This window comes from Vibrio sp. CAU 1672 (assembly GCF_029223195.1).
GTDB lineage: Bacteria > Pseudomonadota > Gammaproteobacteria > Enterobacterales > Vibrionaceae > Vibrio.
Map to the genome: position 1 here is coordinate 51,524 of NZ_JARHUF010000006.1, position 57,671 is coordinate 109,194.

The following is a 57,671-nucleotide window of genomic DNA, read 5'->3' on the forward strand; positions in this document are numbered from 1 at the left end:
GGTGGAGGGGGACGGATTCGAACCATCGAAGGCGGAGCCGGCAGATTTACAGTCTGCTCCCTTTGGCCACTCGGGAACCCCTCCAGGGTATTTTTATCCTTAGCTGTTGTTTTCCCAACACGACAACCAAGCGTTTCTCTTCACAGAGAGAATATGGTGGAGGGGGACGGATTCGAACCATCGAAGGCGGAGCCGGCAGATTTACAGTCTGCTCCCTTTGGCCACTCGGGAACCCCTCCAGGGTATTTTTATCCTTAGCTGTTGTTTTCCCAACACGAACAACCAAGCGTTTTCTCTTTACAGAGAGAATATGGTGGAGGGGGACGGATTCGAACCATCGAAGGCGGAGCCGGCAGATTTACAGTCTGCTCCCTTTGGCCACTCGGGAACCCCTCCAGGGTATTTTTATACTTAAGCGCTGTTTTCCCAACGCATCACTCAAGTGCGGAGCGCATCATAGCAAACTCGTTTGGGCTGTAAAGCGTTTTTCTTGCGTTTTTGAGTTGAATGCTGCCTTTTTGGGCAAAGATGCCAGAAATTCAGCATTTTGTTTGTCCGCTGTCCACTATTGCAACGTTTTTTTCATCAGATTTACACTACTTGACGTTCCAGAACGGATCAGCTGATAAAATGCAGGCAGTTTAATAACATAACTCAGAACATCCAGTATTAAAAAACTATGAACATCAAATCCATTGTATCAGGATTAACCCTTTCTATTTTACTGGCCTCACCAGCTGCGATGGCGGCAAAACGTGCCCCGACAGCAGTAACGGTGGTAACAGAGCAGGTAGAAACGCATGAGGTTAATCAGTCTCTGTCTCTGATCGGCAAGTTAGTGGCCGCCGAGTCGGTGATCATCGCCGCTGAAGTGGCGGGCAAAGTAACCCAAATTGTCGCTCAGCCGAACCAAAGTGTGACCGAGGGCGAGCTGCTGATCAAGCTCGACGACGATAAAGCCCGGGCAGCGGTGAACGAAGCCAGTGCGTACCTTAACGACGAGCGACGCAAGCTGAAAGAGTTCCAGCGGTTGGTAAAGCGTAATGCCATCACACAAACGGAAATTGATGCGCAGAAAGCCAGCGTTCAGATTGCGGAAGCGCGGCTTGATGCGGCTAAAGCTAATCTGAGTGATCTGCATATCCGCGCACCTTTTGCCGGTACGGTGGGGTTGATTGATTTTAGCCGCGGCAAAATGGTCAGTGCCGGGACCGAACTGCTGGCACTGGATGACCTGTCGGTTATGGAGCTGGACTTACAAGTTCCCGAGCGATACCTGTCACAGCTGTCTATCGGCATGCAGGTCCATGCTACTACCCGAGCATGGAACGATCAGGAGTTTGTCGGCAAAGTGGTCGGCATTGATACCCGGATCAGTGCAGAAACCCTGAACTTGCGCGTACGGATCCTGTTTGATAATCCGGAACAGCAGCTCAAACCCGGGATGCTGATGAACGCGACGTTGGCTTTCCCCGCCATTGAGGCGGCGATTATCCCGGTACAGGCGCTGGAGTATTCCGGTACCAAGCGTTATGTCTATGTCGTGGACGAGCAGAGCCGTGCGTCCCGCCGTGAGGTGATTCTCGGGGCACGGGTCGGCAATCAAGTGGTGATAGAGTCCGGGGTAGAGATTGGCGACACAATTGTGGTTCAGGGTATCGTTAATATGCGCGACGGCGTCACAGTGAAGGAGATCATCGCCCCGTCCTCCAAGGCTTCAACATCGCCAGAGCCACGCGGCAGCAACCAGCAGGCTGCTAAGGGTGTGAACTGATGTTGCTTTCCGATATTTCTGTTAAAAGGCCGGTCGCCGCACTGGTCTTAAGTATGTTGCTGTGTGTGTTTGGTTTTGTCTCGTTTACCAAGCTTGCCGTGCGTGAGATGCCGGACATTGAGAACCCGGTCGTGTCTATCAGCACCCGCTACGAGGGCGCGTCGGCAACGATCATTGAAAGCCAGATCACCTCGGTGCTGGAAGATCAGCTTTCCGGGATCAGCGGTGTCGATGAAATAAGTTCGACAACCCGCAATAGCATGTCGCGTATCACGATTACCTTCGAGCTGGGTTATGACCTGAATACCGGTGTCAGCGACGTGCGTGATGCGGTGGCGCGGGCGCAACGGGCTTTGCCGGATGAGGCTGATGATCCGATTGTGTATAAGAATAACGGCAGCGGTGAGGCGTCAGTTTACATTAACCTGAGCTCTGCTGAGATGGACCGGACCCAACTGACGGACTACGCAGAACGGGTACTGATGGATCGTTTCAGTTTGATCTCGGGGGTCAGCTCAATCAACTTGTCTGGCGGGCTGTATAAAGTGATGTATGTCCAGTTAAAGCCGGACCTGATGGCCGGGCGGGCAGTCACTGCCACGGACATTACTTCGGCGCTGCGGGCAGAAAACCTGGAAAGCCCTGGCGGTGAAGTGCGTAATGATTCGACCGTGATGTCGGTGCGCACCGCCCGAACCTACCAGACACCGGAAGATTTCCAGTATTTGGTGGTCAAGCGCGCCAGCGACAATACGCCCATTTACCTAAAAGATGTGGCGGATGTTTATATCGGTGCGGAGAACGAAAACTCAACCTTTAAAAGTGACGGCGTGGTGAACGTCAGCTTAGGCATCGTGGCACAATCGGATGCCAACCCTCTGGAAGTGGCACAGCGCGTACGGAAAGAGGTGGACAACATCCAGCAATTCCTGCCGGAAGGGACGCGTCTTGCTATCGATTATGATGCGACGGTGTTTATCGAGCGTTCGATTGAAGAAGTGTATAACACCCTGTTTATTACCGGCGGACTGGTGATCCTGGTACTGTACATCTTTATCGGTCAGGCCAGGGCGACCTTGATCCCGGCCGTGACGGTACCGGTGTCACTGATCTCCTCATTCATTGCTGCGTACTATTTCGGTTTTTCGATTAACCTGATCACCCTGATGGCACTGATCCTGTCAATTGGCCTGGTGGTGGATGACGCGATTGTTGTGGTGGAAAACATCTTCCACCATATTGAACGCGGCGAATCACCGCTGCTGGCGGCTTATAAAGGCGCCAGAGAAGTGGGGTTTGCGGTGATTGCCACTACCCTGGTACTGGTGATGGTTTTTCTGCCGATCTCTTTTATGGACGGCATGGTCGGTCTGCTGTTTACTGAGTTCTCGGTACTGCTGGCGATGGCGGTGATTTTTTCTTCATTGATCGCCCTGACCTTAACGCCGGTACTGGGGAGCCAGATCCTTAAGGCCAATGTAAAACCAAACCGCTTTAATCAGGGGGTAGACCGGCTGTTTAGCAAACTCGAGCGGGGTTATCGCAGTGCGCTGCAAGGGGCGCTGAAACTGCGTTGGCTGGCACCGCTGGTGATCCTGGGCTGTGTTGGCGGCAGTTATGTGCTGATGAACCAAGTCCCGGCGCAACTCGCGCCGCAAGAAGATCGCGGGGTGATTTTTGCCTTTGTCCGTGGTGCAGATGCCACCTCGTATAACCGGATGTCAGCGAACATGGACATCGTTGAAGATCGTTTGATGCCGCTACTCGGTCAGGGCTTTTTGAAATCGTTCAGTATCCAGACCCCGGCATTTGGCGGACAGGCTGGTGACCAGACCGGTTTTGTGATCATGACTCTGGAAGACTGGAATGATCGCAGCGTGACGGCAGGTCAAGCGCTAAATGAGGTGCGTAAAGCGCTGGCTGGCATTCCGGATGTGCGGGTGTTCCCGTTTATGCCGGGCTTTCGTGGTGGCTCCAGTGAACCGGTACAGTTTGTGTTGGGTGGCTCGGACTATGATGAACTGCTCAAGTGGGCTGAACTGATCAAAACCCGCGCCGAAGAGTCGCCGATGATGGAAGGCGCGGAACTGAACTATTCAGAGAAAACCCCGGAACTGTTAGTGACAGTCGATAAGCACCGGGCGGCAGAGCTGGGCATTAGTATTAAAGAGATCTCGGATACGCTGGAAATTATGCTAGGCGGCAGAAGTGCCACGACGTTCGTCGAGCGTGGTGAAGAGTATGATGTCTATCTGCGTGGTGATGAGAATAGCTTTAATAATGCCGCAGATTTAAGTCAGATCTACCTACGTACCTCCGGCGGGGAGCTGGTAACTTTAGACACGGTTACTACGGTGGATGAAGTGGCCGCATCGATCCGTTTATCGCATTACAATAAGCAGAAAGCGATCACCATATCGGCTAACCTGACCGATGGGTACACCCTCGGTGAGGCGTTGAACTTCCTCGATGGTGTGGCGATTGACAGTCTGCCGGCTGATATTTCGGTCAGCTATTCCGGCGAGTCCAAAGACTTTAAGGAAAACCAGTCCAGTGTCGCGATGGTGTTTGCCCTGGCGTTGTTGGTCGCCTATCTGGTGCTGGCGGCTCAGTTTGAGAGTTTTATTAACCCTCTGGTGGTGATGCTCACGGTGCCGATGGGTGTGTTTGGTGGCTTTATTGGCCTGATGGTGATGGGCCAGGGCATGAACATTTACAGCCAGATCGGGATGATCATGCTGATCGGCATGGTGACCAAAAACGGTATTTTGATTGTGGAGTTTGCCAACCAGTTGCGTGACCGTGGGATCGAGTTTGAAAAGGCGATCATTGATGCCGCGGCGCGTCGTCTTCGTCCGATCATGATGACCGCGTTTACCACGCTGGCCGGGGCCATCCCATTGATTTTTGCATCCGGAGCGGGTTATGAAAGCCGCGTTGCAGTGGGTACGGTGATCTTCTTCGGTATGGGCTTTGCCACTTTAGTCACGTTGTTTGTCATTCCGGCTATGTACCGACTTCTCTCTGCGCATACCCGTGCTCCGGGTTATGTGGAAGCTGAGCTGAACAAAGCACTCAGCCATGACAATAAGGGCCGGGTGGCGCACCCGTAACCCGATTTCCAGTCTGTCAAAAAGGCCGGGCATTTACTGCCCGGTTTTTTTGTGGGGGAAGCTGATTAAGCCGTTTAATCAACCTGTGCCCGAACTGTGCCGGCCGGCTTGATCAGAGGATGGACGATGAATTACCATCGGGTTATCAGATGGTTGGTGTATTGTTGCGCTCGATGGGGGTGGTTAACATTCCAGAGTGACGTCAGGCCGGCCAGCTCCGCTTTGTGGTTCGGTTTACATTCGCCCTAACCGGAGATAATCAATAATAACAGGAGAGTAAAGTGGCACAGTTTAAATACAAAAACCTCACTCAGGAGGAACAGGATAAGTTAGACGCGGCGACGTTTCGCCGTTTGCTGGCACATTTGGATCAAAACAAACAGGTACAGAACATTGATCTGATGATCCAGGCGGGTTTCTGCCGTAACTGCTTCAGCAAATGGTATAAGGCGGAAGCGGAAGCGCTGGGTTTGGCGATTGATATTGATGATGCGCGTGAGCGGGTGTATGGCATGACTTATGAAGAGTGGAAACAGAATCATCAGCCGCCGGCGACGCCTGAGCAGTTAGCCGCCTTTGAAGCGCGTCAGAAAAAGTAACCCACTGGAATAACCAAGTAAAACAGCCCGTAGTGACGGGCTGTTTTGTTATCGGCTGAATTGGCGGTTAAGCCGTCACTGGGCCGCAACAGGCCGGCTCAACACAGCCTTTGGCCTGAATGATTTCCAGTTGGGCAAGGTAAGGCTGAATGTCACCAATGTGTTCTTTTACCCAGTCCATGTCGTAGTAGCTGTCTAAATAGCGCTCTCCTGAATCACACAGCAGGGTGACGATGGAGCCGTTTTCACCACGTTGTTTCATTTCGCAGGCGAGCTGCAGCACACCATAAAGGTTTGTCCCCGTGGATGCACCGACTTTACGCCCAATCAGGTTGGATACCCAGTGGGCCGTTGCGACGCTGGCGGCATCCGGAATTTTACGCATTTCATCAACAACACCGGCAATGAAGCTGGGTTCTACCCGAGGGCGGCCAATCCCTTCGATCTTACTGCCGTTGTCCCCCTTAATACTGGTATCCCCTGACCGATAAGAGTCGTAAAAGACCGAATTATCAGGGTCCACCACACACAGTTTGGTGTCGTACTTCTGGTAACGGATAAAGCGGCCGATGGTGGCTGAGGTACCGCCGGTGCCAGGGCTCATGACAATCCAGTTCGGGATAGGGTGATCTTCCAGTTTCATCTGGCTGAAGATGGAGTTGGCAATGTTATTGTTGCCGCGCCAGTCGGTGGCACGCTCGGCATAAGTAAACTGATCCATGTAGTGGCCATTGAGTTCTTTGGCCAGACGGCGAGACTCGTCGTAAATCTGATCGGAGCGGTCTACCAGGTGGGCTTTACCCCCGTAAAATTCGATTTGTTCGATTTTCTTACGTGCCGTGCTCTTTGGCATTACGGCAATAAATGGCAGACCAAGCAGGCGCGCAAAATAGGCTTCAGACACCGCAGTACTGCCGGATGACGCTTCAATCACGGTTGTTTCCGGTCCAATCCAGCCATTACAGATCGCATACAGAAACAGAGAGCGGGCCAGGCGGTGCTTGAGCGAGCCGGTCGGATGGGTGCTTTCATCCTTCAAATAAATGTCGATACCGTCAAGAGAAGGCAAGTCGAGCTTAAACAGGTGAGTATCGGCAGAGCGTTGGAAGTCTGCTTCAATTTTACGCACGGCATTGTTGATCCAGTTGTGGTCAGTACACATCGCGTTGTTCCTTAAAAATTCGTAGGGTCGTTGTTTTTGTTTATAGGAATAATCTACCTGTGTTGAGAGAGAAAAACTTTACTATTATTGTTTTGTTATGCAGCATACGGAGAATAATTTTCTCCATTGATGATATTTTCTAGTAATGAGTTTAGATAAAACAGACCGACAGTTACTGTCTTTACTCCAGGCTGATGGCACGCTGTCGTTGAACGACCTGGCTGAACGCGTCAACCTGACCACCACCCCATGTTGGAAACGGCTCAAGAAGCTGGAAGATGAAGGGGTTATTGAAAAACGGGTGGCTCTGCTCAGCGCGGAGAAACTCGGTTTGTCTTTTATAGCGTTTGTGCAATTAAAGACCAGTGATCACTCCGAGGCATGGTATCACCGCTTTGTGACCAAAGTGAGTGAGTTTCCCGAAGTGATGGAGTTCTACCGCATGGCCGGAGAGTACGACTACATGATGAAAGTGCTGGTCAGAGACATGAAATGTTTTGATGAGTTTTACAAACGGCTGGTGAACAGCGTTGAGGGGTTATCTAATGTGACCTCGACCTTTGCCATGGAGCCAATTAAATACACCACCGAACTGCCTATCAGTGGCAGTTAAGGCTGAATAAACTGCCGGTATAAATAGACCGGTGTAACGGATTGTTGTACGCGCCGGGTTATGCATTTGTCCAGGGTAGCCAGCAGCCATTTTTGCGCGGCAGTTTCTTACTATTGAGACAATTGTAAGAAAAACGGTTCGTAATTATCTTATTTAAAATCATATATTTGTGATTGCTTAAATAAACACCACAGCAAGGTAAACGTTTGCTTTGTGGTGTATTGACTCTAATTCCGGCAAGTTAGTGACGTTTTTGCCAATTGACTCCTTTTCAACAAGCGCCGTTTTGCACTTTTCGTGGGCAAAAATGATCATGGCGATTAATAAAACATCGTATTATTATCCCCGCAAACTCAAATGTAAGAAATCATTACAAGACATGAAAAGACATTATTTGCTACTTATTTTAGCTGTTGTGATGGCTGGCTGCGGGGGCGGCGGGGGAGACTCCGGACCCAAGCATCCGGGAACGTCCGGTCAGGTAACCAAACAGAGCCGCCCGCCATTGTTGGTCGAAGATGCGGTGGCCACGTTTGACGGGGTAGGGAGGGTTACTCAGGCCCAACTAGACAATGTGCGAGGCACTGTTACTTACCAGATATTAGATTCTACGCCGGCGAATGTGATTCAAGTCAGCGACTCCGGTGAGCTGCAAATCCTTCGCCCGGGCACGGCTACGCTGCGAGCAAGCGACACCAGCTCGGTTTATGAGTCTTCCGAGGCAACTTTCACTATCACGGTTGAGAAAGGCCTTAACCCTGATCTGGCAGTGAGCGAACTGCACTTTAACGCCACTGAGTCTGATGGCCAGGCGCTGGCTGTACGCGGCCAGAAAGGACAACTGAGTTACCAGGTCGCCAGCGGCAGTGAGCATTTGATCCGTGTCGATAGTGATGGTGTGGTCTACCCGGTCGGGCCTACCGGGCAGGCGACGGTGATCATTGCTGACTCGGGTAACGAGTATTACCAACCCAGTCAAATCCGGGTCGGTGTACACCTCTATGCCGTGGGGGCGGAGCAACTGCGATTCGCCTTATTGCAAAGTGAGTATCGTGATGGTTTAACGTTGGAGCCAGTACGTCTGGATACGGCCGAAACGCAAAGCATCCGCTATCAAATCATTCACAGCACCCCGGATGATCAAGTTGCAGAAATGCTTAACCCGGATACCGGACTGATCTTAATCCACAATGTCGGTCAGGCTACAGTAGAAGCAACCGCAACATACGGTGAAGGGTTTCTGCAGCCGCAGCAGAGCGCGCGATTTGTGCTCGATGTGACTCCGGGGAAGCGTCAGGCTTTAAGTGTCGAGAACATCACAACCTCTTACCTGGAGGATGGGGTTCTTCATCCCAAAGTGTCGCACGCGCTGGGTACGCTGGCGTACCAGATCATCAGTGGCGAAGACGTTATTGTTCCGTCTGACGACGGCCAGGCACTGCGAATCAAAGCGATCGGCGCCGCCGAGGTTGAAGTCAGCGAACACGATTTACGCAATTACCCAACAGGCAAAGCCCGCTTCCGTGTGGAAGTCGAGCGTGCACCACACCCGGCAATGTCAGCCGTTGCTTTAACGATGACCTACCGGCCCGATCTGCGCATTCCATTGCAGTTTGCCGGGCAGAAAGGTGACGTCAGCGTCGTTGGCAGTTTACCTGACGGCTTGCGTTTGGTGGCGGATGAGCTGGCGGTAGAGCAAGCCGGTGATTATCTCATTAGGCTCACAGATGACGGCGGAGATTTCTATCAGCCGATGGAGTTTGATGTCCATCTCCAGATTGCAAAGGCACAAGGGTTACCATTGCCTACGCGGGATTACGAGCAGGTGTACAGCAAGGATTACCAGTTTAACCTGCTGCGTGATTTTGGTTTGCTGGCAACAGGCGATCACATTGATGTGGTGAGTAACAGCGACCCTGAGGTAGCTGATGCTATTGCCGATGGGCTTGTGCATGTTTATAAAGCCGGAGAAACCACACTGACGCTGCGCCGCGCGGAGAGTACCAATTACAGCGCCGGTCCGGAGCAGAAAGTGAGGTTTAACATCCTGTCTGCGCCAAGCCGAATTGAGATCCAGTCGGATGTGGAAGAAACCTGGCATGCCTTGCAGCCACTGCTGGCCAAGCCGATCATCAGCGGAACCGTCGGTGAAGTGACTTATCAGTTTGCCGATGGCGCGGCCACTGACGTGGTGTCATTGGACCGCCACAGCGGTGAAATGCATATTCTCAATGCCGGCAGTACCCGAATTGTGGTCTCTGATGCCGGTGATGATAAGTTTACCCCGGGGGAAAGCAGTTTTGCGGTGACTATCCTACCAGCCGACAATCCGCTTTCTGTTACTTATCCTGGGGTTACTTATGCGGCCGGGGCGACGATAACCCCAATCGTAACTGATGGTGAGGTACAAACCAGCTACCACCTGGTTAACCAGGTAACGCCAGTGGTGGAACTTGAATCGGCAGAGAGTGGGGTATTATCCGTGCTGCATGCCGGTGATTATCAACTGGAAGTGACGCTGAGTGCGCGTAACTACACGAGCAAAACCGTGACTGTGAGCGGCACGATCAACAAAGCCGAGCACCCTGGCCTGAGCGGTAATATATCGGCGGTGGACTTTGAACCGTTCAAAACCATCAGCCTGGATTTCGGCTCGGCAAAAGGTACCCGCCACTATCAACTTGCAGACAGCCTCAGCAAGCAACTGGCGACTCTTGATAATGCCCAAGGCACGATCACCCTACAGGATTACGTTCCAGGCCAGTCGATAGGGTTAAACGTATCTGAAAGTGAATCACGTGATTATCAGGCGTTGCCAGAAACCTTGGTTCGCGTTCCGCTGAAGTTAGCTGAATCGGGGGCTGCTGACCAGTACACTTTGCTGGACAGTGCACAAACGGTGGTAGTGAGCACCTTAAGTGCGCCGCAGTTCGCGAAACTGCAAGAAAGCGAGTTTGGTCTGATGGGCGCACGCAATGTGCGTGAGCCGACCGATACTGAACTTAATACCTATGGCAAGGGCAAGGTTGCGTTGCTGCAAGTCAAGCCGGTTGGTGATGATGATACGACCAAGGTTCGTGGAATATGGATGCATATTGCCCGTTTTGACGGTTGTATGGCTGAGCTGAGTGAAGATGCTACCGATCCTTTCCTGGCGGTTGATTTTACAGCACCTGGTTATTGTGACACTGGCAGTACGATTCGTATGACGCGTTTTCTGGTGATTGATGACAGCGGATTGGAGGAAGGCCGTTATGAGTTGACCAGTCCGTTGATTTACTACCGCCGTGGTGTCCGTGAGTTTTTGGCCAGCGACCGAGGGGGCTTTTATGCCGACCCGGACGTGACCTATGGTGACAGTAAATACGGCCGGCCGAAGTCTTTGTATGAGTGGGCGGTAGTGCAGTTAAACTATCAGCACTAAAAGGCGGACAAAGGAGTGCGAGGCACTCCTTTTTTGTGTTGGTGCGGCGCTATTTAGTGTGGCGCATCACCCCTTCCTGAACTGCGGTGGCAACAAGATGCCCTTGCTGGTTGTAGATCTCACCGCGCACCAGGCCTCGGGTATTACTTGCCGTCGGGCTTTCAATTACGTACAGCAACCATTCATCCATCTTAAACGGACGGTGAAACCAGATGGAATGGTCGATGGTGGCGACCTGGAAGTTTGGTGTCATCAACGACACTTCATGGGGATGCAGTGCGGTGATCAAAAATCCCCAGTCGGATGCATAAGCCAGCAGGTATTGATGGATCAACTGATTATCCGGCATGTCGCCGTTAGCGCGGATCCACAGGTACTGCTTGGGTTCGGTTTTTTGTGGCTTTAACGGGTTAACAATGGTGACCGGACGGGTTTCAATCGGCTTTTCGCCGCAGAATGTTTTCCGTAGTTTGGGCGGCAGGTATTCGGCAATGTGGCTCGCCAGTTCAGTCTCGGACTGGAAGTTTTCCGGCCCCGGAATGTCTGGCATGGTGTTTTGGTGCTCAAAGCCGGGCGCTTCACCGTGGTAAGAGGCAGTAAGATAGAAAATAGGACGTCCGTTTTGTATCGCTTTGACCCGTCGCGTGCTGAAGCTGCGTCCGTCGCGTAAGTTCTCGACATCATAAATGATCGGTTTTTCCGGATCGCCCGGATACAAAAAATAACTGTGAAATGAGTGTACGGTGCGGGCGTCATCCACCGTGTAACGGGCGGCAGACAGGGCCTGGCCTAATACCTGCCCGCCGTAGACTTGAGGCAAACCTAAGTTCTCGCTTTGACCGCGGAACAAGCCTTCTTCCAGTTTTTCTAATTGCAGCAGGCTGAGCAGTTCTCTCAACGGTTTACTCATAATCTCTCCTCAACGTTTGGTTTTGTTATGCTTCAATTATGAAACAAAATCAAATGTTTGATAATTTCTAACTTAGTCAGACTATTGTCAAATCGTATTCGCCATTACAGACAGCCGCAGAATCGCCACCTATACTCGGCGTGAATAAATCGTTGACTGAGGACATTATGAATAAATCACTGCTACTTTCTGCCGGATTGGTTGTGGCGCTGGGCCTGGCTGGCTGCCAGGATGCGAACGAGGCAGAAGCGGAGGCTAATCAGGTGCAGCAAGCAGAAACTCAACAGGCGTTACGGCCAGATGCGGCTGCGGCAACTGGTGAAAGTGTATCAGAACCGGTTATGACCGATAGCATCACAGGTACTGTCGCCTATCGCGAACGGATGGCCTTACCACCACAGGCAGTGGTCACTGTTACCCTAGAAGATGTTTCCCTGGCTGATGCGCCATCGGTGGTGCTGGCAGAGCAGTCGATTGATGCTGAGGGCCAGCAAATCCCGTTTGCTTTTGAACTGGAGTACGATAGCAACCAAATTAAGCCTAACCATCGCTACAGCCTGCGCGCTCGGATTGAAGCGGATGGTCAGCTGATGTTCATCACAGATGCCCATGTCGGGGTCATTACCGATGAGCTTGAGACCAAACAGGCGGATCTTATTCTGATACGGGTAAAATAACTTCATTAACCGCGAACCAATGGCAGCTTAAGGCTGCCATTGGTATTTTTGCAACGAGATTCGCCCCTTTTCTGAAACCTCAAGCCCTTCGCTGCGCAGCCGGGCTATCTGTCTTTCTGCATCGGCTCCGGTGAGCGAAATGCGTCCCTGACTGTTGATCACGCGGAACCAGGGCAGGGTGCTGTCTGCGGGAAGGTTGCCCAGCGCCTTGCCAACATGACGTGCATAACCCGGGTAACCCGCCATTTTGGCAATATCGCCGTAGGTGGTCACTTTTCCGCGTGGAATTTGGTGAATTACAGCAAAGATTTGCGTCAAGAATTGGTCCATACTGAAAATGTCCAAGTTATTAGTTACCAATGGATGGTAATACCGAGGCTTGTATTTAGCTATTGCTTCTTGTTCTTATGCACTGCTCACTGTCTGCATCAGCACCACCAATGGGGGAGTTCCGGACAGTAAAGCCATTGCAGCAAGGTTGGCACATCGCTGAGTCTAAGCCAGCTAGGACCAGCACCCACTCAACGACCAGTTTCGACACGGTTTTGATTGTTGTTGAGTTTGACCAGGTTGGTAGGGGAAGCCAGGAGGCGTTATGATTTTTTCTACTGTTCAATTTCTTGTCACCACACTGCTAGCGGTGGTATGTGCCCGGGCGATCAGCCTTAGTGAAGGAGATATACCGGTGCTGGCCCTGATGATCCCCGCGTTATGGATCCTTCCGCAAGGAGGGTTGGCGGGTTTGATCCTGCTTGGAGCGATGACCGTTTATGGTATGACGCTTTCCATGCAACCTTTCACGCTCTCTGTTAGTGTCTTGGTTCTGTTTCCGCTGCTGATGGTGGTGTTTTCCCATCGCAGTTCGCTTGGGGTTTTGCTGACTACCGGCCTGATTGTGCTGACGTTGCAGGTCGGCATTATGGTCACGCAAGACGCCGGTAAACTGGCCGGTTCTCCCTGGGTTACGGCGTTACAGACTCTTGCAGTCGCCGTGATGTGGTGGTCTGCCAGCCACTGGAAACCGTCGCAAAAACACAGCTGGTGGCCGCTGTTACTGCTATTGCCGCTGTGGTTAGCGGATCTGCCTCATGCGGTGTTAGTCGCGCTTAGCCTGACCGGAATGCTGGCATCAATGGAAAACCTCACCCGGATGAAAAGCTCGCTGCGCTGGGGGAAACTGTTGTGTTGGACGCTGCCGACGGTGGGTTTCGCCGCCTTGGTGGTCAACCCGAATATCGAGGTACCTAATCCGGTGTTTGTGGTCTGGTTGTGTCTGCTGGGCACTGCCTGGATGACCGACTATATCCTGCGCAGTACTGACGAGCAGGCTGAGCTGTAAGCTACTATTGGTCAGGTTTTCACCGCGGGCATTTTTTGCTGCTTATCTCTAGGCCGGGTGTTGATAGCCCGGCCTGTTCCTGGCGTTTAACTGTGCGGACCAAGCCGGAGGCCAGCGTGGATACAGGTTGTAGGGAGTTGAATTGACGGAGTTTTGCTCAAACAGTAACAAAAACGGGATTTTCCGTCTTCTGGCCCTTGCAATCTGAAGGCCAATCCTGAATAATCGCCACATCGTTTGAGGCAATGCCTCAAAGCAAAGAATTATGGGGCTCTGGTCCTCTCGCAACAATAGCTCGTGAACTCGGTCAGGTCCGGAAGGAAGCAGCCGCAGCGGGTGACTTGTGTGCCGGGATGTGGCTGGGGTCCCACCCTTTAAAAAAGCCGCTTATAAAGCGGCTTTTTTGCGTTTTATATCTTCGTTATTCTCGTCTACTCAATACTTCGTCGTTAAGTAATTTGATACTACCCGCCAAGATTATCTCATAAGGCATTGTGCCCATCCTTGTACAACCCTCACCACAACTTTCAATCATTTTAACAACGATATCACAAATGGCTCGCAGCTAACTTGCAACGGACCTAACTGCAACTATGCTCATATTTGGATGAGTAAGAGATGTAAGTAGTAATCATGATGGTGCACATTGGCTTATATGGAGTTGCTTGCAGCGAACCTTTCTTAGTTCCAGCGAATAAAGCCTTATTTCTTTAGGAAATATCCGACTAATAAAAATATTTATCGCATGGTGTTCAATTATAAGGAATATAATATGGACGAAGCTAAATCAAACGTCAGTAAAAAAATACTAATAGGTTTGTTATTGGGGACTATTTCACAATCGGTGTATTCAAGCACTGAGGTTGCAATATTTAATCAGCCCAATATTAATGGCTCAGGTGGATGTGGCACTGAGAATGATAACTTGATTGCAATTGTACAAGCTTCCATTGATGCTGGTGCTGATTACACTATTAATGATTCAATTGTTAATTTTACGGATGGTACATTAAAAGATAGATTAAACAATACGGACATTTTTTTTATGACCGATATGGAATCAGTCAGTCCTACTGATGCCGGTTTTTTTCCAGAAGATGCCCAAAATACCCTAAAGAAATGGATTGGTGATGGTGGGGTGATGATGATGACGGGTACTAGTGGGCCTGATGATGCCACATTTATAAATAAGATCTTTGATTGGGACTCGCCTTTTGAGCTCAAGAGTGTGCCTTCTAGCGGTGTGACTACGTTAAATATTGAGAATGCGTCAGGCACTCCTTTTGAAAATTCAGAGTATAACGCAACCTTAGAAAACTTTAGTGCCACTGATATGTTTGATGCTTCGAATATACCAGAGCCCTTCACTCCAATATACGGTGATGTAGATGCTGCACATGTAGGCGTAATTGAATATGGAAGTGGCTACGTTATTTTACTTGGGTATGATTATTATAATACGGGCCCCAGTTGTTCCGTTAATAGTAATGATTGGGTGCAGAAAATAATCCCAGCCACTCTCGAGTACTCCAGTAATTTGTCATCAAAGAAAGCAGTAGATGAGGACAGCACGTTAACCCTACTGCCAGAGGACTTCAGCACCAGCATATTTGAGCATATAAAGGTTACGTCGTTACCTTCAAATGGAGTATTAGCACTAATTAATGTGCCAGTAACTGTTGGAGATTTATTTTACGAAAGTGATATAGAACATTTGATCTATACACCTGAAAAAGATTTTAATGGTAGTGACAGTTTTGATTGGCAGGGATGGGATGCTGAGAAGGAGGACTACAGCGCTTCAGCATCAGTAAATATAAGGGTTAATGCGGTCAATGATGAACCAGTAATATTGATCAGTCCAACAATGAATACTGATGAAGATATCAGCCAAACCATGACTTTTAGCTTCACTGATGTGGATGGCGATATCGTAACAGCGAGTGAGAAAAGTGCACCAAATCATGGAACCATTGCAATCAATGGTACGGAGATAGTCTATACACCAGAAGCAAACTATAACGGTAAGGATAATTTTACCGTTAACTTGGTGGATGGTAGCGGTTTTAGTGTTGATAAGACAGTGAGCGTCACCGTATCTAGTGTCAATGATGTGCCAGTGATTACTGGCAGTCCGTCTACGCAGGTTAATCAGGATAGTGCCTATTTATTCACGCCTACGGTCAATGACGTAGAGAGCCAGGATTTCAGCTTCGTCATTAGCAACAAGCCCTCGTGGGCCATCTTTGATACCGCTAAGGGTACTCTAGCTGGTACTCCTGGTAATGATGACGTCGGCAGTTACAGCGGGATCACGATTTCGGTTTCCGACGGGACAGCCTCGGTTGCATTGCCCGCTTTCAGTATTACGGTCAATAATGTCAATGATGCACCGATAATCAGCGGAACGCCGATGCTAGTGATTGACGAAGACACGTCGTATCGTTTTGTGCCTACAGCCAGTGATGCTGACGGCAATTCACTGAACTTCAGTATCACCAAGAAACCGGCTTGGGCGACGTTTGACCCAACCACCGGCACATTGAGCGGCACGCCGTTAGATCAACATGTCGGCAAGTATCCGGATATCCAGATCAGTGTCTCTGACGGCAGCGATCAGGATTCGCTGGACAGTTTCAGCATTGAAGTGGTGAACACCAACGATGCTCCGGTCGGTCAGGATTTTGTATTCACGCTTGATGAAGCGGAATTACTGTCTGTTGGTATCGCTGAAGGGCTGGGTAGTACCGCCTCCGATGATGACCTTGACAGTGGTGATACGTTACATATGGTGTTGGTGACTGAGCCGGAATATGGCGTGCTGACGTTCAGCCAATACGGCAATTTTACTTATCAGCATGATGGCAGCGAAAACCACAGTGACAGTTTCACTTACCGGGTAGTTGATAGCCAAAACGCAAAATCAGACGAGCAAACCGTCACGCTTACTATCAATCCGGTGGCCGATGCACCAACGGCGCTAGATGATCAGGCAACCACGGCTGAAGATCAGGCTGTAACCATTAACCTGCTGGAAAACGACACTGATCCTGAGGGTGACATGGTCACTTCATCCGCAGCATTGATTAGCCAGCCTTTGAAGGGGGCGGTATCCATCACCAATGGCTATGCGCTCTATACCCCTGATGAAAACCAAAACGGCCAGGATAGCTTTACCTATACCGTTAAGGACGCGGGCCTGAATGAGTCTCAGCCAGCGACGGTCACCGTGACCATCACCCCGGTTAACGACCAGCCTGATGTCGGGAACTTCTCGATTACGATTGACGAGGATACCTCCAGTGAGGCACTCACGATCCGTGAGTCGGCCAGTGATGTGGAAGACGGAAAACCAACTGGTGATATTACCCTGGTTACCGAGCCACGAAAAGGCAGCACAGAAATTGATCAACAGGCAGGAACGTTGGTCTATACGCCGAATGACAACCAAGTCGGTACGGACTACTTCACCTACACCATCACCGACAGTGAAGGCAGTGTGTCTGCACCTGCGACCATCTCGGTGAATATCGGTGCGATCAATGACCGCCCTGTGGCCGGGGATGACAGTGTTACGACTGAAGAAGATGTGGCCGTGACCCTGGATATCTTGACCAACGACTCAGATGTCGAAGATAGCGCCTTCAGTGCAGAGAACATCACGCTGGAAGACCAGGGTAGTGGCGCGGGGAACTATGCCAAAGCCAGCGTAGCAGTACTTTCCGACGGGCGTTTGTCGGTTACCCCGGCACAGGACGAAAACGGCTCGTTCAGCTTTAGCTACATTCTGACCGACAGTGACGGACTGGCCTCGCAGGCCGCAACGGTTCGTGTCAATCTTACCCCGGTCAATGATGCGCCCATAGCGGTCGATAACACCGCTCAGGTAAAGGAGGAAGGCTCAATTGAGGTCAATGTCCTGGGTAATGATACCGATGTCGACCGTGGAGACAGCTTTGATCTCTCCATGGTGGTCATAGTGAAAGCACCCGATAACGGCCAGGTGACCGTGACCGATTCAGGCGCGTTGGTTTATACCGCCAATCAGGATTATTTCGGCGATGATACCTTCACTTATACTGTGGCGGATATCGCCGGGGCGACCTCCAATGTGGCAACCGTGACCATGACGGTGATGCCGGTTAATGATGCACCAACGGCAACCGCGCAGGCGGTGACACTGGCAGAAGACAGCAATGTGGTGATCACGCTCAGTGGCACTGATGTGGAAGACAGCAGCTTGCTTTACACGGTAACTGAGTCTGTCAGCCATGGTGCGCTGGAACAATTGAGTGACAACAGCTGGCGTTATACGCCGGAAGCGCATTTCAATGGTGCGGATCACTTCCTGTTCCGGACCAGCGATGGTGAGCTGGATTCGGATCCGGCGCGGGTTGACATCACGGTTACCGCTGTCAACGATGCGCCAAGTGCCGCAGCGTTGAGCGCCAGCGCAGAAGAAGACACCCCACTGACGATCATCCTGAAAGGCAGCGACATTGAGCAGTCCGAGCTGACGTACCGGCTCGTGACGCAACCGAATCACGGCAGTGTTGAACTGAGCAACGACCAAGTGGTGTATCAAGGGAGTGCTGACTACTTCGGCGAGGACAGTTTTACCTACCTGGCTAATGACGGTGAGCTAGATTCCCTGGCCGCGACGGTAAGTATCGATGTTGCCGCCGTGAATGATCTACCCGAGATCACCGGGACTCCATCCACTCAGGCTGATGAGGACACGCTCTACCAGTTCCTGCCGCAGGCGACCGACAATGACAGCAGCGATACGCTCAGCTTCAGTGTTGTCAACCTGCCTGCATGGGCGCAGTTTGACCCGCTTAGCGGGGCACTAAGTGGTACGCCGGGCAATGGTGATGTCGGTAGCTACAGCGGGATCACGATTTCGGTGTCGGATGGTACAGCCTCGGTTTCCTTGCCGGCGTTCAGCGTGATGGTCAACAATGTCAATGATGCACCGGTCATCTCCGGGACTCCGGCCACGCAGGTGAATGAAGATACTGGCTATCTGTTCACACCAGCGGTCAGCGACGTAGACAGCCAGACCTTCAGCTTCAGTATCAGTAACAAGCCATCCTGGGCCAGTTTCGATACCGCAAGTGGCACGCTGGCGGGTACGCCGGGTAATGATGATGTTGGCAGCTACAGCGGCATCGTGATTTCTGTCTCAGATGGCGCGGCCAGTGCTGCCTTGGCGGCGTTTAGCATTACTGTCATCAACGTGAATGATGCGCCAGCCATTGGCGGTACCCCGACGCTCGTGATTGATCAAGACATGCCGTATCGCTTTGCGCCTACAGCCAGTGATGTGGACAGCGACAGCCTGAGCTTCTCGATTGCGAACTCTCCTACCTGGGCGAGCTTTAATCCGGCAACTGGACTGCTCAGCGGCACTCCGGGTAACGAGCATGTCGGCGTGGCAGAAAACATTCGTATCAGTGTTTCTGATGGCGAACAGACCGTGTCGTTACCGGCATTCAGCATCCGGGTAAACAATGTTAACGATGCGCCGAACGCTGTCGATGACAGCTATGTCTTTACCGCCAATGACACCAGCCGCTACTTACTTGACGTTTTGAGCAACGACAGCGATATCGATCAGGATAGCCTGACGCTTGACTGGGTGAAGTCGACTGCTGGTGATGTCAGCGTGCAGCAAAACCAGGTTCAGTTGGAGATGGCAAGTATCGGCACAGTAACGGTGCAGTACGGGGTTACTGATGGTAACGGAGGTAAGGCGAAGGCCAAGGCGACGGTGACCATCACCAGTAATAAGCTGGATGCCCCAATCATCACCGCGCCTGAAGACGTCGAAATCAATGCAACGTCACTGTTTACCAAGGCGGATTTGGGCACGGCCGTGGCATTTGACAGCACAGGTGCGCCGCTGCCGGTGTCACTGGTTGACAATCAAACCTTCTTCCGCCCAGGCGTGAATACCATTTACTGGAGTACGCAGGATTCAGACGGCAATGTGGCTCAGGCCAGTCAGACCGTGACGGTACATCCTTTGATCAGTATTCAGAAGGATGGTGAAACTACGGAGGGATCGCATCATGCCGTTTCGGTGCACCTTAACGGCCCGGCACCGGTTTATCCTTTGGTTATCCCTTACACGGTATCCGGCAGCAGTGATGTGGCCGACCACACCCTGGCTGACGGTCAAGTGGTGATCGAGAGTGGGACTGAAGGGGAAATCGTGTTCGATGTGCTCAGCGATGAGCTCAGTGAAGGCACCGAAACCTTGGTGATTGAACTGGAACCATCGCTCAATCTGGGCAGTAAGCACCAGTTAGTATTGACGGTTTACGAACAGAACGTGGCGCCCAAAGTGTCGCTTGCGGTATCTCAGGCCGGTGAGCTACGCAGCAAAGTCGTCAGCAATGAAGAGGAGGTCACCATCCGTGCAACCGTATCTGATGCGAATACTCAAGATCAGCATACTTTTGCCTGGACCACGGAAAACAGTGATATGCAGGCGTTGATTGCCGGACAGGAAACCAGCGCTTCATTAAGCTTCTCACCGCAGCAACTGAGTTCTGCACTCTACCGTCTCAAGCTGGTGGTCACGGACGATGCTCAGGAGCCGTTATCGGTCAGTGCCGATGTGTTCGTCGAGGTGGTGCCTGTGCTGGCAGTGTTGGGTGAAGAAGACAGCGATGGAGACCTGATCCCGGATGCCCAGGAAGGGCATAGTGACAGCGACAATGACGGTATCCCGGATTATCTCGACGCCATTGCCGATTGTAACGTCGTGCAGCAACGCGTTGCGGATACCGACCGTTACTTAGTCGAAGGCCAGCCTGGAGTATGCTTGCGCAAAGGGGTTACCGTGCTGGAAAACCAGACAGGTGGCACAGAACTGTTGTTATCGGAACTGACGCAGGATGACGAGGCAGAAAATATCGGTGGTATTTTCGATTTCGTTGCCTACGGCTTGCCTCAGGCCGGTCAGAGTTACCAGTTGGTGTTCCCGCAACGTTTGCCTGTGCCGGCTAATGCGGTATACCGCAAGTATCGCGAAGGGCTTGGCTGGACTGACTTCGTCCAGGATGCGGCTAACTCGGTAGCCTCGACGGAAGGCGAAGCGGGTTACTGTCCTCCCCCGGGGGACAGCCGCTGGAGCGCTGGCTTGACCGAAGGGCACTGGTGCGTTCAGCTGACCATCGAAGATGGCGGTCCGAACGATGATGACGGCGAAGCCAACGGCAGTGTGATCGACCCTGGTGGTGTCGCCGTCCGAGCCAGCAACAATGCATTGCCACAAGCTGTTGATGACAGAGCAATTGTCAGTCGCAACGGACAGGTGATGATTGATGCCTTGGACAATGACACCGATGCGGACGGCCAGCCACTGACGATAAGTCACGTGGCGGCAGACTTTGGCACGGTAACCATTGTTGACAATCAGCTCCATTACTTAGCCGCGGATCAGTTCTACGGCCAGGATACGATTATTTACAGTGTCACCGACGGCAGCGGCGGAACCGGCTCAGCGGAGGTTGCGGTAAACGTGGTCAACAGCCAAAACCCGGTGGCGGTCAACGACCGTGCAGAGACTGATGATCGCACCGCTCTTGTGATCCCAGTACTCAGTAACGATAGTGATCCGGAAGGGGAAACGCTACGGGTGATGTCGGTGCAAGTGCTACACGGCCAAGTGGCGATCAATGAGGATCAGAGTATCACTTACACTCCGCTCCCTGGATTTGAAGGGCAGGACAGTCTGACCTACGTGATCCGGGATCCGCACGGCCTGGAGGACTCGGGTCAGGTTGTGGTGGAGGTTGCTTTGGTCTACGACGCAGAAGTTGAAAATACATCAGGCGGGATGTTGGGAGGATGGTCGATGTTACTCATGGCTTTGATTGCCTGTCTGCGTAATGCAGGCAGAGCAAGGGGGCTGGTGATACTGGCCGCCCTGAGTTTTCCCAGCCAGGCAGAATGGTTTGTTGAAGCCGATCTCGGCGCTAGTTTTGCTGATAATCGCAACACTGAGAGCACAGCCGGTTTGGTAGACAGTGATGATAGCGATGTCTACTATTCGCTTGGAGTTGGCCTGATGTTAAGTGACCATTGGTCTGCGACTCTGCGCTATCTGGATATGGGCCAAGGCAGTGCAACGGTAAAAGCTGCAACTACGACGCCGGGGGAGTACCATCAAAGTGTCGCTCTGGTTACGCCGATCCTGATCAGTGGGGTCGGTTTGGATTTAGGTTACCGTTTTTGGAGTGATGACACCTGGTATTCAAAAGCCAGTTTTGGTGGATTGTTTTGGCAAACGGACATTGACAGCCGCTATCAGGGGACAACCCTAAATACCAAGTTGGACGGTTTCGATGTCTATGCGGGTCTGGAGGTGGGTTATCACCTTAGCGGCCAATGGTCTCTGGGGTTGCAGTTTAGCCGTTTTTTCATTGAGCAGAACGACGTTGATTGCGCGACACTTAAACTGACCTACCATTGGCCGGAGCCATAAAGCCGCAGGCCAGGTAAACGTGGGCGGATATAAAAACGGGAGCATTTTTGCTCCCGTTTTGTTTAGTATTGATAAGCAGGCAGTTCCGTTTTTAAGCCCCTGATCAGGCTGAAGCACATCAACAGCAGGACAAAAGTAAACGGCAGTGCGGTGGCTACCACACCAGACTGCAATGCCTGCAGGGCTTCTTTACCGCCGACCCACAGCATTACAGCAGCAATCGCACCCTCAATACACGCCCAGAAAATACGCTGGGGAACCGGAGCGTCAATCTTACCCCCGGCGGTAATGCTATCGATTACCAATGAGCCGGAGTCTGATGAAGTAATAAAGAACACCAGGATCAAGACAATCGAAAGTACCGAGATGGCAGAGCTAAATGGCAGTGCGTCATAAACGTGGAACAGGGTCAGTGAAATGTCTGTCAGCCCATGGGCACCGAGCTCACCGACTTTATTGACCACTTGATCCAGCGCGATACCACCAAATGTCGACATCCAAATCAGGGTGACGATGGTTGGGATCATAATCACCGCAAATAAGAACTCTCGTACGGTACGGCCTTTCGATATGCGGGCGATAAACATGCCGACGAAAGGTGACCATGAAATCCACCAAGCCCAGTAGAATACTGTCCAACCGTGCATCCAGGTGGTATCTTCACGGCCATGTGGATTACTTAGTGCAATGATGTTTTGTGCATACGCCAGTGTGGTATCCCACAATGAGGCCAGTGCGGTATCAAAGGTGATCGCGATGATAAAGATGAGCAGGCCAAATGCCACCGCCATGTTGATGTTACTCAACACTTTCACCCCGCCATCGATGCCGCGAATGACCGATAGCACCGCAATGAAGGTAACAAAACCGATCACCACCATTTGCATGCCGATTCCGCCATCCGTACCGAAGACGTGGTTGATGCCGCTGGTGGCCTGCTGGGCTCCGAGGCCAAGTGACGTCGCCAAACCAAACAGGGTGGCCAGTACCGCCATAATATCAATCACATGACCTAACCAACCCCAGGCTTTATCACCAAATACCGGGTAAAAGGCAGAGCGAAGAGAAAGTGGTAATCCCTTGTTATAGGTGAAAAAAGCCAGTGCTAGTGCCACAATCGCATAAATACCCCAACCGTGAATGCCCCAATGAAAAAGGGTCGCCCCCATCGCCAGCGATTTAGCTTCTTCACTGTAGGCTTCGGCGTCCAGCGGTGTTCCCCACCAGTCAGTAAAGTAGGCCGTTGGTTCGGCGACACTCCAGAATAGCAGCCCGATACCCATACCGGCAGCAAACAGCATCGATAGCCACGAAATCGTGGAGTATTCGGCCGCGGCTTCCCGGCCCCCGATGCGGATCTTGCCCAGTGGGGATAGCAGTAACGCTATGGCAAAGAAGAGGAAAAAGTTGGTTGCCCACATGAAAAAGAGGTCGAAATCTTCGATGATGCCGTTTCTGAGGCCGTTTAACGCGTCTCTTGCGGTCGAAGGTTCTACGATAAGAAGTGAGATTAGGCTAATAATGACAAGGCCGGCGCTAATACCAAATACCGGGTTGTGAATATCGAATCCCCATTTTTGGACGTTGTCCTGACCTACCTGATAGTCAGTGGTTTCGATACTGTACTTTTTTAATGCATTTTCCATAAATATGATCGTTTCGTTTTTTATTTACGTCCTACCAAACTCGGTAAGACAACAAAACTGCCCTCCAATTAGTTTGAATACAAATGTTTTGTAGACGAATGAAATGGTAGCATGGCTCACAAGATGATTCAAATTGACTAATATTTGCGTCAATTACACATTATTTGTCAGGTGGAGCTTGGTTTATTATTAAGATGTCTAAAGAGTTTTGTGGCTCTGAACTGACGTATTGATCCGGTATAGGAGCTCGGTGTTGTCGGTTGTCTGGAGAGGTCGCGTAGCGGTAAGGTTTGCGTTATAGATATTGCCTATGGATAAAATCAGTTATTTCCATTTAGTAAATTCAAGAAATTGGACGACACTTATCTTAAAGGCAGCACAAGCGCCGCTAAGGAGAGATTAATGAACTCACTAAAAGTAAAAGATTACATGACATTGCAGGCGGTCACCTTTACCAAAACGATGCCGTTGACTGCAGCACTAAGTAAAGTCATTCAAAGTGTTAATTTAGGTGGTCCGGTGATTGATGAGGACAAAAAAGTAGTGGGCTTTTTATCCGAACAAGATCTGTTGGATAATTTGCTTACAGCCAGTTATTACTGCCAAGATATCAATACGGTGGAAGAGTGTATGCATAAAGACGTGCTGACTGTGTCGCCGGAAATGTCGATCATTGAACTGGCAGATATGATGCAGGTTGGCAAACCTAAAGTGTATCCGGTGGTGGATGACAATGGTAAGTTGGTTGGTGTAATTACGCGTCGCGATGTGCTGACTGCCATAAATGCAAGCTTAAACGAGTGCTTCGCTCATCCGGTGTAAGCCCTGACAGCTGAGAAACAGACAAAAGGCGCTGAGGCGCCTTTTTGTTTTCCCGGGAGAGAAATATGCCTTAGTAAGGGGCTGAAATATCGCCAGATAACAGAGGTTTGGTTGCTAAGAGAGTTTTAAAATCGCTTTATGGGCAAAAGACTCTTGACCTTAGAGCTGACTCTAGGGTTTATCCTTAAGGGTGAAGAGTTACCAATAAGGAAGACATTATGTGTACCAAACATCAAGGCTGCCAGTCAGACAAAGTCAGCTCTGCCTCGCGTCACAGTGGGTCGGATTCGTGTTGTAGTTCGGCAGCTCCTACTTTAAATATTAGCCAGTCGGGTGAGCTCTCGTCTAATGGCGAGTGTTGCGCTGGTAGTTGTGCCACCGCTCCTGACGATGAAGAAAGCCCAGCCGGGCGATCCGGTTTCTCAACTCGTCATAGTTGGCTTGTGAGCGGTATGGACTGTCCATCTTGCGCCCGTAAGTTGGAAAAAGCCGTTTCTGCGATTGATGGTGTCGTTGGAGTAAAGGTGTTGTTTGCGACTGAAAAGCTGGTCGTGGATGCGGACAGCCATACATTGCCAGCTATGATCGAACAAATAGCACAAAAAACGGGATTTACTCTGAGTACGACAGATACACCGAAGAAAAAACCACAACCCCAAAGCTGGCTGGACATCGTCACCGGCAACTGGCAAATCCTGGTTATTGCGGCGGCGATGGTGATCGCTGCTGTCTTGTCTGGCCCATTACCACAATTGAGCAGTGGCCTGTTCACCCTGACCTGCTTGTTAGGCCTTTATCCGATAGTGAAAAAAGCCATTCAACTGGCGCGGAGCGGGACACCCTTTGCCATTGAGACCCTTATGAGCGTCGCAGCGGTAGGCGCATTGTATTTAGGGGAAACGGCGGAAGCGGCGATGGTGCTATTACTCTTCCTTATTGGTGAAAAGCTGGAGGCTTACGCATCGTCAAGAGCCCGGAGTGGTGTGCAAGCGCTGATGGATCTAGTCCCGGAGAATGCGATTGTGATCGAGGGTGAACACCGTCGTGAAATTGCCGCTGACCAGCTACAGCCGGGCGATGTGATTGAGGTTGCCCCAGGGGCGCGTATGCCTGCCGATGGTAAGTTGCTCACCTCGGCTGCAAGTCTGGATGAAAGTGCACTCACCGGAGAATCATTGCCGGTTGAACATGCGTTTGGCAGCAAAATTCTGGCAGGCGCGGTAGTGGTAGACAAAGTGATCCGGGTTGAGGTGATATCGCGTCAAGGTGAAAATGCCATAGATCGTATCTTGCATTTGATTGAAGATGCAGAGTCACGTAAAGCGCCACTTGAACGCTTTCTCGATAAATTCAGTCGCTGGTACACGCCGTTGATGATGCTGGTGGCATTGTTAGTGATAGTGACTCCACCGGTGTTGTTTGCTCAACCCTGGGAAACCTGGATCTATCGTGGCTTGGCCTTGCTGTTGATTGCTTGCCCATGTGCGCTGGTGATTTCAACCCCTGCGGCCATTACTTCCGGCCTGGCGGCTGCGGCGAAGCGTGGTGCCCTGATCAAAGGTGGTGCGGCCCTGGAACTACTCGGTAAAGTGGATGCTGTCGCGTTTGATAAAACCGGAACCTTGACTCAGGGCAAACCTGAATTGACCGATGTCCGTAGCCTGGGAATAAGTGAGCAGCAGCTCCTGGCTCTCAGTGCCTCGGTTGAAATGGGATCCAGTCATCCACTTGCTGTTTCCTTAGTCAATTATGTTCAAACACAAAATATCTCAATTCCACACGCGCAGGAGAGAGCTGCTCAGGTGGGCTGTGGTGTCACAGGGGTAGTTGAGGGGAAGGCCGTACAGGTGGTCGCGCCCTCACGTATCAACGTTGCGTTGGATGTATCCCTGACCGAGTGGATCGAAAGCCTCGAGGGGCAAGGGAAAACCGTCGTCGTCGTACGTTATGATGATGAGGTCGTGGGTGGCCTAGCCTGGCAAGACAGTCTTCGTCCCGATGCAAAACAGTCAATTGCCAGTTTGCATCGTATGGGTATTTCTACCGTGATGCTAACCGGCGATAATCCTCTGAGTGCGCAGGCGATTGCCACGCAGATTGGCCTGGATTATCAGGCGGGTTTATTACCCGGGGATAAAGTTCATTATGTTGAGCAGTTGGCGCAGCACAGCACTGTCGCTATGGTCGGAGATGGCATCAACGATGCGCCTGCGATGAAAGCCTCCAGTATTGGGGTGGCGATGGGAGGAGGAACCGATGTTGCGCTGGAAACCGCTGATGCCGCCTTATCGCACAGTCGTTTGACAGAACTGCCGGCTATGATCGAGTTATCGCGCGCCACCCTGAATAACATTCGTCAGAATGTGGCGTTGGCGTTGGGGCTGAAAGGGGTTTTTCTGGTGACAAGTTTACTCGGTGTTACCGGCCTGTGGGTAGCGGTTCTGGCTGACAGTGGGGCGACGGCACTAGTGACACTCAATGCGTTGAGGTTATTGCGCTTTGAGTCCAAGCAGGACAGGTGATTGTTTCACTATTAGTCTCTTTGCAATAGAAGCAAGATTAATCGCCCGTCACGTCCCGGAGCAATCGGAGTGTGACGGGCTTTTTATTGGCACCAGAGAGCGAGTTACGCTGATCGTTTTATTTGCTGGAGGTCTTGTCGGTATGCAATAAGATGATATTTTCTGGCATGAAATGTGATCAATGCTTTATTGCGATGAAAATGTAGGTTTATTGCATTTTGTCATTGTGACTAAGGTCACTCTAAATTTAGAAAAGGTCCGCTACAGTGCATTGGTACCCAACAACTTATTAATGAGCTTATCGTCTACGAATAAGCCAGAAAAAGGAGCGACACATGTCTCAAGCTGTATTCCACCTAGGTATTACTGAAGCAGATCTTAATGGTGCAACTCTGGCAATTATCCCGGGAGATCCTGCACGTGTACAAAAAATTGCAGAAGAAATGGAGAACCCGGTTTTTCTAGCAAGTCAACGTGAATATACGCTTTACCGTGCAGAGCTAGATGGTAAGCCTGTAGTGGTTTGTTCAACCGGTATCGGTGGCCCTTCAACTTCTATTGCGGTTGAAGAATTGGCACAACTGGGTGTTCGTACCTTCCTGCGTGTAGGTACCACAGGCGCAATTCAGCCGGATGTGAACGTTGGTGATATGATTGTAACAACCGGTTCAGTTCGTCTGGACGGTGCAAGCCTTCACTTCGCTCCAATGGAGTTCCCTGCTGTTGCCGATTTTGATGTTGCTACCGCGATGAAAGCAGCTGCTGAAGAGAGTGGTGCAACGGTACATACCGGTGTAACGGCATCAAGTGATACCTTCTACCCTGGCCAGGAACGTTACGATACTTTCTCCGGTCGTGTGGTTCGCCGTTTTAAAGGTTCTATGCAAGAGTGGCAAGACATGGGGGTTCTTAACTTTGAAATGGAATCTGCAACATTGTTGACCATGTGTGCCAGCTCGGGTTTGAAAGCAGGTTGTGTAGCCGGCGTTATTATCAACCGTACCCAGAAAGAAATCCCAGATCATTCAACACTGAAACAAACCGAAGCACGCTCAATCAAAGTTGTGGTTGAGGCAGCACGTAAGATGCTGTAGTTCTTCGGCAAGCAATATTTAAACAAACGGGAAAAGCCAGAGGTTCGCCTCTGGCTTTTTCTATTTACCGCCGTGCCAAAGTGTTTCGTCAGAGCAGGTAGCAAAAAGCAGCTCGGTTGAGCTGCTTTATGGTTGTCCGGATATGGACAGGGCTTTAGATTTCGTCTGAGCCACCGGCGGCTTTAAACCACGCAGTTAGGTGGGATTTAAGATCTTTGAGCTCATCCGGGCCGATAAGCGCGAGGCCTAAATCTTCCGCACGGGTAATATCGTTGTAGCGCAGCGGCCGGAAGCTTACCAGCATTGCTCGTGCCTGTAGGCCGCCGAGCAAATCACGGAGTGATTCCAGTTTATACAGGGTGTCGTCGCCATCATCACGCATTCCCTTGGTCTTACATTCGATGATGTGTAGCTTGTTGTTTACCACGGTGGCCACATCCAGTTCGTTACGCACTTCTTTTTCACCCAGCGTACGATAGACCTGCACATTGAGTGAACGATCCTGAATGGTTGGCATGGTGTCCTGGATCTGTTTGACCGTGCTGTTCACCAGGGTTTCTAACCACTCTCCGTTAGAGAAACGCCTTGCGTCTTCGTTGGCAAAGGTCAGCACACCATTGCTATAGGTGGCGATATTGGCTTCAACCAGGTCACTGATGAGCATATTCAGCTCACGGTAACCCTGCTGCTTTTCAGACAGTTCAACGTCAAGTTTTTGTTCTTTTCGGCAAGTCGTAGCCAGGTAGTTGAGGGTGGCTAAACCAGGTCCTAATTCCAGCGCATTTGATGCCCAACGTTCCCCCAGTTGATACAACTTCTGATCCAGTTGAGGTGGCAGTTCAACGTAATTGAACTCTCCCCGGGCACCGAAAATGGTCAGGTAATCGGAAATCGTAATGTGATCTTCTACCTGAGAATCTTGTTTACCATCAGGGTACAACCAGCACAGTTTGTCACTGTTTGGCTCGACAACGAAAATCGGCCAGTGATAGGTACGAAATACCTCATACACCGAGAGGAGCCGGTGTCGTAAGCCACAGCTGGCATTGAGCTTGATATCGACGCCACGACTCTGCAGATCTTTGGCCAAAGTTTGGATAGATTGCTTAATTAATGAAGTGTTTACATCAGAAGGAATTTCAAAAAATTCGCTGGTAATGTCGCGTTGCGTCAACACGGTGCTCAGTCGCTGGAAAAGGTCTAACTGGCTTTTATCACCAATGAAGACAATATGTGAACTGATAGTACGATTATCTAATAACGGAGTGACCAGCCTTACAGGATCCTGGTCGATGATACCAACATGAACAGCCATAGATTTTCCTTCTTATTTGGCTTGCTCTAAAAGGGAGTAGAAAAGCATATGCAAGCCATAGTATTCATATGTAGCCATACCCATGAAAAAACAAGGGTGACTTTATAAAAAGTCACCCTTAGGTCATGAGTAATGGTTCAGTTGATGTGAAGGTCGAACTATTACAACTTGAACCGATGCACCAGTTCGTATTGTTGGTGGGCAAGCTGAGTCAGGGACTCGCTGGTTTCTGCAATACTCGACATGGCATGGTAGCTTTGGTCTGCGATATTGTTGATATCTTCGATACTACGTGCAATGTCGGCGGAGGTTTCACTCTGTTCACCAGCCGCCTGAGAAATATGGGTGCTCATCTGACTGATCTCGATAATCAGCGCCTGAATCTCTTCCATCGAGCTGTTCGCTTTTGAGGCTTGCTCGACCGACATTTCCATATCACTCATGCAGCTCTGAATGACATGGCTGGCGGATTGAGAGCTGGACTGCAAGTTGCTGATCATCGATTCAATTTCAGTGGTTGACTGCGTGGTTTTCGAAGCCAGTACCCGCACCTCATCGGCAACCACGGCAAAGCCACGGCCTTGTTCACCGGCACGAGCCGCCTCGATGGCAGCATTCAGCGCCAGCAGGTTGGTCTGTTCGGCGATATTGCGGATAACATCGAGAATGGAGCCAATCTGGCCGCTCATTCTCTGCAGTTCTGATACGGCTGAAACCGATTCATTAAGGCGTGTTTCCAGCTGATTGATGGTAGAAATATTGCTGTTCATAATATGTCTACCCTGATCGGAGGCTGATTCGACTTTTTGTACCATCTCCAACGAGCTCTGTGCATTTTGTGCCACTTCCTGCACTGAGTGAGACATTTCAGTCATTGCTGTTGCCACATTAGCAGTTTGCTCACGCTGGCTACTGAGCTGTGATTGTGCCTGAGAAGAAGTCTGTTCGTTCTGAGATGCGGTATTTGACAGATTCTCAGAGGCACCATTTAACCGCACCAGAATATTGTGTAAGTTGTCAGCCAGGGAGTTGATATGGTCACTGACACGGCTGAACTCATTGTTGTGCTTGTTCTCGATCCGCTGGGTCATGTCGCCTTTAGTCAGGCTTTCCAGTACATTCAGAATGCGGGTTAAAGGCTCACGTACGCTGTGCGCAATGTGGTAACCGACTGCCGTCGCAAACAACGCGACCCCGATGGCAATAATTATGGCTTTCGTCACGCCGTTGCTGTAGATCTGACCCGCGTCGGATAGTGAGTTGTTGAGCTCGTCGGTAGCAGTAGTCGTAAACTGCTCAAGGATGGCCATGGTCGAATCAACGGTCATCGCCAGGCTGGCAATATTGTTATACAGTGCCGCGCGAGCTTGTAGGTAGTTGTTGTGCTGATCCAACACGCCGCCTCGCATGCCCACGTCTCGTGTGAAATGGTCAACAGATTCACCAAAGGCTTTTTCTAGAGCCGGTAACTGAGCTGCCAGTCCGCGGAAGGCGTAGTTGAGGTGGGTGACCGCTTTGCGGTTTTTCGCCACTGCTTTGGTAACGAACTCAGGATTGGAGCTGGCCAGTGCGTCTGAGGTGATGATCTCGGCATCCTTGAGTTTGATGAAGTAGCTTTTGGCCATAACTTTGACTGAAATACTCGACTGGTCGGCAATGTAGTCTTTCAGCCCGACCGAGAGTTCATTGTTGAGTTTTTGGAAGCGACGTGATGACTTCTGGACTTCTTCCTGAGCGGCAAACATTGCTTCATAGTTGTCCATTGCTTCTTTCGCTTCGGCAAAATAACCCTGCTGCAACTCTTTTAGCTGAGCAAACGGTTCGGAAAGTGACGGATAGCTCTGGCTTGCCGTTTCCAGTTGAGTCAACGTGGCATCAAACTTTTGCTGAGATTTGACAAATGCCTGACGCATATTGTCCATGCGTTGTTTATTTTCGGTGGTTAAGAAGTCTTTGAACGATTTGTCTGCCGACAACAGTTCGACACTGGTTTGGTTGGATAATGACACCAGAGGTAACGATGTCTTTGAAACGGTTTCAAACTTGCCATGAATGTCGTTCATTCCCCCCAGCATGATGGCAATAGTGACAGCAAACAGAATGATGATCAGCGCGAAGCCGGCATACATCCTTTTAATAACTGATCCACGCATAAATTAGCGTCCTCTCCCAAAAACAGACAAAATAAATAAGAGTTGTCTAAAAAATTTAACAAAATTGTTTGAATTGTATGGTGTTTGAGGCGCACGTTTTATGACGCGGGCGACAAAAAAAACTTTCCCGCCCGTGCTTATATTGATAATGTTAAGTGAACACTGTTTTTTATTGAGCTCGCGATCTCCTTGGCGCATACTAATCAGGTTATATACCTAATAAAATGGAGTACCCATGGCGGAAGAAACCATCTTTAGCAAAATTATTCGCAAGGAAATACCGGCAAATATCCTCTACCAAGACGATCTCGTGACCGCGTTCCGTGACATTAACCCTCGCGCACCAAGTCATATACTTATCATCCCTAATAAAGTCATTCCGACCACCAACGATGTTGTTGAAGATGACGAAGCGGTGATGGGACGTTTGTTCACCGTTGCCAGAAAACTGGCGAAGGAAGAGGGGATTGCAGAAGACGGTTACCGTTTGATCGTTAATTGTAATTCTCATGGCGGGCAGGAAGTTTACCACGTGCATATGCATCTGTTAGGCGGACGGCCACTGGGTCCTATGGTGTTAAGTTAATTGATGATATGGGTGGGTGGCGTGCCGTCATCCACTTGTCCGAATGATGACCTATTGGCGGAGAGAAATGTGAAACAAGGTGTAATATGGGCCAGCGTGACGGTTTGGGTCCTTCTTGCCACCGGCTGTGCCAATTTGTCTGCAGGTAACCTATTTAGCCATTACAGCAATCTAAACCAACCCGTCTACAACGCGCTCGTTGCCGGGGATTACGCTAAAGCCCAGTCGCTGCAATCGAGTGACACTGGCGGCGAGTTATTAGGCAACCTGGAACAGGGGCGGGTTTCGTTTCTGGCGCAAGATTATGCCACCAGCCACCAATCACTGGAGTTGAGTGAAAGTGCCGTAACGGCGCAACAAGAACGTGCAACCATTTCGCTGTCTGAGACGGCCGTTAGCTTTGGCTCGTTAGCGGTCAATGATAACCTCAACGATTACCAGCCCGCAGATTATGAACTCGGCTTTCTACATCTTTATCTCGGTTTAAACTATCTTCAAAAGAACGATCTGGAGGGGGCTCTGGTAGAGATGCGCCGGGCGAACCAGGTTCAGGAAGCGGCCAAAAAAACGCGTGAGCAAGAGCTTGCGCGGGCAGAAAAAGATCTGAGAAAGCACGGTGTATCGGCCAACTTAGGCAGTATTCTCGCCAACTATCCTGACGCAGGAAACAAGTTAAGTGCCGTGCAGAATGGGTATCTGTTTTATCTGTCCGGGCTGCTGTATGACGCATCACGAGACTGGAACAGCGCCTACGTTGATTATCGACGTGCACTGGCGGTGATGCCGGAAAATCGCCAGATAATTGAAAGCACCATGCAAATGGCGAAGAAGCTGGGGATGCGTGAAGATCTTCGCCTGCTTGAAAAACGTTACGGTAAAGCATCCTCAGGCTTGGGCGATAAGCAGGGGCGTGTAATTGTGATTGAAGAGCAAGGAGTCGTCGAGGCCCGGCAGGGCTGGCGGATTGACTTGCCGCTTTATGATAGCCGCGGGGATGGGGCGATCTACTCATTGGCGTTACCTTACTATCCCGGCCGGAATACAGAGCGCTTTGTGGACATCTCATTGAATGATCAGCGCATTACGCCGTATTTGCTGGCGGATATCAATGCCATGGCCAGCAATGATTTGAACGAACGTTTACCGGCAATGGTTATACGTCAGGCATTACGCGTGTGGGCCAAAGACCGGATTCGCAAAGAAAGTGCCAAAGGGGATGAGGTTGGTAATCTACTCTTTAATGTATGGAACACCTTAACAGAGCAGCCAGATACCCGCAGTTGGCAGACTTTACCTGCACAAGTCCAAACCGCTTCACGGGTGGTCAGTGCGGGCAAGCAGACTCTGAAAGTGGCGGATTTGGCGTATCAATTTGAGGTACCACAACAGCAAACGACATTGGTTTGGGTGTCTCGCCAGGGCGGTAGTGCCACGGTGTGGCATAAGCAGCTAGGGAGATTGTAATGAAAGCATGGTTGATCAGTTTGGTTGTGTTGATTGGTTTGGCCGGGTGTGCTGGTAACACCGCAGGCATTCGAATCGATGGGCAAACTCAGAAAGTTTTTTTTAATGATAAAGTACTGGGCAGCAGGTTGCTGGTGGATGAGATCAAAACGGTTTATGTTGATGATCGCCCGCGTGGCGTGGTGAATTTGACCAGCCAGTTCCAGGGAGACCAACACATTCTGTACCGTTTTTATTGGTATGACAACAGCGGGTTGGAAGTAAACACCAAACCCGGCCCATGGCGCAAAACTATTGTGCGCGGCTTTGAATCAGTAACCCTCTCTGAAGTTACGGTTAATCCGGCCGGAACCCAGTTCCGCGTTCAGATCCGAGAAGCTGATGACAATTAATTGAGCGGCTATGCCGCCATCAAAAATCTGGCGGCATGGTTAGGTTATATAATTAAGGAACTCTCATGAAGAAAAGTATTATTGCTCTACTTGGTCTTGCTGTTGTTTTGGGTGGCTGTGCAAACAAAGTCTCTTATGGTGACGCACAGGCAACTGAAACGGTAACGGTGGACTTTGGTTCTACAGATCTACAAAAAATTGCGGCAGAGATGGTTGATAGCATGATGATGTCGGGATCAGTCGCTGCGATAACCCGCGATCAGCGACCAATCGTGTTTGTCGAGCGGATCAAGAACAAAACCAGTGAGCATATTGATACCGAATCTGTCACTGATACCATTTCAACCAAAATGCTCAACTCTGGTAAGTTCCGTTTTGTCGATATGGACCGGGTTGAATCGGTGCGTGACCAGCTCAACTTCCAAAATAATGATGAGCTGGTGAACCAGAGTACCGCAATTCAGTTTGGTAAAATGGTCGGTGCGCAGTATATGCTTTACGGTAACTTATCCAGTATCGTAAAAAATGCCGGAAGCGATAAAGACGTTTATTACAAAATGACCATGCGTTTGATGGATTTGGAAACTGGCTTAATTGAATGGGCAGACGAGACGGAAATCCGCAAACAGCAGTCGAAGAGCCTGTTTGGCTTATAAGTAGGCGGCGATTTTCACACGGCAAATAACGGAGAAATCAGCCATGGCATGGTTTTCTTGGCAGCAAGCAAAGCAACTGGATCCTAGCCTCAAGGTGTTAGGTGATTTCTTCATTGAGCCTCCGGCAAAAGTCCAAACGCTGACTGGCGGTTTAACCAACCGTTGCTGGCGTTTGGATACCTCTTGCGGGCAGAGTTATGTCTGGCGACCAGCGAGTAAGGTGTGTGAAGTGTTCTCCATCACACGCCAGAATGAATATCAGGTATTGTCCGCAGTTCGCGCTACCGGGCTGGCACCGCAGCCGGTTTATGTCTGTGAGCAAGGGTTGCTGGTGACCTGGCTGGAAGGAGAGGTTTTACCCACCAGCTTAGGTGAACTCGATTCAATACTTGCAATTGCAGCCAGAATTCACCAGTTGCCTACGGACTCCCTGCCAATAGCCCCGTTCTCTTACTCTGCCAGAGTGGATCACTATTGGGCGCAGCTTGAGCCGGAATATTGTGGCACACGGTTTGAGGCACTGTACCAACGTTGGCGTACTGCGCCTGTGGTTGGTGAGGTACCTAAGGCTTTGTGTCATTTTGATCTCGGTAGTTACAACCTGGTACGTGGTGAGCGGGGTCTCCAGGTCATTGATTGGGAATACGCAGCCCTTGCTGATCCAAGATTAGATTTGACCTTGGTGATCCAGTTGGCTCAGGCTCCGGCCGAGGAGGCCGTCAGGCAGTATTGCCGTTTACGGGAAATTAAAGATATATCATTGTGGCTGGAGGGCGTACAGGCTTGGCAGCCAAGAACAACCTTGATGGCAATGCTTTGGTATTTGCTGGCTCACAATTTATGGCAGGATGAGCAATACTTAACCAGTGCGAATGATTTGAAAGACTTATTATGTATGGAAGATCACTGTTTTGAGACTCAGTGACCATTCCCTCTTTAACCGTAAGGAAATAGTGGTAGTTTAAGGTTAAGTACCAGATTGATACAGGGAGAGGTACACATGATTATTTATTTGCATGGCTTTGACAGCACAAGCCCAGGCAATCACGAAAAAGTCTTGCAGTTGCAGTTTATCGATGAGGACGTGCGCTTCATTAACTACAGTACACTGCATCCTAAGCACGATATGCAACATCTGCTGAAAGAAGTCCAGAAAGTGATCGACCAGTCTGAGGATCCTAATCCACTGATTTGCGGGGTAGGGCTCGGCGGTTACTGGTCAGAACGGGTGGGTTTTTTGTGTGGGATCAAACAGGTGATTTTTAACCCGAACTTGCACCCGGAGAACAATATGGCCGGTCGTATTGACCGACCAGAAGAGTACGAAGATATTGCCACCAAGTGTGTTGATAAATTCCGCAGCAAAAATAAGGATCGCTGTCTGGTCATCCTCTCGCGTGAAGATGAAGTGCATGATAACAGTAAGACCGCAGGTGAGTTGCAGGATTACTATCAGATCATTTGGGACGATACCCAAACTCACAAGTTCAAGAAAATCTCTCATCACCTGCAAACGATGAAAGCCTTTAAAGAGGCATGATATGCCTTCTCCTTCTTACTGAGCAAGAAGGATCCACCTCCAATTAAGACAACAGCGCCATCGTGCGCTGTTGTCATATTCAGTGCGCAATTGTGCAGACTTCATGACATTCCACCCTAGTTCGCCACACTTGTGGCACGTGAGCGTTACCTTTCAATAACGAAAATCAGCTAATTCTTAGATTAAGTAAGGATTTTTGTTGCCATAAGGGCATCGGCATATATAATGAACCCAATCAAATTAATTTGATTAATATCAAAAAAAATTGAGAGCAAGCGGAGAACTTGCCCGTTTATTGTCGGGAGTCATGATTGCTGACACTTTAATCCCCATGTGAACGATGCAGAATCTAGCGATTTATAATAATTAAACAAGATAATGCAGTCGAAACAGCGTGGATTTGCATCTGTACGGTGAACAAGCCTCTAGAGACCAAAAAATTCTTCGGTTGGACAACATATCTGAAATGTATTGGACGGTTGTCGGACGGAACCCATTTATTCATTTTTGTAGGGGATTAGATTGTGACACGAATTATCGTTGTAGGCGGCGGCGCCGGTGGTCTGGAGCTGGCCACGAAACTGGGTCGCACATTAGGTCGCAAAAACCGAGCTCAAATCACTTTAGTTGACCGTAAGGCAAGCCACCTTTGGAAGCCACTGTTACATGAAGTGGCGACGGGGTCGCTTGATGAGGGGGTTGATGCGCTAAGCTACCGTGCGCATGCTAAGAATCATGCGTTTGATTTTCAGATGGGCAGCTTGGAAAGTATTGATCGCGAGCGCAAGGTGATCGTGCTAAGCGAGTTGAAAGACGAACAGGGCGAGCTGCTGATGCCAAGGCGCGAACTGGAATATGACACTCTTGTTCTGGCGATTGGTTCAACTTCCAACGATTTTAATACTCCGGGTGTACGCGACAACTGTATTTTCCTGGATAGCCCGGAGCAGGCACACCGTTTCCGTACGGAAATGAATAATGAGTTTCTCAAGTTGCACGCCAAAAATGGCAATGGCACCGTCGATATTGCGATCGTCGGGGCAGGCGCGACAGGGGTGGAACTGTCAGCGGAGTTGCACAATGCTGTCAAAGAGTTGCGTACTTACGGCTTTGGAGATTTGGATTCAAGTAAGCTAAATGTGACTTTGGTTGAGGCTGGTGAACGTATTCTTCCAGCCCTGCCGCCTCGTATATCTTCTGCTGCGCACCAGGAGCTGGTTAAACTGGGGGTCAATGTTCGTACGGCTACCATGGTAACTCAGGCTGACGCTGACGGACTGACGACCAAAGATGGCGATAAGATCCCGGCACAAATCATGGTTTGGGCGGCAGGGATTAAAGCGCCGGACTTTATGAAGGACATCGCTGGCCTGGAGACCAACCGGATTAACCAACTGGTGGTCAAAGAGACCTTACAGACTACGCGTGATGACGACATTTTCGTGATTGGTGATTTGGCCCAGTGCACCCAGGCTGACGGCTCGTTTGTGCCACCCCGCGCTCAGGCTGCGCACCAAATGGCCACCCAGGCCTATAAGAACATTGTTGCTAAAATCAATGCTCGTGAACTGAAAGCGTATGTTTACAAGGATCATGGTTCTCTGGTCTCGCTCAGCCGATTCTCTACCGTTGGCAGTTTAATGGGTAACCTGACCAAGGGCTCAATGATGGTGGAAGGACGCATCGCCCGTGTGGTGTACATTTCACTGTATCGGATGCATTTGATGGCGCTGCACGGGGTGTTCAAGACCGGTTTGATGATGCTGGTAGGGCGCATTAACCGAGTGTTAAGACCAAACCTGAAGCTGCACTAGGCAACCTCTGATAAAGACAGGTAAACCACCGTCCGGCGGTGGTTTTTTTTTATTCAATGTCGCTGGGTAATAAGCTGTAGACAAGGCCATCTTTGGGTTGGCCGCGATAGATAAACCGGTGACGAGCGAGGGCTTCTTTTTTTGCGCCTAGCGCCTCAATCAGCGCCTGACTGGCAATATTTTGCGGATCACATACAACTTCTAACCGGGTCAATCCCAGCTTAGCAAAACACAGCTCAGCCAATGCCGCCACTGCCTCGGACGCCAGGCCTTGTCGTTGGTATTGGTCGCCAACCCAGTAGCCAATGCTGGCCATATTAAAGGTTTGATAGAGCTCGTTGACTGCCACCATTCCAATCAGCGCGGCACTATCCCGTTGATACACGCCAAAACCAAAAGCCTCCATTCTAATCCAGTTAAGCCGGGTTGCCTGGATGAACTCCCCAGCCTGCTTGAGTGTGAAGTCTCCGTGACACCAATCGAGCCACTGATGCAGCGACGGTGACTGACACACCAGTTGTTGCAGTTCTCGTGCTCTGTCGTTAGTGATGAGGCTTAACTTTAGGCGAGGGGTAATAATTTCGAAATCTGGGTTCATAACCTGTTGCTGTTTGCTTGAGGCGGAGAGTGCAGCCAATACTAAAAAGCGCAGCCAGAGGCTGCGCTTGGTGTTTTACTCCACACGTCTGACTTGGATAATCATACCCATCAGCGGGTTATCCAGGTAATGAGTCTCACCACTGCGCATGCGGCGTTTTTGTTCCATCCGATAACTTTTGAGGAATTTCTCTTCGGTGACGGTTGGGGCAATGTCAGCCAGATGACCTACTTGCACGGTGCTGTCGGACTCTTCCTGTACATTGATTTGATCTTCCGCCAGCGTAATTGGTTCAGTGGTGGTTTGATCCTCAATGTGGACTTCGCGCACACTTGGCTGGCGCAGATCTAAGGTTGTTTCAGCAAACAGGTAATGTTGTACGTAGATCTGTAGTTTGCCGTCCAGCTCGTACAAAGGGGCATCGATGGTTTGCTCAACAAAACCATCATCGGTAATGGCCGCGGTACTGCCGTGTTTTTCGCTGCCGTCAGCGTGGTACTGGTCAGAATAATCGTGCCCGCCCAAAATGCGGAAAACCGGGGCGCTGGCCCTGCCGCGATCATCCTGACGCCAGGCGATGTGGTTCAGCACTTCAAAACCGGCATGGCGGTCAAGCTTCTCTTTCTGAGCGTTCAACTGGTAGTCAGAGGCCGGCAATAATGTCACCTCTTTGGACTGCAGATAGGCGTCACTTTGCAGGCTGCCGACATTGCTCATTTCAATGGCTGGTAAATGATTTGGCCAGGACTCACTGGTATTTTCCGCGTCGACGTTACGTTTGAAGATGATCACTTCGATATCAAACTGACGCTGTGCCCACGATGGCAGGGAAACACACAGAAGTAACAATGGGATCAGTATTCTCATTCGACAATTAGCTCGTTGGTAATAAATTTTGTTTAAACTCGTTCAGTAAGTTCTGGACAAACTGAATGCGCTTGCGCCGGTCTGCTAATGGTACGCTAAACTTGAACTTAGTTGGACCTTCCATTGCAAATTTTTGCGGTTGCGACTGCAACAGTGTAACTAAGTAGGCCGGATTTATGTCAGCATCCGGGCAAAACTCAATAAATCCGCCTTTGTCATGGGCTTCAACTTTCTTGGCTTTCAGTTTAGCCGCGGCAAATTTAAGCTCTGAGACGGCGAGCAGATTTTTGGTGGCATCCGGCAGCAGGCCAAAGCGATCTATCAACTCTACTTTCAGCTCGGCTAACTCGTCGCTGTTGCTTATGCTGGCAATACGTTTGTACATTGATAAGCGCGTATTGACATCCGGGATGTAGTCGTCAGGCAACAGCGCCGGGATGCGCAGTTCCACTTCGGTCTGCTCGCGCAGCAGTTCATCCAATGAGGGCTCTTTGCCTTCTTTCAGTGCTTCAACGGCTTGCTCGAGCATTTCCATATACAGGGTAAAGCCGACCGATTGGATCTGGCCACTCTGTTCGTCGCCAAGTAACTCACCGGCCCCGCGGATTTCCAGGTCATGGGTGGCGAGAGTAAAGCCTGCACCTAAATCTTCCAGAGAGGCAATTGCATCCAGGCGTTTGATCGCGTCTTTGGTCATAGCTTTTGGATGAGGCGTGAGTAAGTACGCGTAGGCCTGGTGGTGTGAGCGGCCAACCCGTCCGCGCAGCTGGTGTAGTTGGGCCAGGCCGAGGTGATCTGCCCGATCCATGATGATGGTGTTGGCGGTCGGAACGTCGATACCGGTTTCAATGATGGTGGTACACACCAACAGGTTAAAGCGTTGGTGGTAAAAATCGTTCATGATCCGTTCCAGTTCGCGTTCGCGCATCTGACCATGTGCGACCGTGACCCGGGCTTCGGGGATAAGTTTCTGCAGTTCTTCGGCGGTTTTTTCGATAGTCTCGACCTGGTTGTGTAAGAAGTACACCTGCCCACCGCGCATGATTTCACGCAGGACCGCTTCGCGGATAACGGCATCTTCAGACTGACGAACAAAGGTTTTGATCGCCAGGCGGCGTGCTGGCGGTGTGGCAATGATCGACAGGTCACGCATACCGCTCATCGCCATATTCAGCGTTCGCGGGATCGGCGTTGCGGTCAGGGTGAGAATGTCCACATCGGCGCGCATCGCTTTGACTTTCTCCTTCTGGCGGACGCCAAAGCGGTGCTCTTCGTCGACGATCAACAGGCCTAGGTCCTTAAAGCGGATATCACTTGATAACAGCTTGTGCGTCCCGACCACAATGTCCACTTTGCCATCCGCCACATCCTGCATGATTTGTTTCTGCTCTTTGGCCGATTTAAAGCGTGAGAGTACTTCAACGCGGATCGGCAGATTGGCGAAGCGATCGCGGAAATTTTCGAAATGTTGTTGGGCGAGCAGGGTGGTGGGAACCAGCACTGCGACTTGTTTGCTGTTATCGGTCGCGACAAAGGCTGCCCGCATGGCCACTTCGGTTTTACCAAAGCCCACGTCACCACATACCAGGCGGTCCATGGCTTTGTCCTGGCACATGTCAGACAGTACCGCATTGATGGCCATGGCCTGGTCGTCGGTTTCTTCAAACGGGAAGGTCGCTTTGAATGTGGCGTACTGGCCGCGATCCAGGGCAAATTTATGGCCGGGCTTGAGCTCTCGCTTAGCGTACACATCCAGCAGTTCAGCTGCCACGTCACGCACTTTTTCTGCTGCTTTGCGGCGGGCTTTAGCCCACGTTTCCCCGCCCAGTTTATGCAGCGGGGCACTCTCTTCTGCTCCGCCGGAGTAGCGACTGATCAGATTCAGAGAAGAAACCGGAACGTAAAGCTTGGCGTCGTTTTGGTACTCCAGCGTCACGTATTCGGTTTTCATTCCCCCGGCCTCAAGGGTCTGCAGGCCAATATAGCGGCCAATGCCATGATCAATATGCACGACTGGTTGACCGGGTTTTAACTCGGCCAGGTGCCGGATGATGGTATCGCTATTGACTGCCCGCTTGTCTTTGCGCCGGCGCTGAATCACGCGATCGCCCAGCAGGTCGCTTTCACAGATCAGGGCAAAGTTGAGCTGATTGTGGATAAAACCATGTTCTGCTGCGCCAATGACCAGGCTCAGCCGATCGGTTGAGTCGAGAGCCTGATAGAGTGAAGCGTGAACCACCGGGCGCATTTTGATCCCTTGCAGCAGTTCGGTCAGCGCTTCGCGGCGGCCTTCGGACTCGACAGAAAAGACAATCTTGCCGCCAAACTGCTCGCTGAACTGGCGGATTCTCGCTAGTGGCTCTTTGTTTTGCTGTTGTACACCTAATTCGGTCAGTGGCTGGACATCCAGGTTCTGGCGTCCGGCGCGTTGGGTGATCTTCTCAACACTTAGCTGGGCTTGGGGCAACTGTTTAAACTGACTAAACAGCTCATCTTTTTTCAGCCACAGTTCATGCGGCGCGAGCAGTGGGCGCAGCGGGTCAACTTTCTTCTGCTCAAAGCGGTACTCGACATCAGTTAAAAAGTTGTCGACGGCTGTTTCGATATCACCAAAAGTGATCAGTTGTGTATCATCCGGCAAGTAATCGAACAGGGTTTCGGTGTGGTCAAAAAACAGCGACTGCCAATATTCAATACCTGCCGGCCAGGTCCGTTTGGTGACCTGCATGTAGATCGATTCAGGCTCACGGCGAGCTTCGAAGTGGCTGCGCCAACGAGTGCGAAACTCTTCGATGGCGTGTTGTGTGGTGGGAAACTCATGCGCCGGGAGCAGTTGGATTTGCTGAATATCTTCTATCGAGCGTTGATTCTCCGGATCAAAAGTACGGATGGTATCGATCTCATCATCAAAAAAATCAATACGGTAGGGATCCTGGCTACCCATCGGGAAAAGATCCAGAATGGAGCCGCGGCTGGCATATTCGCCGGGGCCGAAGACTTGATCAACATGCCGATAACCGGAGTTTTCCAGTTGAACGCGCAGTTTTTCCAGTGAAAACTGGTCGCCGGTTTTGACCATCAGGGTATGCTGGAGCAAGAACTCGCGCGGAGACTGGCGCTGCATGACCGTGCTGACCGGTACAATGGTGATCCCGCTGCGCTGCTGAGGTAACTGATACAGGCGGGCGATCCGTTCAGAGATAACCTCTTGATGCGGCGAAAAATTGTCGTACGGTAAGGTTTCCCAGTCCGGGAACAACCCGACGGGCTGATCAGTAAACTGTTCAATTTCAGCCTGTAGCTTCAGCGCGACCTGTGGGTCGGGTACCACGAGCAATGAGTGGCTTGTATGCTGTTTGGCCAGCTCGGCGATCGCCAAAGGTAAAGAGGCTCCCGGTAGGTTACCGAGTTGTTTTTTGTCGCCACGCTCAGTCGGGTTGGTGACGGAAAGAATGCTTGCTTGAGTCATGGTGATTATTTGTTGTCCCGCTCCAGTGAGCGTTGGCGTAATAGTTTTTGTTGTTGATACAAAGCGGCTTTGATCAGTAAATCCTGATCGCTGTCCCGGATCATTTTGTAATGTAGTGTGATGTCATAGCCGTGTTCGCTGGCGACGCACCCGGAAACCTGTGCGTAACAGTAAATGGCAGCGGCAGGTTGGTCGAGGAAGATTTTGAGCCGAACCAACTGCTGCTCACCCAGGGAGTGCGGTGCATGGTAACTCAGTTGGCTGGCACCAAACTGAGTGGTGTTAAAACGTAATGACGTGTCATCTTGCTGGGATAGCATGAAGCTGAGCAGCAGGTTAAGCTTGGCATTCTGGGTATCCAGCAGGCTGATGACACTTTTGAGCTCTTTGTTTTTCAGTTCAGTGCGAGCTTGTTCAGCCAGAAGATCTAAGTGACTGAACTCACTGGCAACGATAAAGGGAGCGGGGATCTCTGCGGTAAAGGTGCTTTTATCTGGCAGAGCAAAGTCGTTCTCCAGCGCCTCCACGTTAATGGTGAGGCTGTGGTGTACCGTAAAGTATTCTTGCTCTGTCATAATGGGTGTCCTGTTGCCAAGCGAGCGCTCTCTGATGCGATAAGCTTGCGAAGATAAGGCATTGATTATCGACAACTGGGTCAACTAATCAAGTTTACCCGCCGTTGAGGGTGAACTTTCTGCGTTAAATGCGAACATATTGCATGTCGTTGACAAATTTAGTGATTCTCTTGTCATGTTCACTCACAGAGTAGGGTAAGATACTTGCTAAAGTTTAGCACTAACCATTTTGAATAAGAAAACCCGTTGGTTTGTCATCTATGTATCATCCAGTCTCTTTATTTATCGGCTTTCGCTATCTTCGCGGGCGTTCGGGCGATCGTTTCAGTCGGTTTGTCTCCTATATGTCTACCGCAGGTATCACCATCGGTGTGATGGCGCTGGTTACAGTCCTGTCGGTTATGAATGGCTTTGAGGGCCAGTTAAAGGAGCGCATTCTCGGGGTGTTGCCCCATGCGGTCATTACACAGAACAATGGTAAAACGCCGCTGTCAGAGTCCGCTCCGGTATTTGTACGGGAAATGTCTCCGCTGGCTGAACCAGAGCCGGTAGTTCGTGGCGAGGCCGTGATCCAGAGCGCGGCGCAGCTGAGCGCCGGGTATTTGCTCGGAATTGAGCCGCAAACGGATGACCCGATTGGTCATCATCTGATCGCGGGTCGCATGTCGGCGCTTGAATCCGGTGAATACAACTTATTTCTCGGACATAGCCTGGCTCGCTCGCTCAAAGTTTCAATGGGCGACAAAGTTCGCCTGATGGTCACTAATGCAACTCAGTTTACCCCATTTGGACGCATTCCCAGCCAGCGTAACTTTACGGTTGCTGGAATTTTTAATACTGGCTCCGACGTCGATGCTCAGTTGATGGTTGTGAATATGAACGACGCCGCTAAGCTGATGCGTCTGCCTAAACAGACGGTGTCTGGCTGGCGGGTGTTTTTTCCGGACCCATTTATGGTTACAGCGTATGCCGATGCACCTTTGCCTGCGGGCTGGCAGTGGCATGACTGGCGTGAGCAACGCGGTGAGCTGTTCCAGGCGGTCAAAATGGAAAAGAACATGATGGGGTTAATGCTGGGGCTGATCGTCGGTGTGGCGGCGTTTAATATCATTTCTGCTTTGATCATGGTGGTGATGGAAAAGCAAGCTGAAGTCGCGATCCTGAAAACCCAAGGTATGACTCAGGGACAAGTGATGAGTATTTTTATGGTACAAGGCGCGAGCAGTGGCGTAATTGGCGCTGTCGTTGGCGGCTTGGCCGGGATAGTGTTATCACTGAATCTGAATGCCATTCTTGAGTCTGCCGGCGTGGCGCTGTTTTCCTATGGCGGCCACCTGCCGATAGAGATTGATCCGCTGCAAATTTTATTGGTCGTGGTGCTGGCGATTAGCCTGAGTTTGGCGGCGACCCTTTATCCTTCCTACCGAGCATCTTCTGTGCAACCTGCTGAGGCACTTCGTTATGAGTAAGTTATTAGAATGTCGCGATATTCGTAAAATCTACCGTGAAGGAAAGTTAGATACTGAAGTCTTGCGGGGTGTGAGTTTTGACCTGGAAAAAGGGGAGCTGGTGTCGATTGTCGGTTCTTCCGGTTCGGGAAAAAGTACCTTACTGCATATCCTGGGCGCGCTTGACGACGCGACTGAGGGGCAAGTCCGCTTTCTTGAGCAAAACCTAGCCATGTTAACCTCGAACAAACAAGCGGCACTGCGCAATAAGCACCTTGGTTTTGTGTATCAGTTTCATCATCTGCTGGCTGATTTTACCGCGTTGGAAAACGTCGCTATGCCTTTGTTGATTGGTGGGGTTAAACCTCAGCAGGCTAAGCAGGCGGCACAGGAATTACTGGCGAAAGTTGGCCTGAACCATCGCATGGATCACCGACCATCAGAGTTGTCCGGCGGAGAACGTCAACGTGTTGCCATTGCCCGCGCTTTGGTCAATAAGCCTGATTTGGTGCTGGCCGATGAGCCCACCGGGAATCTGGACCACAGCACCGCGCTGGCGATTTATGACTTGATGCGCGAACTTAATCGTGAGTCCAACATTGCATTTTTAGTCGTGACCCATGATAACGAGTTGGCGGCGAAAATGGATCGTCAAATGCATATGCAAGATGGCCTGCTGGTCAGCCGTACCAGTCAGGCTGGCGCATAATTGGGGAGTATAACGTGTTTTCATCTTTAGCTTTGATGATTGGCGGCCGGTTTAGCCGCACAAAAAAGCGTAATAAAATGGTGTCCTTTATCTCGCTGTCTTCCACCATCGGGATTGCTGTTGGTGTTGCCGTGATCATCATCGGCTTGTCGGCGATGAACGGATTTGAACGGGAACTGCAGTCACGGGTGTTATCGGTGATCCCCCATGCCGAGCTGGAAGGGGTAAATGGCCCGTTGCTCAACTACACGCAGACCATGAAGCAGGCGATCAGTCACGCCAATGTGATTGCTGCTGCACCCTACATTCGTTTTACTGGTTTGGCAGAAAAAGGCGCGAAACTCAAAGCGATTGAAGTGCGTGGTGTTGATCCTGCCTTTGAGCAGGCGGTCTCCAATATGGCTGATTTTATCGATCCAGTCGCTTGGCAAGATTTTACCCCCGGGCAGCAGCAGGTGATCTTAGGCCGCGGTGTCGCCGAACAGCTGGACGTCGAGGCGGGAGAGTATGTGACCCTGATGATCCCGCAATCCGGAGCCACCAATAAAGTACAGGCCCCGAAGCGGGTCAGGGTGAAAGTGGCGGGTTTTCTTACCTTAAATGGTCAAATTGACCACGCCCTGGCATTAGTGCCTTTATCTGATGCACAGCAGTATGCCAGATTAGGTCAGGGGGTGACGGGAGTAGCGCTTAAAACGGATGATGTGCTCAATGCTCCTTCGATAGTTCGTTCGGTCGGCAGTATGATTGATGACTATGTCTACCTGCGCAGTTGGCAGCAACAGTTTGGTTTTTTGTATCGGGATATTCAATTGGTGCGGACGATCATGTATCTGGTGATGGTGCTGGTCATCGGTGTGGCGTGTTTTAATATTGTTTCGACATTAATGATGGCGGTTAAAGACCGGGCAGCGGAAATTGCCATCCTGCGCACCATGGGAGCCAAAGACGGTTTAATTAAGCGGATATTTGTCTGGCAGGGGGTCTTTTCTGGTGTGTTGGGCAGCGTTGCCGGCAGTGTGGCCGGGGTGCTGACTGCACTGAACTTGACCACGCTGATTAAAGGTCTGGAGCATTTGATTGGCCACCAGTTTTTATCTGGTGATATTTATTTTGTTGATTTTTTGCCCTCCCAGTTGCTTTGGCCGGATGTGATGTTGGTGTCGGTCACCGCAATCATACTCAGCCTGCTTGCTACCTGGTACCCGGCTTCTCGTGCGGCTAAGCTCAACCCCGCCAGTGTCCTTAGTGCAAAGTAAACTCTTCCAATAGAAAAAGGACCGCGATGCGGTCCTTTTTTGGCTAATCCTAAAACCACCTGTTTCAGTATGCGGTGATCCTGTTTCTTAACTCTTCATACTTGAATGACAGCGGCTTTCATTACTCTTGTTGCCCGTTTCCCAGACTTGATGGGTAACGCAGCATTTTACTCGAGAAAACTTTATCGTGTTTGACGTTTCTGCCAGCTTCGCACCACTGAATAGCGCCAAAGCCCCCTAATGCCAAAATACCCCGTCATGGCGGATATTACCCCGCAGATGGCACAACCGAGCAAGAAAGGCGGTCCTATGGTATGCATTTGCTGCATGATGAACTCCCATGACAGTTCAAAGTGGAAAGACTGGGAAGGAACCTGCATTACCATGGCTCCGACTTTATATGCGAAGTAAAACAGAACCGGCATCGTGATCGGATTGGAGATCCAAACCAAAGCGACGGAAAGTGGCAGGTTGACACCTAACGCAATGGCGAGTCCTGCTGACATGATCATCTGGCTGGGAAGTGGGACAAACGCCATAAACAGCCCTACCGCGAAAGCGCCCGATGCAGAGCGGCGATTCAGGCACCATAAGTTGGGGTTGTACAAGACATTACCGAATACCTTCAGCGCTTTCTGACGTTTGATTAGTTCATGATCAGGCATGAAGCGTTTGATCAGCTTTCTAGGCATAGGACGACATGACTCTCTCAGATAAAAGTTGGACCTTGGCGTTGTTTATTATTACCGTGATTTCATCCGGTTGGTGGCCAACGATCCCAGGCTGGCACTGGTTAGTGCTAGCCGTCGTTGCCACGGGCTCAATGATTAAATTACAACACGGCCTAATTAGCATAGGTGTAATTTGGGGCTTTGTAGTTGTCGTGACTCATGCCAACGTCATGGATTATCAAAGACAGGCCCTGTTTCGAGCAGGTGAGAATATTACCATAAATGGTTCAGTTGACAGCTATTTTAAACAAATAAGTCATGGATATTCAGGCATTGTGACGGTAAATAGTGCCGAAAAGCGCAAATTATTACCTTTTCTTAAACCAAAAATTCGTTTGATAACCCCTTTACCACTGGCCGTTAACAGTCACATTACGACCTCGGTGGAACTCAAACCCATTTATGGGTTACGCAATGAAGCCGGGTTTGATGCAGAGAAGTACGCTTTGAGCCGGAGCATTATTGCCACCGGGATCGTCAGTGATGAGGCGGGTTGGATCATTAGGACTCCTCTGACGCTAAGAGACGCGATCATTCAGCGCGTAGAACAACCCATTGCGACGATGAGCCATTATCCGTTGCTTAAAGCGCTTAGTTTCGGTGATCGAACGGCACTCGCAGAGTCTGACTGGGAGCAGCTTCGTGACAGTGGATTGCTGCATTTAATCTCGATATCGGGTTTGCATATCGGTATGGCATTTGTGATAGGACAGGGCGTGGGGTATGGGGGGCGACTGGTGATCCCGAACTGGGCGAACAGTCCGGTTTGGTTTGGCTTGTTTTTTGCGTTTGTCTACGCCTGGCTGGCTAACTTTTCTCTGCCGACCAGCAGGGCATTAATGGTTTGTGCGTTGTATGTCATGTTCAAAAGCTGGTTAATTCACTGGTCTGGTTGGCGAATCCTGTTGTTGTCAGCCGCGGTACAGTTGTCAATTCATCCTTTTGCGGTTTTTGGCAGCAGTTTTTGGTTATCGTATTTATCTGTGTGTGGCGTGCTTCTGGCGGTCAGTGTTTTGCAGCGAAGCAAGTATAGTTTAGCGCACAAGCTGTTATTGATTGTGGCGCTGCAGTTTTTCCTTACCGTGTTTCTTATACCACTGAGCGGACATTTCTTTGGCGGTTTCAGTGCCACTTCCCTACTCTACAATTTGTTGTTTATTCCCTGGTTTGGAATCGTGGTCATACCCATGATGTTTCTTGCCTTAGGGTTTTCCTGGGGGCCGGCTTGGTTGGGTGAGTGGCTGTGGCAGTTTGCCGACTGGTCACTAATCCCTTTGACTTGGTTATTGCCATGGGCTGAAGGCAGTTGGGTTGTCATTAGCGATAAGCAGATTTTGCTGTTGGTGGTGATTTGTGTAGGTATGTTGCTGCGCCGCTTCCTGCATCCCCAGGCTGGGTATATCCCGTTAATGGTATTGCTTGGCGTTGCGTTGTTTTCTGGCGGAAAGCAACACAGATGGCAATTCGACGTGTTGGATGTCGGGCATGGCTTGGCGGTGCTGATTGAAAAAGATGGCAAAACGCTCCTGTATGACACGGGAAAGTCCTGGCACGACGGTAGCATAGCGCAGCAGGTTATCGGCCCGCTATTGCACCAGCGAGGGTATCAGCGACTCGATAGTTTTATCATTAGCCATTTTGACGGTGATCATGCCGGGGGAAGAGGATGGATCGAAACGGTCTTATCCCCCCGGCATCGCTATGCCAGTCAGTCATTGCCTGAGTATCAAGCCTGCCACTCAGGAGTTGAGTGGGAGTGGCAAGGATTGAAACTGGAAGCATTGTGGCCACCAAAACGAACTAGCAGAGCGTTCAACCCCCACTCTTGCGTGGTGCGAATTACTGACCCTATCTCGGGCGTACGGGTATTGCTGACCGGTGATATTGAAGCCATCAGTGAGTGGATACTTGCCAGGCAGCCTGATTTAATCACAAGCCATATTATGCTGGTACCGCATCACGGCAGCAAAACGTCTTCCAATCTCCGGTTTATTGAGGCGGTTGGTCCTGAGTTAGCAATTGCCTCCTTGGCGAAAGGCAATCAATGGGGAATGCCGCATGACAGGGTGAAATCTGCGTATACGGGCATTCAATCCCAATGGTTGGATACCGGTGAACATGGTCAGGTAACGGTTAAAGTTTACCCACAATTTTGGCAGGTACAGACCAAACGGCACGACACATTCGGTCCTTGGTATAGGCAGATGCTGCGGAAGGGGGTAGAATAGCGGCCTTAATGTAAGAAAACAAAACACTTCTATGTCGATAAATACTGATGAAACGACCTGGCAGACGTTTAAACGCCTGTGGCAATTTATTCGTTTATACAAATCTGGCTTGATCGTTGCTGTCATTGCATTAGTCATTAATGCGTTGTCAGATACCTATATGATCTCATTGTTAAAGCCTTTACTGGATGAAGGCTTTGGTAGTACCGAGTCTGATTTTCTTCGTACTTTACCAATAATCATTTTTGCGATGATGTTCATTCGGGGTATCAGTGGGTTTGTTTCAACTTACTGTCTGAGTTGGGTATCAGGAAATGTGGTAATGCAGGTGCGTCGGATGGTGTTCAATCATTTCATGCATATGCCAGTGTCGTATTTTGACAAAGAAAAGACCGGCAACCTGTTGTCGCGGATCACTTATGATTCCGAGCAGGTTTCTGCGGCGACCAGCCAGGCGTTGGTGAGTATTGTCCGTGAAGGGGCAAGTATTATCGGCTTGCTGGCCCTGATGTTTTATAACAGCTGGGAGCTGTCATTGGTTCTGTTTTTGGTTGCTCCGGTGGTGGCCTGGGGAATCGGATTTGTTTCCAAGCGTTTCCGTAAAATTTCAAAAAATATGCAAACCATGATGGGCAATGTTGCGGCTTCAGCGGAACAGATGCTGAAGGGGCATAAGGTTGTACTCAGTTACGGTGGTCAGGACATTGAACGCCAGCGTTTCGAGAAAGTCAGCAATCAAATGCGACAGCAAAGCATGAAGCTGGTGACGGCGCAGGCGGCGGCCAACCCGATCATTCAAATGATTGCTTCGGTTGCGATTGTGATTGTGCTGTACCTCGCTAGTGTTGAGTCGATTAAATCGCAGCTTACGCCCGGTACTTTTACCGTAGTCTTTTCCGCGATGTTTGGTTTGATGCGTCCGCTGAAGGCACTAACCAATGTGACATCTCAGTTCCAGCGCGGTATGGCAGCGAGTCAGACGTTGTTTGCGTTGATTGACTTGGAGCCAGAAAAGAACGAAGGCAAATACATCGTGGAGCGCGCCAAGGGGGACGTGAGTGTCAAACAGGTGAGTTTTACTTACCAGGGTTCAGAAAAGCCAGCCCTTAATCAGGTCAGCTTTGATATTCCACGCGGCAAAACCGTGGCACTGGTCGGTCGTTCTGGTTCGGGTAAGAGCACGATTGCCAATTTGTTCACCCGTTTTTACGACGTGAGTGACGGCTCTATCGAGCTGGATGGGAATGATATCCGTGACTACGAGTTGAAAAACCTGCGTGAGCAGTTTGCCTTGGTGTCGCAGAATGTCCACTTGTTCAACGATACTATTGCTAACAATATTGCTTATGCGGCGGATGATAAATTCCAGCGGAGTGATATTGAACATGCGGCCAAACTTGCACATGCCATGGAGTTTATTTCCAAAATGGAAAACGGACTGGATACCATGGTGGGAGAAAATGGGGCGAGTTTATCCGGTGGTCAGCGACAGCGTATCGCGATTGCACGTGCTTTGCTGCGTGATGCCCCGGTGTTGATTCTGGATGAAGCCACCTCAGCGCTGGATACTGAATCTGAGCGGGCTATCCAAGCGGCACTGGATGAATTGCAAAAAGATAAGACCGTATTGGTGATTGCTCACCGCTTGTCGACCATTGAGAAAGCGGATGAAATTCTGGTGGTGGATGATGGCGCAATCATTGAGCGGGGAGCGCATAAAGATCTCATTGCCAAAGATGGGGCTTATGCTCAACTGCACCGGATTCAGTTTGGTGAATGATTAGCGTGGTTGAGAAAATATGGTTTGAAAACCACCCGTTAAAATACTTGTTGTGGCCAATTTTATGGCCACTGAGCCTGCTGTTTGGTGCAGTTAGCCGTGCAAAGCGGGCACAGTATCAAACCGGGAAAAAGCAAGCCTACCGTGCCCCTGTTCCGGTGATTGTAGTCGGTAATATTACAGCCGGTGGTAACGGAAAAACACCGGTGGTGGTATGGCTGGTCGAGCAGTTGCAGCAACTGGGTTTCAAACCGGGCGTGGTTTCCCGTGGTTATGGCGCCAAAGCGCCGCACTACCCCCTGGTGTTAAACGCTGATACGCCGACAGCCCATTGTGGTGATGAACCAAAACTCATTCAACGTCGCACCGGGGCGCCGGTTGCTGTTGATCCGGTGCGCGCCAATGCGGTTAAAGCCTTGTTGCCTCAGGGCGTGGATATCATTGTGACCGATGACGGCTTGCAGCATTATGCTCTGGAGCGCGATGTTGAGTTGGTGATCGTTGACGGTCAGCGCCGCTTCGGTAACCAGAGTTTGATCCCGCTCGGGCCATTGCGTGAAGGTGTTGAACGCTTAGATGAAGTCGACTTTGTTATTACCAATGGCGGAGAGGCACAGGCCGGTGAAGTTCAAATGGCCTTGGCCCCTTCTGCAGCCGTGAATTTGATCACGCGTAGACAGGTTGAGGTTTCGCAACTCAAAGAGCTGGTGGCATTTGCCGGAATTGGTCATCCACCGCGTTTTTTTCATACCCTTAAGGGTATGGCAGCCGACGTCAGAGTGACCAAAGGCTTCGCTGACCATCAGGATTTTGATCCGCAAGAATTAACCACATTGGCCCAACAAGGGGCGAATGTGATCATGACTGAGAAAGATGCCGTCAAATGCGATAGTTATGCGCAAGATAATTGGTGGTATTTGCCTGTTTCTGCACAGTTTGATGAGAATGACGCAGAACAAATTTTGAATCGAATTAAAGAGGTTAAAGCGGCTTATGGATCATCGTCTGCTTGAGATTGTAGCTTGTCCGGTATGTAAAGGTAAGCTCACGTATGATAAAGATAATCAAGAGCTGATTTGTAAAATGGATCGTCTTGCTTACCCCATTCAAGAGGGGATTCCGGTGTTGTTGGAAAGCGAAGCTAGGGCGATGAACATGGATGAGGGGCGCTAATGTCATTTACAGTGGTCATTCCGGCACGCTACCACTCCAGCCGTTTGCCTGGTAAGCCTCTGGCGGATATTGGCGGTAAACCTATGGTGCAGTGGGTTTACGAGCAGGCGTTGCAGGCGGGGGCTGATGATGTCATCGTTGCCACCGATGATGAGCGCGTTGCCAGCGCAGTAGAGGGATTTGGTGGCAAGGTGTGTATGACAGCTTCGACCCATGAGTCTGGTACTGAACGTCTGGCTGAAGTGATTGAAAAAATGGCGATTCCGGCCGAGCATATTGTGGTAAATGTGCAAGGTGATGAACCCTTGATTCCCCCTGCTATAATTCAGCAGGTTGCGCAAAATCTGGCTAATTGTGAGGCGCCAATGGCCACATTGGCGGTAGAAATTACCGCTGAAGATGAAGCGTTTAACCCTAATGCTGTCAAAGTGGTGGTTGACGAGCGGGGCTACGCGATGTATTTCAGCCGGGCTACCATTCCATGGGATCGGGATAACTTCGCTCAGCAAGATAAAGTCATTGTTAACCCACTGATGCGCCATATTGGGATCTATGCCTATCGTGCCGGTTTCATTGGCACTTATGTGAACTGGGCACCAAGTACTCTGGAGCAGATCGAATCCTTAGAGCAGCTTCGCGTGTTGTGGTATGGTGAGAAAATCCATGTTGCGGTGGCTAAAGAAGCCCCCGCTGCCGGAGTAGACACACCGGAAGACCTCGCTGAAGTGCGGGCTATTGTGGCTCAGCAGAATGTGTAAGCGTTGACTCACCTTGCTTGAGCAAGTGGTTAAAAGGCCCCGTTAAGGGGCCTTTGTCGTTTACTTACTTGATCAGATGTTGTTGTCGTATTGACTACGTTTAGGACAGGTAGACAATATTTCGCGATGCCCGGTCTCTTTAACCTCTTCAAGGATCACGTCAAAGCCCCAAAGGCGGTAAACGTGTTTCAGCACTTCATCATAACTTGGATCAAGCGGGATGCGATTGTGCGGGACGTATTGCAGTGTTAAGGAGCGGTCACCCCGTACATCGACATTGAATACCTGAATGTTAGGTTCGAGGTTAGCAAGGTTATACTGGGAGGCCAAGGTCTCACGGATGCGTTGATAGCCCATTTCGTCGTGGATTGCACTGACCTCAACATAGTTTTTCCGGTCATCGTCATTGATGGCAAACAGCTTGAAATCACGCATCAGTTTCGGTGACAGATATTGGCTGATAAAGCTTTCATCTTTGAAGTTATGCATGGCGAAGTGCAGTGCATCGAGCCAGTCTGTGCCGGCCAGTTCAGGGAACCACTCTTTATCTTCATCGGTCGGCTCTTCACAGATACGTTTAATATCACGAAACATAGCAAACCCCAGTGCGTAAGGATTGATACCACTAAAATAGGGGCTGTTATAGGCCGGTTGCGCTACTACGCTGGTGTGGCTGTGGAGAAACTCTAGAATGAATTTTTCAGTCACCAGCCCTTCATCGTACAGATGATTAAGAATCGTGTAGTGCCAGAATGTTGCCCAGCCTTCGTTCATGACCTGAGTCTGTTTTTGTGGATAAAAATACTGGCTGATTTTTCGCACAATTCGCACCACCTCGCGCTGCCAGGGCTCGAGGAGAGGGGCGTGTTTTTCAAAGAAATAGAGCAAGTTTTCCTGCGGCTCGCTCGGGAAGCGTTCCTTCAGGTCTTCCTCTTTGACTTTGGCTTTCGGCACTGTACGCCATAGTTCGTTTACCTGAGATTGTAAGTAGGCCTCACGCTCCTCCTGACGCGCTTTCTCTTCGGTAATGGAGATTTTTTCCGGACGCTTGTAGCGATCAACCCCGAAATTCATCAAGGCATGGCAAGAGTCAAGGAGTTTTTCGACTTCTTGCACGCCATAACGCTCTTCGCACTCCGCGAGATATTTCTTGGCAAATAACAGGTAGTCGATGATTGATCCTGCATCCGTCCAGGTCTGGAATAGATAATTCCCCTTGAAAAACGAGTTGTGTCCATAGCATGCGTGCGCCATCACCAGCGCTTGCATGGTAACGGTGTTTTCTTCCATCAGATAGGCAATACATGGGTTGGAGTTGATCACTATTTCGTACGCCAGACCCATCTGGCCATGTTTGTAGTTCTGCTCGGTTTGAATGAACTTTTTACCGAACGACCAGTGATTATAGTTAATTGGCATACCAATGCTGGAATAGGCGTCCATCATCTGCTCAGATGTGATTACCTCGATTTGGTTCGGGTATGTATCTAAGCGATAGTGCTCTGCGACACGCTTAATCTCTTTATGGTATTTTTCCAGCAGTTCAAATGTCCAGTCTGGTCCATCGGGCAGCGCCTTACTGCAGTGCTTGTTCTCGGCATGTTTACCCGGAACGTTATCGATTTCGGTTGTCATTTCATGCCTCCTTACGCTGTCTCTTTGTGGAATAGTTCTCTGAAGACCGGGAAGATGTCCTCCACTGAGCGGATATTTTTCATGGCAAAATTCGGGAACTCTGCGGTGAGTTTCTCGTATTCGTGCCACAGCGTCTGATGTGAGCGGCGAGTGATCTCGATGTAGGAATAATACTGGCAGTTAGGTAACAGCTTGTTGACTAACAGATCGCGACAGCGAGGTGAATCGTCAGCCCAGTTATCACCGTCTGATGCTTGTGCCGCATAAATATTCCACTGACCAACAGGATAGCGCTCAGCCACGATCTCATCCATGAGTTTCAGTGCACTAGAGACTATGGTGCCACCGGTTTCTTGTGAATAGAAAAACTCGTGCTCATCCACTTCTTTCGCCTGGGTATGGTGGCGAATAAAGACCACATCGACATTCTCGTAAGTGCGGGTCAAAAACAGATACAACAAAACATAAAAACGTTTGGCGATGTCCTTGGTGGCCTGGTCCATGGAGCCAGACACATCCATCAAGCAGAACATTACAGCCTGGCTGGAAGGAACCGGACGCTTTTCGTAATTTTTGAAGCGCAGGTCAAAGGTGTCGATAAACGGTACACTGTCAATTTTTTTACGAAGTTCCTGAATTTCCGACAGCAATCGCTTTTCTTCAAGTGGTTGAGCAGGCTCGATGTTTTTGATGCGGGCCAGCTCTTCCTCGAGCTCTTGCATCAGCCGTTTTTTACTCGCGGTCATTGCAGTACGACGAGCCAGCGATTGCTGCAGTGAACGGACAATGGCAATGTTGGATGGAATCCCGGCGGTTTGATAACCCGCGCGGTGGGTTTTCCATTCGGTAATTTTTGCAATCTGGTTTTTTTCCAGGTTAGGCAGTTCAAGGTCTTCAAACAGAATATCCAGATACTCATCTTTAGAGATTTGGAACACAAACTCGTCCTGACCTTCGCCATCGGGACTGGTATTGCCTTCACCGGCCCCGTCACCCTGACCACCCCCTTTCGGACGTTCGATTTTGTCGCCAGTGGTAAATTGATCATTACCAGGATGGACGCGTTCACGAACGCCGCCCTTTCCCTGATGGAACATAGGTTCATTAATGTCTTTGTGCGGTATAGAGACGTCTTCGCCCGTTTCCGTGTTGGTGATCGAGCGTCGATTCACTGCGTCTGCTACCGACTCTTTAATCTGCTCTTTATGGCGTTTTAAGAAGCGCTGCCTGTTAACAGCGCTCTTGTTTTTGCCATTGAGCCTGCGGTCTATAAATTGCGCCATGAAATAGCCCTCTTCATGTTTCACAAGCGACCTAACTCACTACCGGGTTAGGATGACTTACGTACTCGTAGATACCATTCAGAAAGTAGGCGAACCTGTTTCTCGGTATAGCCTTTTTCCATCATACGTGCGACAAAGTCGTCGTGTTTCTTTTGATCATCAGAAGACGTTTTCGCATTGAATGAAATCACCGGAAGGAGCTCCTCGGTATTGGAGAACATTTTCTTCTCAATGACGGTGCGCAGTTTTTCGTAGCTGGTCCAAACCGGGTTTTGACCATTATTATTGGCTTTCGCACGCAGCACGAAGTTGACGATTTCGTTACGGAAATCTTTTGGGTTCGAGATACCCGCAGTTTTCTCAATTTTCTCCAACTCAGAGTTAAGAGACGAGCGGTCGAACAACTGACCGGTTTCAGGATCGCGATACTCCTGATCCTGAATCCAGAAGTCGGCATAGGTTACGTAACGGTCAAAGATGTTTTGACCATATTCAGAGTAAGACTCCAGATAGGCGGTTTGAATTTCTTTGCCGATGAACTCTACATAACGTGGCACAAGGTAACCTTTCAAAAACTCAAGGTATTTTTCGGCCGTTTCTTGTGGGAACTGCTCGCGCTCAACTTGTTTTTCAATCACATAAAACAGGTGAACCGGGTTGGCTGCGACCTCGGTCTGATCGAAGTTAAACACCCGTGACAGGATCTTGAAGGCAAAACGGGTTGAGAGACCACTCATCCCTTCATCCACACCTGCATAGTCACGATACTCTTGGTAGCTTTTCGCTTTCGGGTCGGTGTCTTTTAAGGTCTCACCATCGTATACCCGCATTTTGGAGAAGATGGACGAGTTTTCCGGCTCTTTCAAGCGTGAGAGAATGCTGAACTGTGCCAGGGTCTCCAGTGTGCTCGGTGAGCACGGTGCAGCAGAAAGCTCACTGTTTTCCAGTAGTTTTTGATAGATCTTAACTTCTTCTGAAACGCGCAGACAGTAGGGCACTTTCACAATGTAAACCCGGTCAAGAAACGCTTCATTGTTTTTATTATT

The 57,671-nt window shown here is 50.3% G+C and carries 40 protein-coding genes, 3 tRNA genes and 1 other RNA gene (1 of these 44 cut by a window edge); 27 read left to right on the top strand and 17 right to left on the bottom strand.

Annotation, left to right across the window (positions count from 1 at the left end; translation table 11 throughout):
- Positions 1 to 2: 2 nt before the first annotated feature.
- The 3 genes from P2G85_RS07750 to P2G85_RS07760 all read right to left on the bottom strand — a co-directional run bounded on the left by P2G85_RS07750 (position 3) and on the right by P2G85_RS07760 (position 396).
- Positions 3 to 84 (bottom strand) — tRNA-Tyr (locus P2G85_RS07750).
- A gap of 70 nt (positions 85 to 154) precedes the next feature.
- Positions 155 to 239: transfer RNA gene (locus tag P2G85_RS07755), tRNA-Tyr, on the bottom strand.
- A gap of 72 nt (positions 240 to 311) precedes the next feature.
- Positions 312 to 396 (bottom strand) — tRNA-Tyr (locus tag P2G85_RS07760).
- Between the two features lie 283 nt (positions 397 to 679).
- Between P2G85_RS07760 and P2G85_RS07765 the strand changes: the two genes are divergently transcribed.
- The 3 genes from P2G85_RS07765 to P2G85_RS07775 all read left to right on the top strand — a co-directional run bounded on the left by P2G85_RS07765 (position 680) and on the right by P2G85_RS07775 (position 5,486).
- Positions 680 to 1,774, top strand: a complete 1,095-nt coding sequence (locus tag P2G85_RS07765; protein ID WP_275863526.1) for an efflux RND transporter periplasmic adaptor subunit — start codon at positions 680 to 682, stop codon at positions 1,772 to 1,774.
- Positions 1,774 to 4,887 carry a vibriobactin export RND transporter permease subunit VexH gene (gene vexH / locus P2G85_RS07770; RefSeq protein ID WP_275863527.1) on the top strand — a complete coding sequence of 1,038 codons (3,114 nt, stop codon included), beginning with the start codon at positions 1,774 to 1,776 and terminating at the stop codon, positions 4,885 to 4,887. Before P2G85_RS07765 ends, vexH begins: the two co-directional genes overlap by 1 nt.
- Positions 4,888 to 5,168: 281 nt before the next feature.
- Positions 5,169 to 5,486: a DUF1244 domain-containing protein gene (locus tag P2G85_RS07775; RefSeq protein WP_275863528.1), complete on the top strand. Its 318-nt coding sequence runs from the start codon at positions 5,169 to 5,171 to the stop codon at positions 5,484 to 5,486.
- A gap of 67 nt (positions 5,487 to 5,553) precedes the next feature.
- Here P2G85_RS07775 and P2G85_RS07780 read toward each other — a convergent pair whose 3' ends face one another.
- A complete protein-coding gene (locus P2G85_RS07780) occupies positions 5,554 to 6,648 on the bottom strand; it encodes a PLP-dependent cysteine synthase family protein (protein ID WP_275863529.1) in 1,095 nt (364 codons plus the stop codon).
- A 145-nt stretch (positions 6,649 to 6,793) separates the two neighbouring features.
- Between P2G85_RS07780 and P2G85_RS07785 the strand changes: the two genes are divergently transcribed.
- Positions 6,794 to 7,261, top strand: coding sequence for an Lrp/AsnC family transcriptional regulator (locus tag P2G85_RS07785; RefSeq protein WP_275863530.1), 468 nt, complete (start codon positions 6,794 to 6,796; stop codon positions 7,259 to 7,261).
- Between the two features lie 379 nt (positions 7,262 to 7,640).
- The gene (locus P2G85_RS07790) at positions 7,641 to 10,685 is read left to right on the top strand and encodes a cadherin repeat domain-containing protein (RefSeq protein WP_275863531.1); all 3,045 of its coding nucleotides are present in this window, start codon (positions 7,641 to 7,643) and stop codon (positions 10,683 to 10,685) included.
- A 49-nt stretch (positions 10,686 to 10,734) separates the two neighbouring features.
- Here P2G85_RS07790 and tesB read toward each other — a convergent pair whose 3' ends face one another.
- Positions 10,735 to 11,595 carry an acyl-CoA thioesterase II gene (tesB, locus tag P2G85_RS07795; RefSeq protein ID WP_275863532.1) on the bottom strand — a complete coding sequence of 287 codons (861 nt, stop codon included), beginning with the start codon at positions 11,593 to 11,595 and terminating at the stop codon, positions 10,735 to 10,737.
- 167 nt (positions 11,596 to 11,762) lie between these two features.
- Here tesB and P2G85_RS07800 point away from each other — a divergent pair, with 167 nt between their 5' ends.
- The gene (locus P2G85_RS07800; RefSeq protein ID WP_345795426.1) at positions 11,763 to 12,272 is read left to right on the top strand and encodes a YbaY family lipoprotein; all 510 of its coding nucleotides are present in this window, start codon (positions 11,763 to 11,765) and stop codon (positions 12,270 to 12,272) included.
- Between the two features lie 27 nt (positions 12,273 to 12,299).
- Here the strand turns inward: P2G85_RS07800 and P2G85_RS07805 are convergent, their stop codons facing one another.
- Positions 12,300 to 12,602 (bottom strand): MGMT family protein, encoded by a 303-nt coding sequence (locus P2G85_RS07805; protein WP_275863533.1) that lies wholly within the window; start codon positions 12,600 to 12,602, stop codon positions 12,300 to 12,302.
- 265 nt (positions 12,603 to 12,867) lie between these two features.
- Between P2G85_RS07805 and P2G85_RS07810 the strand changes: the two genes are divergently transcribed.
- From P2G85_RS07810 to P2G85_RS07820, 3 genes are all read left to right on the top strand, one after another.
- Positions 12,868 to 13,611 (top strand): hypothetical protein, encoded by a 744-nt coding sequence (locus tag P2G85_RS07810; RefSeq protein ID WP_275863534.1) that lies wholly within the window; start codon positions 12,868 to 12,870, stop codon positions 13,609 to 13,611.
- A gap of 271 nt (positions 13,612 to 13,882) precedes the next feature.
- Positions 13,883 to 13,979: signal recognition particle sRNA small type (ffs, locus tag P2G85_RS07815), an RNA gene on the top strand.
- A gap of 965 nt (positions 13,980 to 14,944) precedes the next feature.
- Positions 14,945 to 22,108 carry an Ig-like domain-containing protein gene (locus P2G85_RS07820; protein WP_275863644.1) on the top strand — a complete coding sequence of 2,388 codons (7,164 nt, stop codon included), beginning with the start codon at positions 14,945 to 14,947 and terminating at the stop codon, positions 22,106 to 22,108.
- A 62-nt stretch (positions 22,109 to 22,170) separates the two neighbouring features.
- Here the strand turns inward: P2G85_RS07820 and P2G85_RS07825 are convergent, their stop codons facing one another.
- Positions 22,171 to 23,754, bottom strand: coding sequence for a BCCT family transporter (locus P2G85_RS07825; RefSeq protein ID WP_275863535.1), 1,584 nt, complete (start codon positions 23,752 to 23,754; stop codon positions 22,171 to 22,173).
- A 402-nt stretch (positions 23,755 to 24,156) separates the two neighbouring features.
- Between P2G85_RS07825 and P2G85_RS07830 the strand changes: the two genes are divergently transcribed.
- The 3 genes from P2G85_RS07830 to udp all read left to right on the top strand — a co-directional run bounded on the left by P2G85_RS07830 (position 24,157) and on the right by udp (position 28,192).
- A complete protein-coding gene (locus tag P2G85_RS07830) occupies positions 24,157 to 24,576 on the top strand; it encodes a CBS domain-containing protein (RefSeq protein WP_275863536.1) in 420 nt (139 codons plus the stop codon).
- A gap of 218 nt (positions 24,577 to 24,794) precedes the next feature.
- The gene (locus P2G85_RS07835; protein ID WP_275863537.1) at positions 24,795 to 27,098 is read left to right on the top strand and encodes a zinc/cadmium/mercury/lead-transporting ATPase; all 2,304 of its coding nucleotides are present in this window, start codon (positions 24,795 to 24,797) and stop codon (positions 27,096 to 27,098) included.
- A gap of 335 nt (positions 27,099 to 27,433) precedes the next feature.
- Positions 27,434 to 28,192: a uridine phosphorylase gene (gene udp, locus P2G85_RS07840; protein WP_275863538.1), complete on the top strand. Its 759-nt coding sequence runs from the start codon at positions 27,434 to 27,436 to the stop codon at positions 28,190 to 28,192.
- 154 nt (positions 28,193 to 28,346) lie between these two features.
- On the opposite strand, the gene P2G85_RS07845 is transcribed toward udp, so the two are convergent.
- Positions 28,347 to 29,507 carry a DUF1887 family protein gene (locus tag P2G85_RS07845; RefSeq protein ID WP_275863539.1) on the bottom strand — a complete coding sequence of 387 codons (1,161 nt, stop codon included), beginning with the start codon at positions 29,505 to 29,507 and terminating at the stop codon, positions 28,347 to 28,349.
- A gap of 161 nt (positions 29,508 to 29,668) precedes the next feature.
- On the bottom strand, positions 29,669 to 31,660 hold the full coding sequence (locus tag P2G85_RS07850) for a methyl-accepting chemotaxis protein (protein ID WP_275863540.1): 1,992 nt from the start codon (positions 31,658 to 31,660) through the stop codon (positions 29,669 to 29,671).
- A 235-nt stretch (positions 31,661 to 31,895) separates the two neighbouring features.
- Here P2G85_RS07850 and hinT point away from each other — a divergent pair, with 235 nt between their 5' ends.
- From hinT to P2G85_RS07885, 7 genes are all read left to right on the top strand, one after another.
- Positions 31,896 to 32,246 (top strand): purine nucleoside phosphoramidase, encoded by a 351-nt coding sequence (gene hinT / locus P2G85_RS07855; protein WP_275863541.1) that lies wholly within the window; start codon positions 31,896 to 31,898, stop codon positions 32,244 to 32,246.
- 3 nt (positions 32,247 to 32,249) lie between these two features.
- On the top strand, positions 32,250 to 33,710 hold the full coding sequence (locus P2G85_RS07860) for a hypothetical protein (protein ID WP_275863645.1): 1,461 nt from the start codon (positions 32,250 to 32,252) through the stop codon (positions 33,708 to 33,710).
- Complete coding sequence (locus tag P2G85_RS07865; RefSeq protein ID WP_275863542.1) at positions 33,710 to 34,102, top strand: YcfL family protein; 393 nt, start codon at positions 33,710 to 33,712, stop codon at positions 34,100 to 34,102. Before P2G85_RS07860 ends, P2G85_RS07865 begins: the two co-directional genes overlap by 1 nt.
- 65 nt (positions 34,103 to 34,167) lie before the next feature.
- Entirely contained in the window at positions 34,168 to 34,758 is a 591-nt protein-coding gene (gene lpoB / locus P2G85_RS07870) for a penicillin-binding protein activator LpoB (protein ID WP_275863543.1), read from the top strand.
- A 43-nt stretch (positions 34,759 to 34,801) separates the two neighbouring features.
- A complete protein-coding gene (locus tag P2G85_RS07875) occupies positions 34,802 to 35,683 on the top strand; it encodes a phosphotransferase (protein ID WP_275863544.1) in 882 nt (293 codons plus the stop codon).
- A 75-nt stretch (positions 35,684 to 35,758) separates the two neighbouring features.
- Positions 35,759 to 36,298 carry an alpha/beta hydrolase YcfP gene (gene ycfP / locus P2G85_RS07880; protein WP_275863545.1) on the top strand — a complete coding sequence of 180 codons (540 nt, stop codon included), beginning with the start codon at positions 35,759 to 35,761 and terminating at the stop codon, positions 36,296 to 36,298.
- Positions 36,299 to 36,822: 524 nt separating this feature from the next.
- Positions 36,823 to 38,112: an NAD(P)/FAD-dependent oxidoreductase gene (locus tag P2G85_RS07885; protein ID WP_275863546.1), complete on the top strand. Its 1,290-nt coding sequence runs from the start codon at positions 36,823 to 36,825 to the stop codon at positions 38,110 to 38,112.
- A gap of 49 nt (positions 38,113 to 38,161) precedes the next feature.
- Here P2G85_RS07885 and P2G85_RS07890 read toward each other — a convergent pair whose 3' ends face one another.
- From P2G85_RS07890 to P2G85_RS07905, 4 genes are all read right to left on the bottom strand, one after another.
- On the bottom strand, positions 38,162 to 38,710 hold the full coding sequence (locus P2G85_RS07890) for a GNAT family protein (protein ID WP_275863547.1): 549 nt from the start codon (positions 38,708 to 38,710) through the stop codon (positions 38,162 to 38,164).
- A gap of 75 nt (positions 38,711 to 38,785) precedes the next feature.
- Entirely contained in the window at positions 38,786 to 39,577 is a 792-nt protein-coding gene (locus tag P2G85_RS07895; RefSeq protein ID WP_275863548.1) for a peptidoglycan binding protein CsiV, read from the bottom strand.
- Positions 39,578 to 39,584: 7 nt separating this feature from the next.
- Positions 39,585 to 43,046: a transcription-repair coupling factor gene (mfd, locus tag P2G85_RS07900; RefSeq protein WP_275863549.1), complete on the bottom strand. Its 3,462-nt coding sequence runs from the start codon at positions 43,044 to 43,046 to the stop codon at positions 39,585 to 39,587.
- 5 nt (positions 43,047 to 43,051) lie between these two features.
- Positions 43,052 to 43,621: a PilZ domain-containing protein gene (locus P2G85_RS07905; protein ID WP_275863550.1), complete on the bottom strand. Its 570-nt coding sequence runs from the start codon at positions 43,619 to 43,621 to the stop codon at positions 43,052 to 43,054.
- A 260-nt stretch (positions 43,622 to 43,881) separates the two neighbouring features.
- Between P2G85_RS07905 and lolC the strand changes: the two genes are divergently transcribed.
- From lolC to lolE, 3 genes are read left to right on the top strand one after another with little or no spacing between them, the layout of a single operon-like run.
- On the top strand, positions 43,882 to 45,090 hold the full coding sequence (lolC, locus tag P2G85_RS07910; protein WP_275863551.1) for a lipoprotein-releasing ABC transporter permease subunit LolC: 1,209 nt from the start codon (positions 43,882 to 43,884) through the stop codon (positions 45,088 to 45,090).
- A complete protein-coding gene (lolD, locus tag P2G85_RS07915; protein ID WP_275863552.1) occupies positions 45,083 to 45,778 on the top strand; it encodes a lipoprotein-releasing ABC transporter ATP-binding protein LolD in 696 nt (231 codons plus the stop codon). Before lolC ends, lolD begins: the two co-directional genes overlap by 8 nt.
- 14 nt (positions 45,779 to 45,792) lie before the next feature.
- Positions 45,793 to 47,037 carry a lipoprotein-releasing ABC transporter permease subunit LolE gene (gene lolE / locus P2G85_RS07920; protein ID WP_275863553.1) on the top strand — a complete coding sequence of 415 codons (1,245 nt, stop codon included), beginning with the start codon at positions 45,793 to 45,795 and terminating at the stop codon, positions 47,035 to 47,037.
- A 182-nt stretch (positions 47,038 to 47,219) separates the two neighbouring features.
- Here lolE and P2G85_RS07925 read toward each other — a convergent pair whose 3' ends face one another.
- On the bottom strand, positions 47,220 to 47,729 hold the full coding sequence (locus P2G85_RS07925) for a DUF2062 domain-containing protein (protein ID WP_275863554.1): 510 nt from the start codon (positions 47,727 to 47,729) through the stop codon (positions 47,220 to 47,222).
- An 8-nt stretch (positions 47,730 to 47,737) separates the two neighbouring features.
- Here P2G85_RS07925 and P2G85_RS07930 point away from each other — a divergent pair, with 8 nt between their 5' ends.
- The 5 genes from P2G85_RS07930 to kdsB are packed head-to-tail and all read left to right on the top strand — an operon-like array spanning position 47,738 to position 53,707.
- Positions 47,738 to 49,996 (top strand): DNA internalization-related competence protein ComEC/Rec2, encoded by a 2,259-nt coding sequence (locus P2G85_RS07930; protein ID WP_275863555.1) that lies wholly within the window; start codon positions 47,738 to 47,740, stop codon positions 49,994 to 49,996.
- 31 nt (positions 49,997 to 50,027) lie between these two features.
- A complete protein-coding gene (gene msbA, locus P2G85_RS07935) occupies positions 50,028 to 51,776 on the top strand; it encodes a lipid A ABC transporter ATP-binding protein/permease MsbA (RefSeq protein WP_275863556.1) in 1,749 nt (582 codons plus the stop codon).
- 5 nt (positions 51,777 to 51,781) lie between these two features.
- Positions 51,782 to 52,789, top strand: a complete 1,008-nt coding sequence (lpxK, locus tag P2G85_RS07940) for a tetraacyldisaccharide 4'-kinase (protein WP_275863557.1) — start codon at positions 51,782 to 51,784, stop codon at positions 52,787 to 52,789.
- Complete coding sequence (locus tag P2G85_RS07945) at positions 52,770 to 52,949, top strand: Trm112 family protein (protein ID WP_275863558.1); 180 nt, start codon at positions 52,770 to 52,772, stop codon at positions 52,947 to 52,949. Before lpxK ends, P2G85_RS07945 begins: the two co-directional genes overlap by 20 nt.
- A complete protein-coding gene (kdsB, locus tag P2G85_RS07950; protein ID WP_275863559.1) occupies positions 52,949 to 53,707 on the top strand; it encodes a 3-deoxy-manno-octulosonate cytidylyltransferase in 759 nt (252 codons plus the stop codon). The genes P2G85_RS07945 and kdsB overlap by 1 nt, the downstream gene beginning before the upstream one ends.
- A gap of 72 nt (positions 53,708 to 53,779) precedes the next feature.
- On the opposite strand, the gene P2G85_RS07955 is transcribed toward kdsB, so the two are convergent.
- The 3 genes in view from P2G85_RS07955 to P2G85_RS07965 are tightly spaced (at most 47 nt apart) and all read right to left on the bottom strand, a layout consistent with a single transcriptional unit that may run on beyond the window.
- Positions 53,780 to 55,342, bottom strand: a complete 1,563-nt coding sequence (locus tag P2G85_RS07955; RefSeq protein ID WP_275863560.1) for a SpoVR family protein — start codon at positions 55,340 to 55,342, stop codon at positions 53,780 to 53,782.
- A gap of 11 nt (positions 55,343 to 55,353) precedes the next feature.
- Positions 55,354 to 56,625 (bottom strand): YeaH/YhbH family protein, encoded by a 1,272-nt coding sequence (locus tag P2G85_RS07960; RefSeq protein ID WP_275863561.1) that lies wholly within the window; start codon positions 56,623 to 56,625, stop codon positions 55,354 to 55,356.
- A 47-nt stretch (positions 56,626 to 56,672) separates the two neighbouring features.
- A protein-coding gene (locus tag P2G85_RS07965) for a PrkA family serine protein kinase (RefSeq protein WP_275863562.1) crosses the window boundary here: on the bottom strand, positions 56,673 to 57,671 show its 3' portion. The gene runs 936 nt beyond the window's last position; 999 of the gene's 1,935 nt are visible here — the last part of the coding sequence; its start codon lies off the right edge, out of view — the gene reads right to left on this strand; it ends in the stop codon at positions 56,673 to 56,675.

Bases quoted from the DNA above. Each gene is read 5' to 3' on its own strand.
- lolC (WP_275863551.1), top strand. From the start codon at position 43,882: ATGTATCATCCAGTCTCTTTATTTATCGGCTTTCGCTATCTTCGCGGG.
- P2G85_RS07765 (WP_275863526.1), top strand. From the start codon at position 680: ATGAACATCAAATCCATTGTATCAGGATTAACCCTTTCTATTTTACTG.
- P2G85_RS07955 (WP_275863560.1), bottom strand. From the start codon at position 55,342: ATGACAACCGAAATCGATAACGTTCCGGGTAAACATGCCGAGAACAAG.
- msbA (WP_275863556.1), top strand. From the start codon at position 50,028: ATGTCGATAAATACTGATGAAACGACCTGGCAGACGTTTAAACGCCTG.
- ycfP (WP_275863545.1), top strand. From the start codon at position 35,759: ATGATTATTTATTTGCATGGCTTTGACAGCACAAGCCCAGGCAATCAC.
- vexH (WP_275863527.1), top strand. From the start codon at position 1,774: ATGTTGCTTTCCGATATTTCTGTTAAAAGGCCGGTCGCCGCACTGGTC.
- P2G85_RS07865 (WP_275863542.1), top strand. From the start codon at position 33,710: ATGAAAGCATGGTTGATCAGTTTGGTTGTGTTGATTGGTTTGGCCGGG.
- P2G85_RS07930 (WP_275863555.1), top strand. From the start codon at position 47,738: ATGACTCTCTCAGATAAAAGTTGGACCTTGGCGTTGTTTATTATTACC.
- P2G85_RS07780 (WP_275863529.1), bottom strand. From the start codon at position 6,648: ATGTGTACTGACCACAACTGGATCAACAATGCCGTGCGTAAAATTGAA.
- P2G85_RS07805 (WP_275863533.1), bottom strand. From the start codon at position 12,602: ATGGACCAATTCTTGACGCAAATCTTTGCTGTAATTCACCAAATTCCA.
- P2G85_RS07925 (WP_275863554.1), bottom strand. From the start codon at position 47,729: ATGCCTAGAAAGCTGATCAAACGCTTCATGCCTGATCATGAACTAATC.
- P2G85_RS07875 (WP_275863544.1), top strand. From the start codon at position 34,802: ATGGCATGGTTTTCTTGGCAGCAAGCAAAGCAACTGGATCCTAGCCTC.
- lpoB (WP_275863543.1), top strand. From the start codon at position 34,168: ATGAAGAAAAGTATTATTGCTCTACTTGGTCTTGCTGTTGTTTTGGGT.
- lolD (WP_275863552.1), top strand. From the start codon at position 45,083: ATGAGTAAGTTATTAGAATGTCGCGATATTCGTAAAATCTACCGTGAA.
- P2G85_RS07850 (WP_275863540.1), bottom strand. From the start codon at position 31,660: ATGCGTGGATCAGTTATTAAAAGGATGTATGCCGGCTTCGCGCTGATC.
- P2G85_RS07835 (WP_275863537.1), top strand. From the start codon at position 24,795: ATGTGTACCAAACATCAAGGCTGCCAGTCAGACAAAGTCAGCTCTGCC.
- P2G85_RS07945 (WP_275863558.1), top strand. From the start codon at position 52,770: ATGGATCATCGTCTGCTTGAGATTGTAGCTTGTCCGGTATGTAAAGGT.
- P2G85_RS07905 (WP_275863550.1), bottom strand. From the start codon at position 43,621: ATGACAGAGCAAGAATACTTTACGGTACACCACAGCCTCACCATTAAC.
- P2G85_RS07820 (WP_275863644.1), top strand. From the start codon at position 14,945: ATGTTTGATGCTTCGAATATACCAGAGCCCTTCACTCCAATATACGGT.
- P2G85_RS07960 (WP_275863561.1), bottom strand. From the start codon at position 56,625: ATGGCGCAATTTATAGACCGCAGGCTCAATGGCAAAAACAAGAGCGCT.
- P2G85_RS07890 (WP_275863547.1), bottom strand. From the start codon at position 38,710: ATGAACCCAGATTTCGAAATTATTACCCCTCGCCTAAAGTTAAGCCTC.
- P2G85_RS07790 (WP_275863531.1), top strand. From the start codon at position 7,641: ATGAAAAGACATTATTTGCTACTTATTTTAGCTGTTGTGATGGCTGGC.
- hinT (WP_275863541.1), top strand. From the start codon at position 31,896: ATGGCGGAAGAAACCATCTTTAGCAAAATTATTCGCAAGGAAATACCG.
- tesB (WP_275863532.1), bottom strand. From the start codon at position 11,595: ATGAGTAAACCGTTGAGAGAACTGCTCAGCCTGCTGCAATTAGAAAAA.
- P2G85_RS07810 (WP_275863534.1), top strand. From the start codon at position 12,868: ATGATTTTTTCTACTGTTCAATTTCTTGTCACCACACTGCTAGCGGTG.
- P2G85_RS07845 (WP_275863539.1), bottom strand. From the start codon at position 29,507: ATGGCTGTTCATGTTGGTATCATCGACCAGGATCCTGTAAGGCTGGTC.
- kdsB (WP_275863559.1), top strand. From the start codon at position 52,949: ATGTCATTTACAGTGGTCATTCCGGCACGCTACCACTCCAGCCGTTTG.
- P2G85_RS07825 (WP_275863535.1), bottom strand. From the start codon at position 23,754: ATGGAAAATGCATTAAAAAAGTACAGTATCGAAACCACTGACTATCAG.
- P2G85_RS07830 (WP_275863536.1), top strand. From the start codon at position 24,157: ATGAACTCACTAAAAGTAAAAGATTACATGACATTGCAGGCGGTCACC.
- P2G85_RS07785 (WP_275863530.1), top strand. From the start codon at position 6,794: ATGAGTTTAGATAAAACAGACCGACAGTTACTGTCTTTACTCCAGGCT.
- P2G85_RS07895 (WP_275863548.1), bottom strand. From the start codon at position 39,577: ATGAGAATACTGATCCCATTGTTACTTCTGTGTGTTTCCCTGCCATCG.
- udp (WP_275863538.1), top strand. From the start codon at position 27,434: ATGTCTCAAGCTGTATTCCACCTAGGTATTACTGAAGCAGATCTTAAT.
- P2G85_RS07860 (WP_275863645.1), top strand. From the start codon at position 32,250: ATGATATGGGTGGGTGGCGTGCCGTCATCCACTTGTCCGAATGATGAC.
- P2G85_RS07800 (WP_345795426.1), top strand. From the start codon at position 11,763: ATGAATAAATCACTGCTACTTTCTGCCGGATTGGTTGTGGCGCTGGGC.
- mfd (WP_275863549.1), bottom strand. From the start codon at position 43,046: ATGACTCAAGCAAGCATTCTTTCCGTCACCAACCCGACTGAGCGTGGC.